Origin of the sequence: Streptomyces sp. NPDC017202, from assembly GCF_044331705.1 — a bacterium.
In the GTDB taxonomy this organism is placed as follows: Bacteria; Actinomycetota; Actinomycetes; order Streptomycetales; family Streptomycetaceae; genus Streptomyces.
This window is the reverse complement of sequence record NZ_JBIRNP010000002.1, coordinates 1-57,671: the sequence shown is the minus strand read 5'-3', so window position 1 is coordinate 57,671 and position 57,671 is coordinate 1. Positions and strand designations below refer to the sequence as shown.

General features: G+C 72.3%; 43 protein-coding genes, 8 tRNA genes, 1 pseudogene and 1 riboswitch (1 of these 53 running past the window's edge). Of the genes and pseudogenes, 27 read left to right on the top strand and 25 right to left on the bottom strand.

Translation table 11 applies throughout. From position 1 onward, the window contains the following. The 6 genes from ACH4N1_RS04440 to ACH4N1_RS04415 form a co-directional block, all read right to left on the bottom strand. Positions 1 to 693: the 5' portion of a sensor histidine kinase gene (locus tag ACH4N1_RS04440; protein WP_398094463.1), read on the bottom strand. Its footprint begins 597 nt before the window's first position; the window shows 693 of its 1,290 coding nt (coding positions 1–693); it begins with the start codon at positions 691 to 693; its stop codon lies beyond the left edge, outside the window. 29 nt (positions 694 to 722) lie between these two features. Then, a complete protein-coding gene (locus tag ACH4N1_RS04435; protein ID WP_398095221.1) occupies positions 723 to 1,466 on the bottom strand; it encodes an ABC transporter permease in 744 nt (247 codons plus the stop codon). Between the two features lie 92 nt (positions 1,467 to 1,558). Continuing rightward, positions 1,559 to 2,515 (bottom strand): ABC transporter ATP-binding protein, encoded by a 957-nt coding sequence (locus ACH4N1_RS04430; protein ID WP_398094462.1) that lies wholly within the window; start codon positions 2,513 to 2,515, stop codon positions 1,559 to 1,561. A gap of 208 nt (positions 2,516 to 2,723) precedes the next feature. After that, a tRNA-Gly gene (locus tag ACH4N1_RS04425) sits at positions 2,724 to 2,799 on the bottom strand. 80 nt (positions 2,800 to 2,879) lie between these two features. After that, positions 2,880 to 2,951, bottom strand: a tRNA-Gly gene (locus ACH4N1_RS04420). 159 nt (positions 2,952 to 3,110) lie between these two features. Further along, positions 3,111 to 3,428: an Lsr2 family protein gene (locus ACH4N1_RS04415; protein WP_398094460.1), complete on the bottom strand. Its 318-nt coding sequence runs from the start codon at positions 3,426 to 3,428 to the stop codon at positions 3,111 to 3,113. Positions 3,429 to 3,790: 362 nt separating this feature from the next. Between ACH4N1_RS04415 and purS the strand changes: the two genes are divergently transcribed. The 6 genes from purS to purM all read left to right on the top strand — a co-directional run bounded on the left by purS (position 3,791) and on the right by purM (position 11,040). Further along, positions 3,791 to 4,054, top strand: coding sequence for a phosphoribosylformylglycinamidine synthase subunit PurS (gene purS, locus ACH4N1_RS04410; protein ID WP_015659417.1), 264 nt, complete (start codon positions 3,791 to 3,793; stop codon positions 4,052 to 4,054). Then, the gene (gene purQ / locus ACH4N1_RS04405; RefSeq protein ID WP_398094458.1) at positions 4,051 to 4,731 is read left to right on the top strand and encodes a phosphoribosylformylglycinamidine synthase subunit PurQ; all 681 of its coding nucleotides are present in this window, start codon (positions 4,051 to 4,053) and stop codon (positions 4,729 to 4,731) included. The genes purS and purQ overlap by 4 nt, the downstream gene beginning before the upstream one ends. Next, positions 4,728 to 6,986, top strand: coding sequence for a phosphoribosylformylglycinamidine synthase subunit PurL (gene purL / locus ACH4N1_RS04400; RefSeq protein WP_398094456.1), 2,259 nt, complete (start codon positions 4,728 to 4,730; stop codon positions 6,984 to 6,986). The genes purQ and purL overlap by 4 nt, the downstream gene beginning before the upstream one ends. Before the next feature lie 394 nt (positions 6,987 to 7,380). Then, positions 7,381 to 8,178 carry a sterol carrier family protein gene (locus tag ACH4N1_RS04395; RefSeq protein WP_398094455.1) on the top strand — a complete coding sequence of 266 codons (798 nt, stop codon included), beginning with the start codon at positions 7,381 to 7,383 and terminating at the stop codon, positions 8,176 to 8,178. Positions 8,179 to 8,400: 222 nt separating this feature from the next. Next, positions 8,401 to 9,927 (top strand): amidophosphoribosyltransferase, encoded by a 1,527-nt coding sequence (gene purF, locus ACH4N1_RS04390; protein WP_382787721.1) that lies wholly within the window; start codon positions 8,401 to 8,403, stop codon positions 9,925 to 9,927. 45 nt (positions 9,928 to 9,972) lie between these two features. Next, a complete protein-coding gene (purM, locus tag ACH4N1_RS04385) occupies positions 9,973 to 11,040 on the top strand; it encodes a phosphoribosylformylglycinamidine cyclo-ligase (RefSeq protein ID WP_398094454.1) in 1,068 nt (355 codons plus the stop codon). A gap of 87 nt (positions 11,041 to 11,127) precedes the next feature. On the opposite strand, the gene ACH4N1_RS04380 is transcribed toward purM, so the two are convergent. After that, positions 11,128 to 11,385: a DUF3073 domain-containing protein gene (locus tag ACH4N1_RS04380; RefSeq protein ID WP_363090830.1), complete on the bottom strand. Its 258-nt coding sequence runs from the start codon at positions 11,383 to 11,385 to the stop codon at positions 11,128 to 11,130. 281 nt (positions 11,386 to 11,666) lie between these two features. Beyond that, entirely contained in the window at positions 11,667 to 12,770 is a 1,104-nt protein-coding gene (locus tag ACH4N1_RS04375; RefSeq protein ID WP_398094453.1) for a Leu/Phe/Val dehydrogenase, read from the bottom strand. 221 nt (positions 12,771 to 12,991) lie between these two features. Here ACH4N1_RS04375 and ACH4N1_RS04370 point away from each other — a divergent pair, with 221 nt between their 5' ends. Further along, positions 12,992 to 13,834, top strand: a complete 843-nt coding sequence (locus ACH4N1_RS04370) for a hypothetical protein (RefSeq protein ID WP_398094452.1) — start codon at positions 12,992 to 12,994, stop codon at positions 13,832 to 13,834. Between the two features lie 555 nt (positions 13,835 to 14,389). Then, positions 14,390 to 14,596: a developmental transcriptional regulator BldC gene (gene bldC / locus ACH4N1_RS04365; RefSeq protein ID WP_003949541.1), complete on the top strand. Its 207-nt coding sequence runs from the start codon at positions 14,390 to 14,392 to the stop codon at positions 14,594 to 14,596. Between the two features lie 438 nt (positions 14,597 to 15,034). Here the strand turns inward: bldC and ACH4N1_RS04360 are convergent, their stop codons facing one another. From ACH4N1_RS04360 to ACH4N1_RS04325, 8 genes are all read right to left on the bottom strand, one after another. Continuing rightward, complete coding sequence (locus ACH4N1_RS04360) at positions 15,035 to 15,238, bottom strand: DUF6274 family protein (RefSeq protein WP_382787712.1); 204 nt, start codon at positions 15,236 to 15,238, stop codon at positions 15,035 to 15,037. Between the two features lie 335 nt (positions 15,239 to 15,573). After that, positions 15,574 to 15,648, bottom strand: a tRNA-Asp gene (locus tag ACH4N1_RS04355). Between the two features lie 95 nt (positions 15,649 to 15,743). Further along, positions 15,744 to 19,688: an ATP-dependent RNA helicase HrpA gene (gene hrpA, locus ACH4N1_RS04350; protein ID WP_398094451.1), complete on the bottom strand. Its 3,945-nt coding sequence runs from the start codon at positions 19,686 to 19,688 to the stop codon at positions 15,744 to 15,746. 82 nt (positions 19,689 to 19,770) lie between these two features. Beyond that, positions 19,771 to 21,393, bottom strand: coding sequence for a hypothetical protein (locus tag ACH4N1_RS04345; protein ID WP_398094449.1), 1,623 nt, complete (start codon positions 21,391 to 21,393; stop codon positions 19,771 to 19,773). Positions 21,394 to 21,463: 70 nt separating this feature from the next. Continuing rightward, positions 21,464 to 21,537: transfer RNA gene (locus ACH4N1_RS04340), tRNA-Phe, on the bottom strand. A 23-nt stretch (positions 21,538 to 21,560) separates the two neighbouring features. Continuing rightward, positions 21,561 to 21,635, bottom strand: a tRNA-Asp gene (locus tag ACH4N1_RS04335). Positions 21,636 to 21,672: 37 nt separating this feature from the next. Continuing rightward, positions 21,673 to 21,745: transfer RNA gene (locus ACH4N1_RS04330), tRNA-Glu, on the bottom strand. A 115-nt stretch (positions 21,746 to 21,860) separates the two neighbouring features. Next, positions 21,861 to 23,462, bottom strand: coding sequence for a metallophosphoesterase (locus ACH4N1_RS04325; RefSeq protein ID WP_398094447.1), 1,602 nt, complete (start codon positions 23,460 to 23,462; stop codon positions 21,861 to 21,863). A gap of 80 nt (positions 23,463 to 23,542) precedes the next feature. Between ACH4N1_RS04325 and ACH4N1_RS04320 the strand changes: the two genes are divergently transcribed. The 9 genes from ACH4N1_RS04320 to ACH4N1_RS04280 all read left to right on the top strand — a co-directional run bounded on the left by ACH4N1_RS04320 (position 23,543) and on the right by ACH4N1_RS04280 (position 33,334). Continuing rightward, entirely contained in the window at positions 23,543 to 23,893 is a 351-nt protein-coding gene (locus ACH4N1_RS04320) for a metallopeptidase family protein (protein ID WP_366060162.1), read from the top strand. 86 nt (positions 23,894 to 23,979) lie between these two features. Further along, complete coding sequence (locus tag ACH4N1_RS04315) at positions 23,980 to 24,504, top strand: hypothetical protein (protein WP_398094445.1); 525 nt, start codon at positions 23,980 to 23,982, stop codon at positions 24,502 to 24,504. Positions 24,505 to 24,731: 227 nt separating this feature from the next. Next, positions 24,732 to 27,071 (top strand): DEAD/DEAH box helicase, encoded by a 2,340-nt coding sequence (locus tag ACH4N1_RS04310; RefSeq protein WP_398094443.1) that lies wholly within the window; start codon positions 24,732 to 24,734, stop codon positions 27,069 to 27,071. Positions 27,072 to 27,303: 232 nt separating this feature from the next. Beyond that, positions 27,304 to 29,418, top strand: a complete 2,115-nt coding sequence (locus ACH4N1_RS04305; RefSeq protein WP_398094441.1) for an FG-GAP repeat domain-containing protein — start codon at positions 27,304 to 27,306, stop codon at positions 29,416 to 29,418. An 82-nt stretch (positions 29,419 to 29,500) separates the two neighbouring features. Continuing rightward, entirely contained in the window at positions 29,501 to 31,036 is a 1,536-nt protein-coding gene (locus ACH4N1_RS04300) for an amino acid permease (protein WP_398094439.1), read from the top strand. Between the two features lie 89 nt (positions 31,037 to 31,125). Then, positions 31,126 to 31,201 (top strand) — tRNA-Lys (locus ACH4N1_RS04295). A 196-nt stretch (positions 31,202 to 31,397) separates the two neighbouring features. Beyond that, positions 31,398 to 32,186: a DeoR/GlpR family DNA-binding transcription regulator gene (locus ACH4N1_RS04290; RefSeq protein WP_398094438.1), complete on the top strand. Its 789-nt coding sequence runs from the start codon at positions 31,398 to 31,400 to the stop codon at positions 32,184 to 32,186. A gap of 78 nt (positions 32,187 to 32,264) precedes the next feature. Beyond that, the gene (locus tag ACH4N1_RS04285; RefSeq protein ID WP_398095219.1) at positions 32,265 to 32,627 is read left to right on the top strand and encodes a DUF4406 domain-containing protein; all 363 of its coding nucleotides are present in this window, start codon (positions 32,265 to 32,267) and stop codon (positions 32,625 to 32,627) included. Beyond that, positions 32,624 to 33,334, top strand: a complete 711-nt coding sequence (locus ACH4N1_RS04280; RefSeq protein WP_398094436.1) for an NUDIX domain-containing protein — start codon at positions 32,624 to 32,626, stop codon at positions 33,332 to 33,334. The genes ACH4N1_RS04285 and ACH4N1_RS04280 overlap by 4 nt, the downstream gene beginning before the upstream one ends. A gap of 28 nt (positions 33,335 to 33,362) precedes the next feature. Here the strand turns inward: ACH4N1_RS04280 and ribA are convergent. Beyond that, positions 33,363 to 33,983: pseudogene (gene ribA / locus ACH4N1_RS04275) on the bottom strand (GTP cyclohydrolase II); the annotation flags it as partial. Between the two features lie 179 nt (positions 33,984 to 34,162). Continuing rightward, positions 34,163 to 34,681, bottom strand: coding sequence for a MarR family winged helix-turn-helix transcriptional regulator (locus ACH4N1_RS04270; protein WP_398094435.1), 519 nt, complete (start codon positions 34,679 to 34,681; stop codon positions 34,163 to 34,165). A gap of 223 nt (positions 34,682 to 34,904) precedes the next feature. On the opposite strand from ACH4N1_RS04270, the gene ACH4N1_RS04265 reads away from it, so the two are divergent. The 4 genes from ACH4N1_RS04265 (at position 34,905) to ACH4N1_RS04250 (ending at position 38,883) form a co-directional block, all read left to right on the top strand. Further along, on the top strand, positions 34,905 to 36,044 hold the full coding sequence (locus tag ACH4N1_RS04265) for a dihydrofolate reductase family protein (protein WP_398094433.1): 1,140 nt from the start codon (positions 34,905 to 34,907) through the stop codon (positions 36,042 to 36,044). A 66-nt stretch (positions 36,045 to 36,110) separates the two neighbouring features. Then, positions 36,111 to 36,184: transfer RNA gene (locus tag ACH4N1_RS04260), tRNA-Met, on the top strand. A 306-nt stretch (positions 36,185 to 36,490) separates the two neighbouring features. Beyond that, positions 36,491 to 36,650: riboswitch (cyclic di-AMP (ydaO/yuaA leader) on the top strand. Positions 36,651 to 36,657: 7 nt separating this feature from the next. Continuing rightward, positions 36,658 to 37,680: a M23 family metallopeptidase gene (locus tag ACH4N1_RS04255; protein ID WP_398094431.1), complete on the top strand. Its 1,023-nt coding sequence runs from the start codon at positions 36,658 to 36,660 to the stop codon at positions 37,678 to 37,680. A 258-nt stretch (positions 37,681 to 37,938) separates the two neighbouring features. After that, positions 37,939 to 38,883 carry an aldo/keto reductase gene (locus tag ACH4N1_RS04250; protein WP_398094429.1) on the top strand — a complete coding sequence of 315 codons (945 nt, stop codon included), beginning with the start codon at positions 37,939 to 37,941 and terminating at the stop codon, positions 38,881 to 38,883. A gap of 254 nt (positions 38,884 to 39,137) precedes the next feature. On the opposite strand, the gene ACH4N1_RS04245 is transcribed toward ACH4N1_RS04250, so the two are convergent. The 4 genes from ACH4N1_RS04245 to ACH4N1_RS04230 form a co-directional block, all read right to left on the bottom strand. After that, on the bottom strand, positions 39,138 to 40,574 hold the full coding sequence (locus ACH4N1_RS04245; RefSeq protein WP_398094427.1) for a PrsW family intramembrane metalloprotease: 1,437 nt from the start codon (positions 40,572 to 40,574) through the stop codon (positions 39,138 to 39,140). 51 nt (positions 40,575 to 40,625) lie between these two features. Beyond that, entirely contained in the window at positions 40,626 to 41,462 is an 837-nt protein-coding gene (gene trmB / locus ACH4N1_RS04240) for a tRNA (guanosine(46)-N7)-methyltransferase TrmB (protein WP_398094425.1), read from the bottom strand. Positions 41,463 to 41,544: 82 nt separating this feature from the next. Then, positions 41,545 to 42,783, bottom strand: coding sequence for an L-2-hydroxyglutarate oxidase (gene lhgO, locus ACH4N1_RS04235; RefSeq protein ID WP_398094423.1), 1,239 nt, complete (start codon positions 42,781 to 42,783; stop codon positions 41,545 to 41,547). Positions 42,784 to 42,850: 67 nt separating this feature from the next. Continuing rightward, positions 42,851 to 44,275, bottom strand: coding sequence for an MFS transporter (locus tag ACH4N1_RS04230; protein WP_363090785.1), 1,425 nt, complete (start codon positions 44,273 to 44,275; stop codon positions 42,851 to 42,853). 722 nt (positions 44,276 to 44,997) lie between these two features. On the opposite strand from ACH4N1_RS04230, the gene ACH4N1_RS04225 reads away from it, so the two are divergent. Together ACH4N1_RS04225 and ACH4N1_RS04220 are read left to right on the top strand one after the other, a co-directional pair. Continuing rightward, the gene (locus tag ACH4N1_RS04225) at positions 44,998 to 47,145 is read left to right on the top strand and encodes an asparagine synthase-related protein (RefSeq protein ID WP_398094421.1); all 2,148 of its coding nucleotides are present in this window, start codon (positions 44,998 to 45,000) and stop codon (positions 47,143 to 47,145) included. A gap of 5 nt (positions 47,146 to 47,150) precedes the next feature. Further along, entirely contained in the window at positions 47,151 to 47,396 is a 246-nt protein-coding gene (locus ACH4N1_RS04220) for a hypothetical protein (protein WP_398094420.1), read from the top strand. Between the two features lie 102 nt (positions 47,397 to 47,498). Here ACH4N1_RS04220 and ACH4N1_RS04215 read toward each other — a convergent pair whose 3' ends face one another. Then, the gene (locus ACH4N1_RS04215; RefSeq protein ID WP_398094418.1) at positions 47,499 to 49,442 is read right to left on the bottom strand and encodes a sigma-70 family RNA polymerase sigma factor; all 1,944 of its coding nucleotides are present in this window, start codon (positions 49,440 to 49,442) and stop codon (positions 47,499 to 47,501) included. Between the two features lie 430 nt (positions 49,443 to 49,872). Next, positions 49,873 to 50,637, bottom strand: coding sequence for a TetR/AcrR family transcriptional regulator (locus ACH4N1_RS04210; RefSeq protein ID WP_398094417.1), 765 nt, complete (start codon positions 50,635 to 50,637; stop codon positions 49,873 to 49,875). Between the two features lie 407 nt (positions 50,638 to 51,044). Here ACH4N1_RS04210 and ACH4N1_RS04205 point away from each other — a divergent pair, with 407 nt between their 5' ends. From ACH4N1_RS04205 to ACH4N1_RS04195, 3 genes are all read left to right on the top strand, one after another. Further along, positions 51,045 to 52,421, top strand: coding sequence for an NAD(P)/FAD-dependent oxidoreductase (locus ACH4N1_RS04205; protein ID WP_398094416.1), 1,377 nt, complete (start codon positions 51,045 to 51,047; stop codon positions 52,419 to 52,421). A 264-nt stretch (positions 52,422 to 52,685) separates the two neighbouring features. Then, a complete protein-coding gene (locus tag ACH4N1_RS04200; protein ID WP_398094415.1) occupies positions 52,686 to 54,353 on the top strand; it encodes a SpoIIE family protein phosphatase in 1,668 nt (555 codons plus the stop codon). Positions 54,354 to 54,426: 73 nt separating this feature from the next. Further along, complete coding sequence (locus ACH4N1_RS04195) at positions 54,427 to 55,224, top strand: class I SAM-dependent methyltransferase (RefSeq protein WP_398094413.1); 798 nt, start codon at positions 54,427 to 54,429, stop codon at positions 55,222 to 55,224. 79 nt (positions 55,225 to 55,303) lie between these two features. Here the strand turns inward: ACH4N1_RS04195 and ACH4N1_RS04190 are convergent, their stop codons facing one another. Then, positions 55,304 to 56,578 (bottom strand): MFS transporter, encoded by a 1,275-nt coding sequence (locus ACH4N1_RS04190; RefSeq protein WP_398095217.1) that lies wholly within the window; start codon positions 56,576 to 56,578, stop codon positions 55,304 to 55,306. A gap of 141 nt (positions 56,579 to 56,719) precedes the next feature. On the opposite strand from ACH4N1_RS04190, the gene ACH4N1_RS04185 reads away from it, so the two are divergent. Continuing rightward, positions 56,720 to 57,289: a MarR family winged helix-turn-helix transcriptional regulator gene (locus ACH4N1_RS04185; RefSeq protein WP_398094412.1), complete on the top strand. Its 570-nt coding sequence runs from the start codon at positions 56,720 to 56,722 to the stop codon at positions 57,287 to 57,289. Positions 57,290 to 57,671 lie beyond the last annotated feature (382 nt).

Below are 57,671 nucleotides of genomic sequence, written 5' to 3'. Positions count from 1 at the left end.
CCGCAGCCGTTCCTCGGCGACGGCGAGCCGGGCGCGGGTCTCGCGGGCCTCGTCGAGCCGGTAGACGGTGTCGAGGAGCCAGACCGAGAAGACGGAGGTGGTGGCGATGAAGCCGCCGCCGACGAGCACCGCCGCCATCGAGACCAGGACGGCCGGGCCGGGCGCCCCGAACAGCAGCGCCACGACTCCGGCGCCCGCGGAGTGGGCGGCGACGACCACGAGAGCGTGCCGCCAGCCGCGGACGCCGAGGGCGGTGACGCCCGCCGCGAAGACCAGGGCGACGCCGAAGACCCCGCCCGCGGCGGTGTCCACCGCCTTGCCGCCCGGACCGCCCGGCCCGTGGTCGGCGGTCCACAGCGCGGCCGCCGCGACCGCGGCGGTGACGACGGCGAACGACGCCATCAGCCGCACGGGCCGGGGCCGCCGGTCCCGCGTCCAGTCCAGCGCCCGCGAGGCCGTCACCGCGGACAGCGCGCAGTGCGCGGCCAGGACCAACGGCAGCCACAGCGCGGACCCCTGCCACACCCCGCTGCCGAACGGCACGCCCACCGCCGCGAACTCGCCCAGCGCGAAGAAGTGGAACGACCAGCGCGTGTAGGTCTCGACCTTCGCCGGCGAACTCTTCCGCCGCCACCAGCCACCCGCCCCGAGCACGTCCGTCCCGCGAAAGCCGGTCCCTCCCGCCCCGCGCATCCGCGTCCCTCCCCCGTGTCCCCGGTCCGTCAGCGCCGCGGCTCCCACCGGAACCACCGCCGTACAGCAAACACCGCCAGCACGGTCCAGGCCAGCGCCGTCACCAGCGCACCCAGGGCCTCGTACGCCGAGAGGTCGCCGCTCCACCCGCCGCGGACCAGGGTGATCACCGGGCTCAGCGGCAGCAGTTCGAAGCCGGAGGCGACCCGGCCGGGCAGCAGCTCCAGCGGGACGGTCACCCCGGAGGCGACCATCGACACCAGCACGAAGGGCAGGGTGGTCACCTGAGCGCTCTCCACGGTCCGCGTCACGCTCGCGGTGACCGCGCCCAGCGCCGAGCACATCACCAGGCCCAGTAGCACCCCCAGGACGGCGAGGTGGGGCGCCTCGGGGGCGGGCACGTCGAGGAAGGCCGTGCAGCCCACCGCCAGCACCAGGCACTGCACCAGCCCCATGGCGAACACCGGCAGCGCGGAACCGGCGACGACCTCGACGTCCCGCAGTTCGCCGGTGCGCAGCCGCTTCAGCACGAGTTCCTCGCGCCGGGCGGTGTAGATGCCGGTCAGCGCCGAGTACACCCCGAACAGCAGCGAGAACCCGATCGCGGCGGGCAGCAGCACCAGCCCGACGCTGAGTCCGGAGTCCTCCACGTTCATGTCGTCCACCACCGGCCGCAGGCTGAACGGCAGCCCGAGCGGCACCAGGACGGCGGCGACGACGGTGGCCCTGCTCCGCCCCAGCAGCGTGAGTTCGGCGCGGGCGAGGGCGGCCATCCGGCTCCCGGGAGTGGTCACCGCACCCCTGGCCCGGGCACCCACGGGCCCCCCGACCGCGTCCCCCGCCGGACTTCTGACCGTACCCCCGCTCATGCCGCGACCTCCTCGTCCTTCTCCGACGCCTCCCGGGCGATGCCCAGGAACGCCTCCTCCAGCGAGGCCGACCGCAGGTCGAGCCCCCGCAGTTCCACCCCGGCCCGCTCGGCCCACACCAGCAGTGCGGTGGCCGCCCGCTGCAACTCCCGGGTCCGCAGCCGCACCAGCCGTCCGTCGGTCTCGTGGTCGCACACGCCCAGGGCGTCCAGCGGCGGCAGATCGCCCACGAAGTACCCCTCCGGCAGCCGGAAGGAGATCCGGGACGGCTGCTCGGCGGTCACCTCGGCGGGCGTCCCGGAGGCCGCGATCCGCCCCCGGTGCAGGATGGCCAGCCGGTCGGCGAGACCCTCCGCCTCCTCCAGGTAGTGCGTCGTCAGCAGTACCGTCGTCCCGGCGTCCCGCAGGGCGCGCACCAGGTCCCAGGTGTCCCGCCGGCCCTCGGCGTCCAGCCCGGTGGTCGGCTCGTCGAGGAACAGCACCTCCGGCTCCCCGAGCAGCGCGAGCGCCAGATCGAGCCGTCGCCGCTCGCCCCCCGACAACTGCTTCACCCGTACGCCGGCCTTCCCGGCGAGCCCGACCAGCGCCAGCGCCTCCGCGACCGGCCGGGCCCCGCTGACACAGCCCGCCCACATCCGCGCGGTCTCGGCGACGCTCAGCTCGGACGGGAAGCCGCCCTCCTGGAGCATCACCCCGGTCCGCGGCCGTACGGCGGCCCGCTCGGTGAAGGGATCGTGACCGAGGATCCGGACCCGCCCCCCGTCGGGCCGTGCGAGCCCTTCGAGCAGCTCGACCGTGGAGGTCTTGCCGGCCCCGTTGGTGCCGAGCAGCGCGAAGACCTCGCCGCGTCCGACGTGGAAGGAGATCCCGCGGACCGCCTCGAACCCGCCCCCGTACACACGCCGGAGGCCGGTGACCTCTATCACGTGTTCTTCCGTGTCCCTGGCTTCCATGACTCCAGCATTCCGGCGGCGGACCGCCGGCGGCAGTGCGCCTTGTCATCGCTCCGCATGACAAATGTCAGCAGCGGAGCGTGATGCCCGAAGAGCGACAGCGCGAAGCGCGAAGAGGGGAGGGCACGGAGGCGAGAGGGAACAAGAGGGAACAAGCAGGAAGGGGAGATACGCCGAAGGCCCCGGTCGGTGACCAGGGCCTTCGGTATGGAGCGGACGACGAGGCTCGAACTCGCGACCTCAACCTTGGCAAGGTTGCGCTCTACCAACTGAGCTACGTCCGCATTGCATCCGACGGGCTTTCACCGGTCGGCGCGGGCACCAGCCTACCTGATCCACGAGGTGGACCGGGACGGTGATGCAGAGCGGGTGACAGGAATTGCACACTGCGCCTTCCCCCTGGAAGGGGGATGTTCTACTACTGAACTACACCCGCACGACCTCGGTGACCTGGGCTTTTCGGCCCCGTCCCGCTGGCGTGCTCCAGACATTAGCCGACCATGTGGGGGGTAGCGCAAGTCGGTTGCCCCCGGGGTCCGGTGACGGACCCCGCAGACCCCGGCCGGCCGCCGTGCTCAGGGCCGGCCCCGCCGGCTCACTGCGCCTCGGCGAACGCCTCGTAGACCTTCTTGGGGATGCGGCCGCGCGCGGGCACGTCCAGCTTGTTGGCCTGGGCCCAGGCGCGGACCGCCGCCGGGTCGGGGGCGACCTCCGTCTGCCGGTACGCCTTGCCGGACCTGGACCGCTTGCGGCCGGCCTCCACGTAGGGCGCGAGTGCCTCGCGCAGTTTCCCGGCATTGGCTTCATTCAGATCGATCTCGTACGACCTGCCGTCGAGTCCGAAGGCGATCGTTTCCGCCGCTTCCGAGCCGTCGATGTCGTCAAAGAGAGTGACCACGACCTTCTGCGCCACGAATATCGGTCCCTTCGTGCGACAGCTCTGCGATGACGTGCCAAGACGTCACGGAGATGTCGACTGTTCGCCTGTTATGGGGCAAAGTATCGGCTATTGCCATTTCATTTGTACAGTGCCCGGCAATCGAATGTGAAGCTCGACTAAATCTGTCAGCGTGTCCCAGCGCAATAGGCAGCCGGGACGCATCACGGATCTTTCCCGGAATTTTCCGCGAGGGACCCGCTCCACCACCTGATTCGGTACCCGATCGTGATCGCGCTCACGTAGTTTCCTACAACTCTACTCGCGTAGAAATTTTGTGCGGGTAGTCTGAAGGCACACGCAGGAACCTGCTCAGCACCACAACACCGGGAGTGCCAGTGGCACGCGTCGTAGTCGACGTCATGCTCAAGCCGGAGATCCTCGACCCCCAGGGCCAGGCGGTGCAGCGCGCACTGCCGCGGCTGGGTTTCGAAGGCATCTCCGACGTACGTCAGGGAAAGCGATTCGAACTGGAAGTTGACGGACCGGTCGACGAGGCCGCGCTCGCCCGCATCCACGATCTTGCGGAATCCTTCCTCGCCAACACCGTGATCGAGGACTTCACCGTCAAGGTGGAGGAAGTCGCGGAGGCCGCGAAGTGACCGCTCGTATTGGCGTCGTCACTTTCCCGGGCAGCCTCGACGACCGGGACACGCAGCGCGCGATCCGGCTCGCGGGCGCCGAACCGGTCGCGCTCTGGCACAAGGACAAGGACCTTCACCAGGTCGACGCCGTGGTGCTGTGCGGCGGTTTCTCCTACGGCGACTATCTGCGCGCCGGAGCCATCGCCCGTTTCTCGCCGGTGATGGAGCCCCTCATCGAGCAGGCGAAGGCCGGACTGCCGGTCCTCGGCATCTGCAACGGCTTCCAGATCCTCACCGAGGCCCACCTCCTCCCGGGCGCGATGCTCGGCAACGACCACCTCCACTTCATCTGCCGCGACCAGAAGCTGCGGGTGGAGAACGCGGACACCGCCTGGACGACCGACTACACGGCCGGCCAGGAGATCCACATCCCGCTGAAGAACATGGACGGCCGGTACGTCGCCGACGAGTACACCCTCGACCAGCTCGAGGCCGAGGGCCGGGTCGCCTTCCGCTACCTGGACCTGAACCCCAACGGTTCGCTCCGTGACATCGCCGGCATCACCAACGAGGCCGGGAACGTCGTCGGCCTCATGCCGCACCCGGAGCACGCCGTCGAGCCGCTCATCGGCTCCGGCCGCACCGACGGCCTCCCCTTCTTCACCTCGATCCTCAAGAAGCTGGTCAACGCATGAGCCGGACGCCTCTGGACACGGTCGAGCACGCGGCCGCTACCCCCGACGTCGAGCTGCCCTGGGCCGAACTCGGCCTGAAGAAGGACGAGTACGAGCGGGTGGTGGAGATCCTCGGCCGCCGCCCGACCGGCGCCGAACTCGCCATGTACTCGGTCATGTGGTCCGAGCACTGCTCGTACAAGTCCTCCAAGGTCCACCTGCGCCAGTTCGGCGAGAAGGCCCCCCAGTCCGACGCCCTGCTCGTGGGCATCGGCGAGAACGCGGGCGTCGTCGACGTCGGCCAGGGCTACGCGGTGACCTTCAAGGTCGAGTCGCACAACCACCCCTCGTACGTCGAGCCCTACCAGGGCGCCGCGACCGGTGTCGGCGGCATCGTCCGCGACATCATCGCGATGGGCGCGCGGCCGGTGGCCGTGGTCGACCCGCTGCGCTTCGGCGCGGCCGACCACCCCGACACCAAGCGCGTCCTCCCGGGCGTCGTCGCCGGCATCGGCGGCTACGGCAACTGCCTGGGCCTGCCCAACATCGGCGGCGAGGTCGTCTTCGACGCCTGCTACCAGGGCAACCCGCTGGTCAACGCCGGTGCCATCGGCGTGATGCGGCACGAGGACATCCACCTCGCGAAGGCGTCCGGCGCCGGCAACAAGGTCATCCTGTACGGCGCCCGGACCGGCGGCGACGGCATCGGCGGCGCCTCGATCCTGGCCTCGGAGACCTTCGACGACGCCAAGCCGTCGAAGCGCCCGGCGGTCCAGGTCGGCGACCCCTTCCAGGAGAAGCTCCTCATCGAGTGCACCCTGGAGGCCTTCGCCGAGAAGCTCGTCGTCGGCATCCAGGACCTCGGCGCGGCGGGCCTGTCCTGCGCGACGAGCGAGCTGGCGTCGAACGGCTCCGGCGGCATGCGCGTGACGCTGGACGACGTACCGCTGCGCGACTCCACGCTCTCGCCCGAGGAGATCCTCATGAGCGAGTCGCAGGAACGCATGTGCGCGGTCGTCGAGCCGGAGAAGGTCGACCGCTTCCTGGAGATCTGCGACAAGTGGGACGTCATCGCCACCGTCATCGGTGAGGTGACCGACGGCGACCGCCTGGAGATCTACTGGCACGGCGGCAAGATCGTCGACGTCGACCCGCGCACGGTCGCCCACGACGGCCCGGTCTACGAGCGCCCCTACGCCCGCCCGGACTGGCAGGACGCCCTCCAGGCCGACGACGCGAACAAGCTGCCCAGGCCGACCACGGGTGCGGAGCTGAAGGACCAGGTCCTGAAGCTGGTGTCCTCCCCGAACCAGGCCTCCAAGAAGTGGATCACGTCCCAGTACGACCACTTCGTGCAGGGCAACACGGTCCTCGCCCAGCCCGAGGACTCGGGCATGATCCGCATCGACGAGGAGACCGGCCTCGGCGTCGCCATCGCCACCGACGGCAACGGCCGGTACGCGAAGCTGGACCCCTACCACGGCGCCCAGCTCGCGCTCGCGGAGGCGTACCGCAACGTGGCGACGACCGGCGCCAAGCCGCTCGCCGTCTCCGACTGCCTGAACTTCGGTTCGCCCGAGGACCCGGCCGTCATGTGGCAGTTCGCCGAGGCCGTCCGCGGACTCGCCGACGCCTGCCGGCAGTTGGGCACCCCGGTGACCGGCGGCAACGTCTCGCTCTACAACCAGACGGGTGAGGCGGCCATCCACCCGACGCCGGTCGTGGCCGTCCTCGGTGTCATCGACGACGTCGCGCGCCGTACCCCGGTCGCCTTCCAGGAGGAGGGCCAGCTGCTGTACCTCCTCGGCGACACCCGTGAGGAGTTCGGCGGTTCGGCCTGGTCCCAGGTGATCCACGACCACCTCGGCGGCCTGCCCCCGAAGGTCGACCTGGAGCGCGAGCGCCTGCTGGCCGAGATCCTGATCTCCGCGTCCCGCGACGGCATGATCGACGCCGCGCACGACCTGTCCGACGGCGGTCTGATCCAGGCCGTGGTCGAGTCGGCGCTGCTCGGGGAGAAGGGTGCCCGCCTGGTCGTCCCGGACGGCCTGGACGCGTTCACGTTCCTCTTCTCGGAGTCGGCGGGCCGCGCGGTCGTCGCCGTCCCGCGCTCGGAGGAGCTGCGCTTCACCGACATGTGCGGCGCCCGCGGCCTGCCGGCCACCCGCGTCGGTGTCGTCGACGGCGACACGGTCGACGTCCAGGGCGAGTTCGCGCTCTCCCTGGAGGACCTGCGCAGGGCGCACGAGGACACCATCCCGGCGCTGCTCGCGTAGGCGGCGCGCCGCCCCGGCCGTACCGCCCGAAGGCCGCCGCCCAGGCTTCTCCGAACGCCTGGGCGGCGGCCTTCGGCACGCGTGCCGGCCGCCCTCCGCGAGCGGCCTCCGCGACGGCCCTCCGCGAGCGGCCTCCGCGACGGCCTTCCGCGACCGCCTTCCGCGACGGCCTTCCGCGACCGCCTTCCGCGAGCGGCCTCCGCGAGCGGCCTCCGCGAGCGGCCTCGCGGCCGTCTCCGCGGCGGCCGGAGGCGGGGCGGGGCGGCGCTGCCCCCTCACGGACGCTCGCGGCGGCGGCCCGACGCGGCCGGCGGACCTCTGGGCGTGCCGCTCGGGCGGCTGTCGGTCCCCGAAGGACGGCGGTCCCGGACCGGCACGCCATAGGCTTCCCGCCATGCCCCCGGCCAAGAAGCGCACCAGAACCTATGACCCCGTCAGGACCCGTGCCGCGGTGCTGGCCCAGCTCGGCCACGTGCGGCAGGCCGTCGCCACCCTGACCCCGGAGCAGCTCGCGCTGCCGACACGGCTGGGGGAGTGGACCGTACGGGAGCTGGTCGCGCACATCGGGATGGCCGTCACGGCGGTGGGGCGGTCGCTCGACCTGCCGGAGCCGGCGAAGCCGGACGCCACCCTGCTCGACTGGCCGTTCGCGACGTCCGTGAGTGCCCCGGCCATCGACGCCTTCACGCGGCGGCTGTCCGCGGACCACCCGGACCTGGACGCCTGCCTCACGGCCGCGGAGCGGAATCTCGTCGAGCGGCTCGACGCCCATCCCGGCTCCCGGGTGCTGGAGACGAACGCGGGCGCGCTGCCCCTGGCCGACTACCTGGTCACCCGCACCGTCGAACTCGTCGTCCACACCGACGACCTGAACGCGGCCGTCCCCGGCCTGGACGTTCCCTACGACCGCCAGGCCCTCGCCGCCGCCACCCGGCTGCTGGCCGACGCCCTGGCCGTCCGGGCGCCCGGCGGGGCGACCGAGGTGCGGATCCCGCCGTACGCCGTCGTGCAGTGCGTCCAGGGGCCCCGGCACACCCGTGGCACCCCGCCCAACGTGGTCGAGACCGACCCGCTGACCTGGGTGCGGCTGGCCTGCGGCCGGCTGACCTGGAAGGCGGCCGTCGAGGAGGCGAAGGTCGCCGCGAGCGGGGAGCGGGCGGACCTCGCGGGGCTGCTGCCGCTCCTGTCCTGACCCGGCGGACGCCCCGTGGTGTGCGACACCTCACTCATACCCGTGGAGCCGACCGCCGGAGAGCGGCCGACGCAGCGTGCCCGCCCGGCGGGTCGATCATCGGAAACCGCTTCTGACCTGCATGGATGAGGTGATCGAGGCGACCCTCGGGCGCTCAAGATCGAGTTACCGACGGGTATCCCCAATTCGGACCAGTGGTCGTCCTCGCCTACACTCGATGACGTGCCACGTGGTGACGGTCGACTCAGTCATGATCTGCTCCCCGGCGAGAAGGGCCCCCAGGACGCTTGCGGCGTCTTCGGGGTCTGGGCTCCCGGTGAAGAGGTCGCCAAGCTCACTTACTTCGGGCTCTACGCCCTCCAGCATCGAGGCCAGGAATCCGCGGGAATCGCGGTCAGCAACGGCTCCCAGATCCTCGTCTTCAAGGACATGGGTCTGGTCTCCCAGGTCTTCGACGAAACCTCGCTCGGATCGCTCCAGGGTCACATCGCGGTCGGACACGCCCGCTACTCGACCACCGGCGCCTCCGTGTGGGAGAACGCCCAGCCGACGTTCCGTGCCACCGCGCACGGTTCCATCGCGCTCGGGCACAACGGAAACCTCGTCAACACCGCCCAGCTCGCCGAGATGGTCGCCGACCTGCCCAAGCAGGAGGGCCGCTCCCCGCGCGTCGCGGCGACCAACGACACCGACCTGCTCACCGCTCTCCTCGCGGCCCAGGTCGACGAGGACGGCAAGCCCCTGACCATCGAGGAGGCGGCCCACACCGTCCTCCCGCAGGTCCGCGGCGCCTTCTCCCTCGTCTTCATGGACGAGCACACGCTCTACGCCGCCCGCGACCCGCAGGGCATCCGCCCGCTGGTCCTCGGCCGGCTGGAGCGCGGCTGGGTCGTGGCCTCCGAGTCCGCCGCCCTCGACATCTGCGGCGCCGCGTACGTCCGCGAGATCGAGCCGGGCGAGTTCGTCGCCATCGACGAGAACGGCCTGCGCACCTCCCGGTTCGCGGAAGCGAAGCCCAAGGGCTGCGTCTTCGAGTACGTCTACCTGGCCCGCCCGGACACCGACATCGCCGGCCGGAACGTCTACCTCTCCCGCGTGGAGATGGGCCGGAAACTCGCCAAGGAAGCCCCGGCCGACGCCGACCTGGTCATAGCGACCCCGGAGTCCGGCACCCCGGCGGCCATCGGCTACGCGGAGGCCTCCGGCATCCCCTTCGGCGCCGGCCTGGTCAAGAACGCCTACGTGGGCCGGACCTTCATCCAGCCCTCGCAGACCATCCGCCAGCTCGGCATCCGCCTGAAGCTGAACCCGCTCAAGGAAGTCATCAAGGGCAAGCGCCTGGTCGTCGTCGACGACTCGATCGTGCGCGGCAACACCCAGCGGGCCCTGGTCCGCATGCTGCGCGAGGCCGGCGCCGCCGAGGTCCACATCCGGATCTCCTCGCCGCCCGTGAAGTGGCCCTGCTTCTTCGGCATCGACTTCGCCACCCGTGCCGAGCTGATCGCCAACGGCATGTCGATCGACGAGATCGGCACCTCGCTGGGCGCCGACTCCCTGGCCTACATTTCCATCGACGGCATGATCGAGGCGACCACCATCGCCAAGCCGAACCTCTGCCGCGCCTGCTTCGACGGCGAGTACCCGATGGATCTGCCCGACCCCGAGCTGCTCGGCAAGCAGCTCCTGGAGACGGAGCTGGCCGCCGGCCCGGCCGCGACGGCCGCCGCCGACGCGATCCGCCGCCCGTAGACGGTCCCGTCATACCTGCCGTACGACACGAAAGTTCTCACCTCCATGTCTGAGACAACTGGTGCCAGCTACGCAGCTGCGGGCGTCGACATCGAAGCGGGCGACCGCGCAGTGGAACTCATGAAGGAGTGGGTGAAGAAGACCCGGCGCCCCGAGGTCCTCGGCGGCCTCGGCGGTTTCGCCGGTCTCTTCGACGCCTCCGCCCTCAAGAACTACGAGCGCCCCCTGCTGGCCTCCGCCACCGACGGCGTCGGCACCAAGGTCGACGTCGCCCGCCAGATGGGCGTCTACGACACCATCGGCCACGACCTGGTCGCCATGGTCATGGACGACATCGTGGTGTGCGGCGCCGAGCCGCTGTTCATGACCGACTACATCTGTGTCGGCAAGGTCCACCCCGAGCGGGTCGCCGCCATCGTCAAGGGCATCGCCGAGGGCTGTGTCCTGGCCGGCTGCGCCCTGGTCGGCGGCGAGACGGCCGAGCACCCGGGCCTGCTCGGCCCGGACGACTTCGATGTGGCCGGCGCCGGTACGGGCGTCGTGGAGGCCGACCGGCTGCTGGGCCCCGACCGCATCCGCACGGGCGACGCGGTGATCGCCATGGCGGCCTCCGGCCTTCACTCCAACGGGTACTCGCTGGTCCGCCACGTCCTGCTGGACCAGGCCGGCCTCTCCCTGGACGCGCGCGTCGAGGAACTGGGCCGCACCCTCGGCGAGGAGCTGCTGGAGCCGACCAAGATCTACTCGCTGGACTGCCTGGCCCTCACCCGCACGACGGACGTCCACGCCTTCTCGCACGTGACCGGCGGCGGACTCGCGGCCAACCTGGCCCGGGTCGTCCCCGACGGACTGCACGCGATCGTGGACCGCTCCACGTGGACCCCGGCCCCGGTCTTCGACCTCGTCGGCCGGACCGGCCGGGTCGAGCGCCTGGAGCTGGAGAAGACCCTGAACATGGGCGTCGGCATGATCGCCGTGGTCCCGGAGGAGTCGGCGGACGTGGCGCTGACCACGCTGGCCGACCGCGGGGTCGAGGCGTGGGTCGCCGGTGAGATCACCGACTGCGGGGAGCACCCGAGCGGTGCGGCCCTGGTCGGGGACTACGCGAGCTGAAGCGCCGGCGCGGGCCGGGACCCCGTGCGCAGCACAAGACCCGGTCGGTGACCGAAGTCACCGACCGGGTGAGTGCTCGAAGCAAGGTCAAGCGCCGCGACGGTGTTGGTGCGAGGAGTCCTCGTCCTCGTCGTCGTCGTCGCCCCCGTACAGCTCGGCGTACCGTGCGTACGGGTCGTCGTCCTGCTCATCGTCATCGTCCTCGAACGGTTGCCCGTTCGGCGGAATGTTCGATGGCGATGCGCCCAGCTCTTCGGCCAGGCGTGAGAGATCCGTCCCGCCGCTGTTGTACTTCAGCTGGCGGGCGACCTTCGCTTGCTTGGCCTTGGCCCGGCCGCGCCCCATGGCTCGACCCCCTCAACGACGGGGCTCGACGGCCCCAGAGTCTTGACACGCGTTCATGGTCCGGAACGGACTCTCCGCGGAGAGGCCGGTCCGTAGGGCTTCCACGGTACCTGAGCCCGAACCCATACGGTACGTCGCCCGTAGCACGCGCGTGTGCACAGAACCTTCGAGGCGCCCTGTCCTCGCTGGTCAGTGGCGATTTTAACCACTTCTCGGCGGGCGACCCGCCGGGAAGAGTGAGAGTTCTCTCGAACTTTCCCCCGGCGGGTACCGGAGCGTGCTCACCAACCGCGTGCCTGAGCCGCCTCGTGCATGCGCTGTTCGGCGATCCGGTCGGCCGCCGCGGCCGGCGGAATCCCGTCCGTCTTCGCACGTGCGAAGATGGCGAGCGTGGTGTCGAAGATCTTCGCGGCCTTCGCCCTGCACCGCTCGAAGTCGAACCCGTGCAGCTCGTCGGCGACCTGGATGACCCCGCCGGCGTTCACCACGTAGTCCGGCGCGTAGAGGATCCCGCGGTCGGCGAGGTCCTTCTCCACGCCCGGGTGGGCGAGCTGGTTGTTGGCCGCTCCGCACACGATCCGCGCGGTCAGCGCCGGCACGGACTCGTCGTTCAGTGCTCCGCCCAGCGCGCAGGGGGCGTAGATGTCGAGGCCCTCGACCCGGATCAGCGCCTCGGTGTCCGCGACCGCCGTCACGCCCTCGGGGTGCCGGTCGCGGATCCGGCGTACGGCGTCCTCGCGCACGTCCGTGATCACGACCTCGGCGCCCTCGTTCCGCAGGTGTTCCACCAGGTGGTGGCCGACCTTGCCGACCCCCGCGATCCCGACCCTGCGGTCGCGCAAGGACGGGTCGCCCCACAGGTGCTGGGCGCTGGCCCGCATGCCCTGGTAGACGCCGAAGGCGGTCAGCACCGACGAGTCGCCCGCGCCGCCGTTCTCCGGGGAGCGCCCGGTCGTCCAGCGGCACTCGCGCGCCACGACGTCCATGTCGGCGACATAGGTGCCGACGTCGCAGGCGGTCACGTACCGCCCACCGAGAGAGGCCACGAAACGGCCGTACGCGAGCAGCAGCTGTTCGGACTTGATCGTGTCGGGGTCGCCGATGATCACGGCCTTGCCGCCGCCGTGGTCCAGCCCGGCCATGGCGTTCTTGTACGACATCCCGCGGGCGAGGTTCAGCGCGTCGGCGACGGCCTCCTCCTCGGACGCGTACGGGTAGAAGCGCGTGCCGCCGAGGGCGGGGCCCAGGGCGGTGGAGTGGAGGGCGATGACGGCCTTCAGACCGCTGGCGCGGTCCTGGCAGAGCACGACTTGCTCATGGCCACCCTGGTCCGAGCGGAACAGGGTGTGCAGCACATGATCAGGGGCGCCGGATACGTCGGTCACGGTGGTGACTCCTGGGTAACTAGCGGCGGGCGGGACGGGGGCTCCCGTACGGGTGGCGGGGCCCGTGGGACGAGCGTAGAGCCTGCGCCGCCCGCCGTACGCTCCGTGGTGCGGATCACCCCCTCGCGGAGTACGGCCGTGCGACGATTTGCATGTTTTCCGGCCTTCTCACCAGGGGCCGCGGAAGGTTTCCCGGCCGGTCCACAGGGGAGGGAGCAGGCGTGCCCCAGGTGTCCTCGGTGATCGTCCCGTACGCCGCCTATCTGCGCGTGTACGAGCCCCTGGCAGCCTTCCCGGAGCCGGAGCGCAGTCACTGGGCGCGCTATGCCCGCCGCCCCGGCCTGCCCACCTGCCAGGACGAGCTGCGCCGCTCACTGGCCGACCTGCTGCCCACCCCGCCGGTCGCGGTCCCGGTGCACGAGAGCGGTGACGCGTTCGTGACGGACGTGGACGGGGTCGTGTGCGTGTGCCCCTGGCGGACCCGGCTGCGCGGCTGGCAAGCCCTGGAAGAGCTGGGCGACGAACTGCCCGGTCCGGTCCTGGACGCGGCCCTGCCGCCCCTGGTCCGCCTCCAGGCCGCCCAGGACTACGAGCGCTGGCTGGTCCGCAACCCCGACGCCCGCCCCTGGATCCGCACGGCGACCTGGCAGATCCCGCTGCACTGGTTCGTGCTCCTGGCCGACGAGGAGCGCGAGTACGACAAGGGGACCGCCGAGCAGGCCCCGGTGCTGCGCTACCGCACGCCGATGGTGCAGGCCCGCCGCCGGGTGGCGCGGGGCCTGCGCGCGCTCAGGGACGCCATGGACGAGGGGCCGCTCATCGACGGCCTGGTGGACGTGGGCCGCTGGCTGGAGGAGTTCCACCCGCGTTCGCTGGTGGAACTGGACTACGGCGGGCTCGTCCACGTCCTGCCGGCCGGTGATCTGGAGGACGACCACTCGGCGGCCGACGTGGCCGCCGGCATCGCGGCCCTGCGGCGCGGGGACGGCCCCGCGGCGGGCGAGGCGTACACCCGGCTCGCGGAACGCTGGCGGTCGGTGCGGGACCGGCGCTCGGCGAACTGACGGCGCGACAGGCGCGACGGGGGCGACGGGCGGTCGCCGTGACCTGCGTCACGGTCATATGCCCTCGAACAGCGTACGGTCGGCCGCACTTCACGGAACTGACGGGGCGTAGATCCCGATCCGGGCTTTTGTCGCAAGGGTGACGGACCGCACGTACACGGCCCTTGCGCCGGTTGCCCCTCCTCGTGCCAAAATAGGACAAGGAGTCCGGGGAGGGCTCCGTCCGTCCACTTGTGCTCCATCGTGGGGGGAATCTCAGCATTGCACGCTTTGGGGGGTCTGGTGACTCCTGATCGTCGTGTGACTGATCGTCACACTGACGTGACTGTCCGCTATGGCACGGTCCATCGGCTTCCGTCGCCGATGAACACCTGGGGGGCAATTCCATCGGTTTGGCCGACGCGGCTGGACGGATGGTGTAGTTGTAGTGCCGAGGACAAGCCGTTCGTCCTATAACCGACTCGACTCGCGTCCGCCATTTCGGGCAACGCGGGTCAAGGTGCAGAATTTAGAGGAAAGAACCGAGAAGGTTCGGTTCTCCCGAGGAGGCCGCTCATGACCGCTCGCACCCCTGATGCTGAGCCGCTGCTGACCCCGGCTGAGGTTGCCACGATGTTCCGTGTGGACCCTAAGACGGTCACGCGGTGGGCGAAGGCCGGCAAGCTCACGTCGATCCGCACGCTCGGCGGACATCGCCGTTACCGCGAGGCTGAGGTTCGCGCACTGCTCGCGGGTATTCCGCAGCAGCGCAGCGAGGCCTGAGCAACCGAAGTACCGGGCAACAACACCGCAGGTCCCCCCATCTGCCGAGTTGTCCGCACCCTTGCTCCAAGCGACGCGGGTCCTGCCCCAACAGGCCCGTAGCCCACACGGTGCGTCGTCGATCGCGCTGGACTCCACCGAGTCCGGCGCGATCTTTTTTGTGCCCTGGGCGTGCCTGTCGGAGCGTTCTGTGAGCGACCTTGTCGAAGTCTGGGGTGCCCTGTGGAGGGCTGCCGGATCGGCTGTGAGGACCCTTGTGGGGGCCCGTGGGGGGATCTGCGGAGGTGTCTTCCGGAGTGGTGCAATTGCACATATTAAATTGAAGAGTTGTAGGAAGCGGGTAAGAACCCACCTTCCCGAAACTCATGCGGTGACACCCGTCACATGCCACTGGCCTTGTTGTCGCCGTCCCGGGTGCGCTAATGCAAGCGTCAAACATCAGGCCGTGCAGGGCTGTTCGCCCTCGCCGGCCTCCCGCCGCGCTTCCGGGGACTCCTCCGCGTCCGGCGGCGCGCCGTCCATCACCAGCCGCTGGAGGCGGTGGCAGACGGGACAGTGGCGGGTCAGGTGCCGGTAGGACGACGCGGCCGACAGGTGCGCACGGAGCAGTGCCCGCGTCGCGTGCCCGGTCGATGCCGCCATACGCCACCTCCAGTGGAGCCCGCGGGAAGCGCGGCCCTGAACTTCTGGAGTACCGGCCGAAGGTGACGCCGTCAAGGCCGCGCGGGGGCACCCGGCCGGGGCCGGAGGTCCCGCGGGGCGCGGCCTCCGTGCCGGCGGGCGGGGGGAGCGGGCGGGGGATGCGGAGAAGGCCCGCGCCCGGGGGTGCGGGCCCTCCCCGATCGGTGCGGTCCTGACGGAATGTGCTGCACCCGTCGGCGGCTCCGCCGCGGTTGCGGCCTCCGTGCCGGCGAGGGTGAGAGGGCGGGGCGCGAAGAAGGCCCGCACCTGAGGGTGCGGGCCTTCTTCGATCTGTGCGGTCCTGACGGGATTTGAACCCGCGGCCTCCACCTTGACAGGGTGGCGAGCACTCCAAACTGCTCCACAGGACCAGGTTTTGCGGCACTTGGTGTTGCGCTGTGCTGCGAAACGAGACTCTACAGGAGCGGGGCCCGCCTGGTCGAACTCACTCTCCGTGCAGGGTCCGTCACGGCGCGGCCGCGTCGATCGCCTTCACGATCCGCTTGTCCGAGACGGGGTACGCCGTGCCCAGCGCGTGGGCGAAGTAGCTGACCCGCAGCTCCTCGATCATCCAGCGGATGTCCAGCACCGAGGACGGGACGGGGCGGCCCGGGGGCAGCTGCTCCAGCAGCCAGGCGTACTCGTCCTGCATCTCGTGGACCTTCTCCATGCGGGTGGTGTCCCGCTGGACGTTGGTCGGCATCTGCTGCAGGCGCCGGTCCGCGGCCACGAGGTAGCGCATCAGGTCCGGCATCCGGCGCAGTCCCGCCCGCGTCACGAAGCCGGGCCGTACGAGCGCGTCCAGCTGCTTGCGGACGTCGGTCAGGTTGGCCAGCAGGGAGGGGCTGCGCACGCCCTTCAGGCGGCGCTCACAGGCCTGCCAGGCCGCCAGGACCTGCTGCACCTGCCCGACCGTCCGCACGGTCGTGTCGACGATCTCGGCGCGCACCCTCTCGTACAGCTTGCGGTACGACTCCTCGTCCCAGGCCGGCCCGCCGAAGTCGCCGATCAGCTTGTCCGCCGCGGCCGTCGCGCAGTCGTCGAACAGGGCCTGGACGGAGCCGTGCGGATTCGCGGACAGCGCGAGCTTCTGGGCGTTCGTCAGCTTGTCGGAGGCGAACTTCGCCGGGTTGACCGGGATGTTGCGCAGGATCAGCCGGCGGGTGCCCTTCCACATCGCCTCCGCCTGCTCCTCCTCCGTGTCGAAGAGGCGTACGGAGACGGTGTCGCCGTCGTCGACCAGTGCCGGGTACGCCTTCACCGGCTGGCCGGCCCGCCGGGTCTCGAAGACGCGGGTCAGCGTGCCGATGCTCCAGTCGGTCAGGCCGGAGCGCTCCAGGGACTCGCCGCCCTGCCGCTCGGCGGTGGCCGCGGCGGCCTGCGAGATGGCCTGACGGGCCTTGGGCCTCAGCCGCAGCTTCAGCGCCTCCAGGTCCTTGTCCTCGGCCAGCTTGCGGCGCCGCTCGTCGACGATCCGGAAGGTGATCTTCAAGTGGTCGGGGAGGCGGGACCAGTCGAAGTCCTCGGCCTCGAAGGGGACGCCGACCATCCGCTTGAGGTCGCGGGCCATCGCCACGGTCAGCGGCTCCTGGAGGGGCACCGCCTGGTCCAGGAACCGCCCCGCGAAGTTCGGCGCCGGCACGTAGTTGCGCCGGATCGGCTTGGGCAGGGAGCGGATCAGCTCGGTGACGACCTCCTCGCGCAGGCCCGGGATCTGCCAGTCGAAGCCCTCGTCCGTGACCTGGTTGAGGACCTGGAGCGGGATGTGGACGGTCACGCCGTCCGCGTCCGCGCCCGGCTCGAACTGGTAGGTGACCCGGAACTTCAGCGGGCCCTGCCGCCAGGAGTCCGGATAGTCGGCCTTGGTGACCGCCTCCGCCGACTCCCGGATGAGCATCTCCCGCTCGAAGTCCAGGAAGTCGGGCTGTTCGTGCCGCTTGTGCTTCCACCAGGAGTCGAAGTGGGCGCCGGACACGACGTGGTCGGGCACCCGCCGGTCGTAGAAGTCGTAGAGCGTCTCGTCGTCGACGACGATGTCCCGGCGCCGGGCCCGGTGCTCCAGCTCCTCGACCTCGCTGAGGAGTCTGCGGTTGTCGGCGAAGAACTTGTGGTGCGTGCGCCAGTCGCCCTCGACGAGCGCGTTGCGGATGAACAGCTCGCGGGAGACCTCCGGGTCGATCCGCCCGTAGTTCACCTTCCGCTGGGCGACGATCGGCACGCCGTACAGCGTGACCTTCTCCAGCGCCATCACCGCGGCCTGGTCCTTCTCCCAGTGCGGCTCGCTGTACGTCCGCTTCAGGAGGTGCCCGGCGAGCGGCTCGACCCACTCGGGCTCGATCTTCGCGTTGACGCGCGCCCAGAGCCGGCTCGTCTCCACCAGCTCCGCCGACATGACGAACCGGGGCTGCTTCTTGAACAGGGCCGAGCCGGGGAAGATCGCGAACTTGGCGCTCCGGGCGCCCAGGTACTCGTTCTTGTTGCCGTCCTTGACGTCCTTCATCCCGATGTGGGACAGCAGGCCGGCCAGGAGTGAGACGTGGATGCTGTCGCCCGCGGCGTCCCGCTCGTCGAGGTGGATGCCCATCTGCTTGGCGACGGTCCGCAGCTGCGTGTAGATGTCCTGCCATTCACGGATGCGCAGGAAGTTCAGGTACTCCTGCTTGCACATCCGGCGGAAGGATGACGAGCCCCGCTCCTTCTGCTGCTCGCGGACGTACCGCCACAGGTTGAGGTAGGCGAGGAAGTCGCTGGTCTCGTCCTTGAAGCGGGCGTGCTGCTGGTCGGCCTGGGTCTGCTTGTCGGCCGGGCGCTCGCGCGGGTCCTGGATGGACAGCGCGGCGGCTATCACCATGACCTCGCGGGCACAGCCGTTCTTGTCGGCCTCCAGGACCATCCGGGCCAGCCGCGGGTCGACGGGCAGCTGGGCCAGCTTGCGGCCGGTCTCGGTGAGCCGCTTGCGGGGGTCCTTCTGCACCGGGTCGAGCGCGCCCAGTTCCTGGAGGAGCTGCACGCCGTCGCGGATGTTGCGGTGGTCCGGCGGGTCGATGAACGGGAACTTCTCGATGTCGCCGAGCCCGGCCGCGGTCATCTGCAGGATGACGGAGGCGAGGTTCGTGCGCAGGATCTCGGCGTCGGTGAACTCCGGGCGGGCGAGGAAGTCGTCCTCGCTGTACAGCCGGATGCAGATGCCGTCGGAGGTACGGCCGCAGCGGCCCTTGCGCTGGTTGGCGCTGGCCTGCGAGATCGCCTCGATGGGCAGCCGCTGCACCTTGGTGCGGTGGCTGTAGCGGCTGATGCGGGCGAAGCCGGGGTCGATGACGTACTTGATGCCCGGGACGGTGAGGGAGGTCTCCGCGACGTTGGTCGCGAGCACGATCCTGCGGCCGCTGTGCTGCTGGAAGACGCGGTGCTGCTCGGCGTGCGAGAGCCGGGCGTACAGCGGCAGCACTTCCGTGAACCTGTATTTCTTCTTCTCCAGCGCGTCCGCGGTGTCCCGGATCTCCCGCTCGCCGGAGAGGAAGACCAGGATGTCGCCCTGCCCCTCCGCCATCAGCTCCTCGACGGCGTCGCAGATCGCGGTGATCTGGTCGCGGTCGGCGTCCTCGGACTCCTCCTCCAGGAGCGGCCGGTAGCGCACCTCGACCGGATACGTCCGCCCGCTGACCTCGATGATCGGTGCGTCGCCGAAGTGCCGGGAGAACCGCTCGGGGTCGATGGTGGCCGAGGTGATGACGACCTTCAGGTCCGGACGCCTCGGCAGCAGCTGGGCGAGGTAGCCCAGCAGGAAGTCGATGTTGAGGGACCGCTCGTGGGCCTCGTCGATGATGATCGTGTCGTAGGCGCGCAGCTCGCGGTCGGTCTGGATCTCGGCGAGCAGGATGCCGTCCGTCATCAGCTTCACGAAGGTCGCGTCCGGGTTCACCTGGTCGGTGAAGCGCACCTTCCAGCCGACTGCCTCCCCGAGCGGCGACCGCAGCTCCTCGGCGACCCGCTCGGCCACCGTCCGCGCGGCGATGCGGCGGGGCTGGGTGTGCCCGATCATGCCGCGGACGCCGCGCCCCAGCTCCAGACAGATCTTCGGGATCTGCGTGGTCTTGCCGGACCCGGTCTCACCGGCGACGATCACGACCTGGTGATCGCGGATCGCCTCCGCGATCACGTCCTTCCGCTGGCTGACCGGCAGTTGCTCGGGATAGGTGACGGCGGGCAGGCGGGTTCGCCGCGCGCCCATCCGTTCCTCGGCGGACGCGACCTCCGCCTCGATCTCGGCGAGGACGGCGGCCCGTGCCTCCGGCTTGCGGATCTTGCGCGCGCCCTCCAGCCTGCGCCCGAGCCGGTGCGCGTCGCGCAGGGACAGCTCGGCCAGACGGGGGGCGAGAACGCCGAGGGCGGGGGCGGGGTGCGTAGACATACGGGGTCCAGGATCTCATCCCGGAGAAAGAAGGGGCGAACCCTTTTGGGCCCGCCCCGTGTGACGTGCACGCGTGCGCGTGTCACCGCACGTCGACGTAGTCCTCCGCGCCGCTGCCCACGAAGTGCCTGCTGTCGGGATACAGGAAGACGGGCACCCAGGTGCCGTCCTTCTGCGCCTTGAAGCCCTTGCTGAAGGAGCCGTTCGACTTCGTGGTGACGGTGGCCATCAGGTACCAGCTCTTCGCGCCCTTGGGCCGGAACAGGATCTGCGCCTTCCTGCCGCCGTACGCCTTCCAGGTCGACGTGCCGGCCCCGCGCTCCTGGAGCACGCCCGTGACGGTGATCGTCCGGCCCTTCCTCACCGGCTCGGGGGACGCGTTCGCGCCCTTGATCCGGGTGTCGGTGCGGTTCCTGCGCAGGCCGGCGCTGACGCTGCCCTTGATGTCCTTGGCCGTGGAGCCGGCGTACCGCAGCCGCCAGTAGCCGTCCGTGTAACCCGGCAGGGCTTCGACGATGAACTGCTCGTCGAAGCCCGTCCGCACGGTCTTCCTGGTGGTCCAGCCGGTGGTGCCGTTGGCCGAGTACTGGATGTCGACGTTGATCCGGTCGCTGAAGGAGTCCCCGAGACTGCGCAGGATGCCGGTGACCTCGAGCCGGGCGTACTCGTCCAGCCGCGCCGTGAACTCGGTGAACCGGGTCGGCGACGCGACCGCCACGGTGACGTCGGCGGTCGCCGTGCGCTGGATCCAGGCGTTGTACGGGTAGGGCGGGAAGCCCACCTCGTACACGGTCTTGCCGTACGGGTGAGCGACGAAGCTGAAGCGGCCGTCCACGCCGGTCGTGGCGTCGACGGCGTGGGAGGTGCTGCTGTCCTTGTAGTCCATCTCCAGCGGGATGCCGGCCAGCGGCTTCCACTCCGTGCCGCTCCGGTACTCCAGCGTGCCGGTGACGGTGAGCTTGTCGCCCGCCGTGACGTGGAAGTCGCTCTTGTCGAGCAGGAGACGGGTCGGCGCGGCCTGCGGCGAGATGCTGAGGACGGGACTCCAGGCCCAGCCCGGCTCGCCCTCGTACCGGGCCCTGGCCCAGCCGCCCTCCTGCAGGGTGCGGGAGGCGGAGAAGTGCCCGCCGTCGTCCGTGACGGCGGTCGTCTCGTCCCGGCCGAGGTCGAGGTTCACGGTGGCGCCGGACAGTGGCACCGTCTCACGGGTGCTGGGATCGCGGAGGACCATGTCGCCCTCGGCCGTGACCGTCCTGTTCTCGATGGTCGGCTCGGTCGGGGTGACGGTGAAGGCCGTGAAGACGGGCTGCTTGCGGTAGCGCAGTGTGCCCGCGTCCTTCTTGACGGTGGTCTCGCCCGCGGAGTTCGTGGCCTCGATGTCGATCGTGTAGTCGCCCAGCGTGTCCAGGTGGACGGGCCGGGAGGACCAGACGCCCTCCCACGGGCTGGCCGAGTAGGTCTGCGTGAACCCGGTGACCGTGGCCGCCGGCGCGTCCGACTCGCTGCCGCCCACAGGACGGAGCGTCGCGGTGACCTCGTCGATCCCGCCGCTGTAGTTGAGCTGCACGTCGGCGACCGACCAGTCGGCCGAGTCGCTGTACGCGCTCATGACGTTCGGTCCCACGGCGTGGGCCGTGCCGGGTATCGCGAGCGTGGACGACAGGACGGCGCCGGCCGTCACGAGTCCTCTGGCGATGCGTCTCAAGAACCCCCCTAGGTTCTTCATGAGCGACGAAAACCCCCTCCGGTTGCCCTGGAGGGGGTTTTCGTTCTTGTGGCTGGGGCCGGGGTCGAACCGGCGACCTATCGCTTTTCAGGCGATCGCTCGTACCAACTGAGCTACCCAGCCACGGAGTCCACGAGGAACTCCAGCGGTCCTGACGGGATTTGAACCCGCGGCCTCCACCTTGACAGGGTGGCGAGCACTCCAAACTGCTCCACAGGACCAAGCTGTGTGTACGACAGTGTCGCACACGGTGTTGCGTGCCCCCAACGGGATTCGAACCCGTGCTACCGCCTTGAAAGGGCGGCGTCCTAGGCCGCTAGACGATGAGGGCTATCGGCCCGCCTGGGCGCTTCGCAGCGCGTCGGGGACGTGAGAAGCATATGGGATGGCAGGAGGTATCGCCAAAACGGTTTGGGGCCCGTCCGGCGGATCGTGCCGGACGGACCCTAGGGGCGGGGCCGGGAGCCGGACGGCGCGGGGGCCGGGGGAGCCGAGGTCGGGGGAGCCGGGGGCGGGGTGGGGGACGACGGTGTGGGCGTCGGGGAGGCGCCCGGCTGGTTCTCCTTGGGGAGATGGCGGCTGACCTCGGCCGTCGTCAGGCCCAGGCCGCCCAGTTTGATCTCGTCCCAGGCCTGGAGGCGGCGGGAGCCGCGGTCGAAGTAGAGGATCGACGCCTCGATGGGGTCGGGGTACTCGCCCTCGACGGCACGCAGTCCGCTGCCGCCCGTGGAACCTTCGACGCGCAGCCGGGTGCCCTTGTCGAGCATCTCCGTCCCGGCGCGGTGGAGGTGTCCGGCCAGGACCATCGGGACCTCGCCGTCGGTGCGGCGGGCGGCGGAGGGCTCGTGGGCGACGGCCACGTCCACGGGGGTGCCGGCGGCCCGCTGGGCGCGGAGCGCCTGCGCGAGGCGGTCGCCCGCCGCCTCCTGGGTCCCCTCGGCGCCCGGGACGGTGGAGCGGTCGGGGGTGAACTGGGGGTCGCCGATGCCGGCGAAGCGCAGCCCCGCGAGGGTCACGGCCCGGCCGTCGTCCAGGACGTGGGCGTTCTTCATGTTCCGCAGGTAGACCTGGGTGGTCGTGGAGTCGTGGTTGCCGCGGACCCAGACGTAGGGGGCCCCGAGGTCGGCGACGGGGTCGAGGAAGCCGTTCTCGGCGGCCGTGCCGTGGTCCATGGTGTCGCCGGAGTCGACGATCACGTCGACCTTGTACTGCTGCACCAGCGAGGCGATGATCTTCCAGCTCGCGGGGTTGAGGTGGATGTCCGAGACGTGCAGGACGCGCACGGTGGTGGGGTCGGGCTGGTAGGCGGGGAGGGTGGAGGTGACGTCGTAGAGCTTGGTCACGTTGGTGACCAGGCGGGCCAGTTCCTGCTGGTAGACGTCGAACTCGGTGACGATGCTGCGGGCGTTGCCGACGACCGAGGGGGCGGAGGAGAGCAGGCCCGAGAAGCGGGGTTCGAGGACCGACTCGGGTTTCCAGGTGGCGTAGGCGGTGGCGCCGGAGGCGGCGAGCAGGGCCAGCGCCAGGCCGCCGGCGGCGAGGGCGCGGCGGGGGCGGCGGTAGACGGCGAGGCCGAGCGCGGTGGCGCCGGCGACGACGGCGACGCAGGAGCGTACGGCGAGGTCGAGGGTGCCGCGTTCGATGTCCTCGGTGACCTCGTCCTGGAGCCCGGACAGGCGTTCGGGGTGGTCGACGAGGGCCTGGGAACGGTCGGGGTCGAGCTGGTCGACGTTGACGTCCAGGCGCACGGGGGCGGTGTGGCTGTCGAGGTGGAGGGCGCCGAGCGGAGAGATGTTGATCTTCGTGCCGCCGTCGAGGGCGGGGCGCAGCGTCATCGTGGTGTTCATGGGGCCGACGGGCACCCGGACGTTCCCGACGACCAGCAGTCCGAGCCAGGCGCCCAGCAGGACGACCGCGGTGAGGCCGAGGGCGCGGACCCAGGGGCGGGGCCGGGCGGCGAGTTCGGGGACGGGGCCGTCGGGGCGGCGGGCGGTGCGGAGACGGTTCACGGTGCGCAGGGCTGCGGCGGGGACACGGACGCGGGCCATTGGTCGCGTATGCCCACGTGTGTGCCCGGACATGCGGACGCACCCGCCGTACGGCGCTGTCGTGCCGGAGAATGGGCCTCGTGCTGGAGATGACGCGCGAGGAGTTCGAGGAACTGGTCGCCGAGGCGCTGGACCGGATCCCGCCGGAGCTGACGCGGCTGATGGACAACGTCGCGGTGTTCGTCGAGGACGAGCCGCCGGCGGACGATCCCGAGCTGCTCGGGCTGTACGAGGGGACCCCGCTGACGGAACGCGGCGAGTGGTACGCGGGCGTGCTGCCGGACCGGATCACCGTTTACCGGGGGCCGACCCTGCGGATGTGCGGGACGCGGGAGGAGGTCGTCGAGGAGACCGAGGTGACGGTGGTGCACGAGATCGCCCACCACTTCGGGATCGACGACGCCCGGCTGCACGCGCTCGGGTACGGCTGAGCCGTCGCCGCGGTGAGGCGCGTGTCTTCCGGCGGGCGGCGGGAGTTGGGGGTGTGACTCCTGCGTCTGCCCCCGGAGGTGGCCCCGTGCGCCCCTTGTACGTACCCGTTCGCCTGGCCGTCACGGTGCTGGCCGTCGCCGCGGCCGCCGGCTGCATGAGCGTGGGTGACGAGGAGGGGGACCGGACCCGGCCCTCCCACTCGGCGGGGGAGCACGGCGGTGACGCGCCGGAGGGCGGGTCCGGCGGCCGGACCGGCGGGCACTGGTCCGGCGCGGGCGCCGGCGGCGGGCACGGGGGCGGCGCGGGCGGGACGAAGGGCGGCCCCGACGGGTCCGGTTCCCCCGCGGCCTCGCCGTCGGCCGGGCGGAGCGCGGCGGCCTCGACGGGGCCCGGGCCCGGCCGGAGCGAACGGCCGGGGGTGCCGCAGTCGCCGCGGGACGAGCCGACGCCGACGCGTTCGGCGGACCCGGAGCCGCCCCCGTCGCCGGAGCCTCCCGCGTCGCCGTCGCCGGAGCCGACGCCGGCCGAGCCGTCCGCGTCGGCGGACGCGGAGCCGGTGCCGCAGCTGGTCGAGCGGGAACCGGCGCCGGAGGCCGGGGCACCGGCGTAGATGCCGTACAGTGGTGTGCGACCCACGTCTACGCAGACCGGTTTGCCTTCAGGGGTACGGGTGCGTATGGTGGTAGATCGTTTGATCCCATTTGCCCGGCGCCACCACAGAGCGCGCCGTGTGGCGCGTACTCTCCCTTACCGTGACGGACCGCATTGAGGCGGTCGAATGCGAACACGGAGTTGACGGGCGCGTGCCGACGAGACTCCGGAAGGTTTCGCATTCGCATGTCCATTTCCCGTACTGATCACGTCGTCGTGTCCGAGAACAGCGAGGCGGTCGAGGCCGTCGAGGTCACCGCGACCGTCGACGCCGTGGAGACCACCGAGGCCGTGGAGACCACCGAGGCCGTCGAGGCTGTCGAGACCGACAAGGCGCCCGAGCTGTCCTTCGCGGACCTGGGGCTGCCCGAGGGCGTCGTGCGCAAGCTCGCCCAGAACGGCGTGACCTCGCCCTTCCCGATCCAGGCGGCGACCATCCCGGACGCCCTGGCCGGCAAGGACATCCTCGGCCGCGGCCGCACCGGCTCCGGCAAGACCCTCTCCTTCGGTCTGCCGACGCTGGCCACGCTGGCCGGCGGCCACACCGAGAAGCGCAAGCCGCGCGCCGTCATCCTCACCCCGACCCGCGAGCTGGCGATGCAGGTCGCCGACGCGCTCCAGCCGTACGGCGACGTCCTGGGCCTGAAGATGAAGGTCGTCTGCGGCGGCACCTCGATGAGCAACCAGATCTACGCCCTCGAGCGCGGTGTCGACGTCCTCGTCGCCACGCCGGGCCGACTGCGCGACATCATCAACCGCGGCGCCTGCTCCCTGGAGAACGTCGAGGTCACCGTCCTCGACGAGGCCGACCAGATGTCGGACCTGGGCTTCCTGCCCGAGGTCACCGAGCTGCTCGACCAGGTCCCGCAGGGCGGTCAGCGCATGCTGTTCTCGGCCACGATGGAGAACGAGATCTCCACGCTGGTCAAGCGCTACCTGAACAACCCCGTCACGCACGAGGTCGACAGCGCCCAGGGCAACGTGACGACCATGTCGCACCACATCCTGATCGTGAAGCCCAAGGACAAGGCGCCGGTCACCGCCGCGATCGCCTCCCGCAAGGGCCGCACCATCATCTTCGTGCGCACCCAGCTCGGCGCCGACCGGATCGCCGAGCAGCTGCGCGAGTCCGGTGTGAAGGCCGACGCGCTGCACGGCGGCATGACCCAGGGCGCGCGCACCCGCACGCTGGCCGACTTCAAGGACGGTTACGTCAACGCGCTCGTCGCGACCGACGTCGCCGCCCGCGGCATCCACGTCGACGGCATCGACCTGGTCCTCAACGTGGACCCGGCCGGCGACCACAAGGACTACCTGCACCGCGCCGGCCGCACGGCCCGCGCCGGCCGCACCGGCACCGTGGTCTCGCTCTCGCTGCCGCACCAGCGCCGCCAGATCTTCCGCCTGATGGAGGACGCGGGCGTCGACGCCGGGCGTCACATCATCCAGGGCGGTACGGCCTTCGAGCCGGAGGTCGCCGAGATCACCGGCGCCCGGTCGATGACCGAGGTCCAGGCCGAGTCGGCGGGCAACGCCGCCCAGCAGGCCGAGCGCGAGGTCGCCGAGCTGACCCGGGAGCTGGAGCGGGCGCAGCGGCGCGCGAGCGAGCTGCGCGAGGAGGCCGACCGACTGGTCGCGCGGGTGGCCCGCGAGCGTGGCGAGGACCCGGAGACGGCGATCGCCGAGGCGCAGGCCGCGGTGGCCGGGGCCGGCGAGACCGCCGGGACGGTCGGGTCGGAGGCCCTGACCGAGGTGTCCGTGCCGGCGCAGCCCGTCGCGCGGGACGCCGACCGTCCCGTCCGCGAGGAGCGTCCGGTGACCTCGTCGTCGTACGAGCGCCGTGAGCGGCGGGACGACCGCGGTGACCGTGGCGGTGACCGGGGTGGCTTCAACCGGGACCGTGACGACCGTGGTGGTCGTTCCTTCAACCGTGACGACCGTGGCGGGCGTCCGTTCGAGCGTCGTGACGACCGGGGTGGCTTCAACCGGGACCGTGACGACCGTGGTGGTCGTTCCTTCAACCGTGACGACCGCGGTGGGCGTCCGTTCGAGCGTCGTGACGACCGGGGCGGTTTCAACCGGGACCGTGACGACCGTGGTGGTCGTTCCTTCAACCGCGATGACCGCGGTGGGCGTCCGTTCGAGCGTCGTGACGACCGGGGCGGTTTCAACCGGGACCGTGACGACCGTGGTGGTCGTTCCTTCAACCGTGACGACCGCGGTGGGCGTCCGTTCGAGCGTCGTGACGACCGGGGTGGCTTCAACCGCGACCGTGACGACCGCGGCGGCCGTTCCTTCGAGCGCCGTGACGACCGGGGCGGCTTCCGCCGCGACGAGCGCGGTGGACACCGGGGCAGCGACCGCCCGTTCAACCGCGACCGCCGCGACGACCGTCCGGGTACCGGCTTCCGCGCCGGCGGCCACGACCGGCCGAGCGCCCGCCGCGACGACCACCGTGGCACCGGCACCGGCGGCTCCTCCTTCGGGCGCCGTGACGACAAGCCGCGCTGGAAGCGCAACGGCTGACGTCGCCCCGGCCGGCTGACCGCCGACCGAACACCGACTGCATCAGGGGAAGGGCCCGTACGACTCCGGTCGTACGGGCCCTTTTCCGTGTCCGAGGGGGAGCGGGCCCCCTGTTTCCCTGACGCCGCCCCCGAGCCGGTTGTTAGCATTCCCTTGCTTGGCATGGACAGAGCGGCCGGAGGGGGAAAACCGCCGCCGCCATGCCGTTCTCGCATCCCCTGGGGAGGGACCCTTGGCCCGGCGTGCCCGGATCACACTCACTTTCGCGAGCCTCGTCGCCCTCGGCGCGGGCTCCCTGACCACCGCGGGCCCGGCCGCCGCGGACACCACGCCCCTGCCGCTGACCACCAGCGGGGTGTGGGGGATCGACTTCGCCGGGGGCGTCCTGACCACGGTGGAGCGCGCGCCGAACGGCGACCCGTACGTCACCAACCGGCCGGTCGCGGCTGACGGTTCCACGGTGGGAGCACGGGAACCGCGCGCCTACGCGGGCGAGTACGCGACCGGTGCGCACCTGTCGCGGACCCCCTGCGACGCCGGCACCTGCGTGTCGCTGCGGGCGGCCGGGAACGGCGACGTGGGCGTCTTCTTCGGCAACTCCGAGGAGTACGACGGCAAGGAGCGCGCCCAGATCCGGACGGCCGGCAACGGCTACCACTCCGGCTCCGAGCCCCTCGTCACCGGCGGCAGGTACGTCGACACGACCGGCCGCTACTTCGTCTACGAGGCCGCCTCGACCGGCAGGCAGTACGTCGACTCCGTGCAGCCGTACCACGTGCAGCACGTGCGTCTCACCCGCGCCGTCACCGCCGCCTCCGTGTGGGGCTCGCGGCTGTACGCGCCGGGTACCGGCGACGGCACCGTCACCGCCTACGACCTGGAGCAGAAGAAGACCGTGGAGACGCTGGCCACCGGCGCTCCCTGCACGGTCGGGGAGCTGCAGGTGGTGGGCCGTTGGGTCTACTGGAACTGCGGCCCCACGGGCGCGGCCGGCGTGTTCGACCGCACGGCGAAGAAGAACGTCACCGTGCCGTCGGGACCGGTGCTCGTCGGCGACGGCTACCTGGTGCGGCACGACCGCGCCGCCGGCAAGCTGATGCTGACCGACTTCCACACCGGTACGGCGGCGGCCGCCCGCGAGATCGCCGATCTGCCGGCCGGGAACACCGCCGACCAGCGGCGGCAGACCTGGTCCGTCGACAAGTTCGGCGGGGACATCGCGTACGTGGACCCGGACAGCACCGTGCACGTGGTGCGGAGCGGGGTGCCGTCGCAGCCACTGGCGCCGGTCGAGGCCGAGGTCGACGACGCTTCCGTCAACGTCGCGGACGACTGGTGGAACAGCACCTGGCAGCTGAGCAAGCCGGCCACCTGGACCTTCACCGTGAAGGACGCCCAGGGCCACCGCGTGCACACCCGGACCGGCACCGGCACCGCGCCCGAGGGCAACTGGAACGGCCGGACGGACGCGGGCGCCGTCCCGTACAACGGCCGGTTCACCTGGACCCTGACGGCGACGGCGACCGAGGGCGCGGGCACCTACACCACGAGCGGCGCGATCGGCCTCTCCGGTGGTCGCCAGGGCCACCACGACCAGGGCGGCTACAGCTACGGCGAACTGGTCACGCTGAACGCGTCGGGTGCCCTGAGCCTGCACTACACCCACGGCAAGGGCACCTTCGACTGGAAGGTGTCCACCGGCGGCTGGCCCGCCGGGACCGTCGCGGTCCCCTTCGGCGACCTGACCGGTGACCGGTGCGCCGAGATGCTGGTCCGGATGCCGGGCGGCGAACTGCGCCGCTACACGGGCAAGTGCGGTGTGTCGTACTCCCCTTCCAGCTCCCGGCTGTCGCTCGGCACCGGCTGGAACACCTTCGACGTCCTCACCGCCCCCGGGGACGTCAGCGGTGACGGCCGTCCCGACCTGATCGCCCGCAAGGCCGCCACCGGCGCCGTGTACCTCTACAAGGGCACGAGCGCGGGACGGCTGGCCGCGCCGGTGAAGCTGTACGACAACTGGAAGACGTACAAGAAGGTCGTCGGGGCCGGCGACCTGAACGGGGACGGGGTCGGGGACCTCCTCGCGCAGGACAAGGCGAACAACCTGTACCGGTACTACGGGACGGGCAAGGGGACGTTCTCGGGGCGTGTGAAGCTGTACGCCGGTTGGGGGGCCTCCTACAACGCGCTCGTCGGCGTGGGCGACGTCACCGGGGACGGGAGGGCCGACCTGGTGGCACGGGACACCGCGGGCGTGCTGTGGCGGATGCCCGGGACCGGGAAGGGCACCTTCTCCGCACGGGTGAGGACCGCCACCGGCTGGCAGGGCTACAAGGGCCTCTTCTGACGGACCTTCCGGAATCCGTAGGGGTTCTTTCTGGCCAAGTTGTGACGTGTGTCACGCCCCCGGCGAGGGAATTGCTGGGGGCATGACAGATGACGGCACGGCGGCCGGCGGCCTCTCGGACGAGGAACGGCTGGCCCAGCTCGGATACACGCAGGTCCTCGCGCGCCGGATGTCGGCGTTCTCCAACTACGCGGTCTCCTTCACGATCATCTCGGTCCTGTCGGGCTGCCTGACGCTGTACCTGTTCGGCATGAACACCGGCGGCCCCGCGGTGATCACCTGGGGCTGGGTCGCGGTCGGCCTGATGACCCTGTTCGTCGGGCTGTCGATGGCCGAGATCTGCTCGGCCTACCCCACCTCGGCCGGCCTGTACTTCTGGGCCCACCGGCTGGCGCCGCCCCGCAGCGCGGCCGCCTGGGCCTGGTTCACGGGCTGGTTCAACGTGCTCGGCCAGGTCGCCGTGACGGCCGGCATCGACTTCGGCGCCGCGTCCTTCCTCGGCGCCTGGCTCAATCTCCAGTTCGACTTCGAGGTCACGCCCGGCCGGACGATCCTGCTGTTCGCGGGGATCCTCGTGCTGCACGGCCTGCTCAACACCTTCGGGGTGCGGATCGTCGCGCTCCTCAACAGCGTGAGCGTGTGGTGGCACGTCCTCGGGGTGGCCGTGATCGTCGGCGCGCTGACCTTCGTACCGGACGACCACCGGTCGGCGTCCTTCGTCTTCGGCGAGTTCGTCAACAACACCGGCTGGGGCAGCGGCGTCTACGTCGTCGCCCTCGGCCTGCTGATGGCCCAGTACACCTTCACCGGCTACGACGCCTCCGCCCACATGACCGAGGAGACCCACGACGCGTCGACCGCGGGCCCCCGGGGCATCGTGCGGTCCATCTGGACCTCGTGGATAGCGGGTTTCGTCCTGCTCCTCGGCTTCACCTTCGCCATCCAGTCCTACGACGGCGCCCTCGGCTCCCCGACCGGCGCCCCGCCCGCCCAGATCCTCCTCGACGCACTCGGCGCCACGGCGGGCAAACTGCTGCTCCTCGTCGTGATCGGCGCACAGCTGTTCTGCGGGATGGCCTCCGTCACCGCCAACAGCCGCATGATCTACGCCTTCTCCCGCGACGGGGCCCTGCCCTTCTCGCGGCTCTGGCGCACCGTCAGCCCGCGCACCCGGACCCCCGTGGCGGCGGTGTGGCTCGCGGCCGGCGGCGCGCTGCTGCTGGGCCTGCCCTACCTCATCAACGTCACGGCCTACGCGGCCGTCACCTCCATCGCCGTCATCGGCCTCTACATCGCCTACGTCATCCCGACCCTGCTGCGGCTGCGCAAGGGCGACGACTTCGCCCGCGGCCCCTGGCACCTGGGCCGGTGGTCCCGGACGATCGGCGTGATCTCCGTCGTCTGGGTGGGCGTCATCACCGTCCTGTTCATGCTCCCCCAGGTCTCCCCGGTGACCTCGGAGACCTTCAACTACGCCCCGGTGGCCGTCCTGGCCGTCCTCGGCTTCGCGGCCGTGTGGTGGTTCGCCTCGGCGCGGCACTGGTTCCTCAGGCCCGTCGACGGGCGGGCGGTCCCCCGCGAGGCTGCGGAGGCGACGGCGGAGCCGGTCGATCCGTGACCGATCTTCGCCGCCCGGCGCGGCCGTGTCCCGATACCCGATCGGCGACACGGCCACGTCCGGCTATGCTCGGGGAGGCGACATCGCCTGGGCCCTTAGCTCAATTGGCAGAGCAGTGGACTTTTAATCCATTGGTTGTGGGTTCGAGTCCCACAGGGCCTACCAGAGAGCCCCCGCACCGGAGTCTTCCGGTGCGGGGGCTCCGGCGTTCCCGGAGGGCGTGGGCCGGTCGGCGGTCGACGACGATCCTGGCCGCGTTGTCGGTCGGGGGCGGGGTCGGTGCCCTGAGGGGCGGGGCCCGGGAGTGCCGTATCGAACAAAAGAATGTGCGTTCTCACATGTAGATGATAGAAATGACCTCATGGGGATCGCCGACCGTCTGGATCTGACCCTGCGGCTCGTCCAGGGAGCCGCGGGGCAGGTGTCCGTGGCCGAACTCGCGCAACGGCTCGGGGTGTCCGAGATGACCGTGCGCCGCGACCTCGACGCGCTGGAGAAACAGGGCCTGGTGCGCCGGGTCCACGGCGGGGCCGTACCCGCGCGGGCCCGCGAGGAGGGTGCCGGCTTCGACGCGCGGCAGGCGTGGCAGGGCGCGACCAAGGACCGGCTGGGCGCGGCCGTCGCCGGCCTGGTGGAGCCGGGGACGCGGGTGCTGCTGGACGCCGGGACCACCACCGTGCACGTGGCCGAACACCTCGCCGCGCGCGGGCCGTTGACGGTGGCGGTGCTCAGCCTCCAGGCGGCGGTGCGGCTGGCCGACCGGCCCGGCATCGAACTGCTGGTCGTCGGCGGCCGCTCGCGGCCCGGCGAGCGGTCCCTGGTGGGGCCGCTGGCGCTGCGGACTTTGGAGTCCCTCGCCTTCGACCTGTTCGTCATGTCCATCGGCGGGGTGCACGCCGGGCACGGCTGGTCGGAGTTCTCGCTCGACGACGCGGCCGTGAAACGGGTGGGGCTCGGCCAGGCGGACCGCACGGTCGCGGTGGCCGACGCGACGAAGCTGGGCGTGCGCGCCTTCAACCGGGTCGCCCCGCTCGACGCCGTCCACGCCTTCGTCACCGACGGCGCGGCGGCCGGCCCCGACACCCACCCCGCGGGCCCGCAGACCCTCCGGGCGCTGCGCGAGGCCGGCGTGGAGACGCTGCTGGTCTGAGACGTCGGTCCACCGCTGGTCCAGGACGTCCGTCCGCCCACCGAGCCGAGGAGTGAGCCCGTGTCCCACCCGCCCCTGATGATCCTCGTCGCCGGCCCGTACCGTTCGGGCACCGGCGACGACCCCGCGAAGCTCGCCGCGAACGTGCGGGCCATGAACGAGACGGCCCTCGTCCTGTTCCGGGCCGGGCACCTGCCGGTCACCGGCGAGGCGCTGGCGCTGCCCCTGCTGGAGGCGGCGGGCAGCGGCGGTCCCGGCGACCCGCTCTTCGACGAACTCTTCCACCCCGTCGCCGAACGCCTCCTGGACCGCTGCGACGCCGTCCTGCGGATCGGCGGCCCCTCGGCGGGCGCGGACCGGATGGCGGAGCGGGCACACGCGTGCGGCAAGGACGTCTACACGGACCTCGCCGACGTGCCGGCCGCCGGCGGTACCCGATGACCGCCCCGGCGGGCCGGCCGGGCATCGACGTCCCCGACCCCCGCGGCCGTACCGGACTCGACCGCCAGGGCCGCGACCTGACGGGCAACGCGCGCGTGCGCGTCGTCGACGTCGAGGTGCTCGCCTGCGACTGGTCGGTGCTGCGCCGCACCACCTTCGACTACCGGCACGGTGACGGCCACTGGAGCCGCGAGCGGCGCGAGACCTACGACCGCGGTGACGGCGCGACCATCCTGCTCTACGACCCCGACCGGCGAACGGTCCTGCTGACCCGTCAGTTCCGGCTGCCCGCGTACGTCAACGGCCACCCCGACGGCATGCTGCTGGAGACCGCGGCCGGACTGCTGGACGGCGACGACCCGCGGGAGGCGATCCGCCGCGAGGCGGTGGAGGAGACCGGCCGGACCGTCCACGAGGTCGAGCACGTCTTCGACGCCTTCATGAGCCCCGGCTCGGTCACCGAACGCCTGAGCTTCTTCGCCGCCCCCTACGACGGCTCGGCGCCCGGCGTGGAGCGGGCCGGCCTCGCGGCCGAGGGGGAGGACATCACGGTCGTGGAACTGCCCTTCACCGAGGCGCTCGCCCTGGTCCGCACCGGCGGGATCGCCGACGCCAAGACCATCATGCTGCTCCAATGGGCGGCGCTGGACGGGCCGTTCGGCCGGAGCCGGCCGGCGGCAGGGAACCGGTCGCGTCCCGGCTCGTGAGTTCGGTGAGTTCGGTGAACTCGGTGCGTTCGGTCAGGTCGGCCAGGGGCAGCGTGTGCCGGGTCGTCAGGACCTTGGCCCGCAGGTAGCGCACGTTGTGCGGGGTGGTGAAGACGCCGGTGGGGACGCGGTCGCGGACGTCGACGCCCCGTCCGCGCAGCTGCTCGGCCTTGTCGGGGTTGTTGGACAGCAGGTCCAGCTCCGTGACGCCCAGGGCGTGCAGCATCTGGGCGGCGGCGGTGTAGTCCCGGGCGTCCTCCGGCAGCCCGAGGGCGGCGTTCGCCTCGTAGGTGTCGAGGCCCTGGTCCTGGAGGGCGTACGCGTCGAGCTTGTTGTAGAGGCCGATGCCGCGGCCCTCCTGGCGCAGGTAGAGCAGGATTCCGCCGCGGTCGGCGATGCGCTCGACCGCCTCGCGCAGCTGCGGGCCGCAGTCGCAGCGGGCGGATCCGAGGACGTCGCCGGTCAGGCACTCGGAGTGCAGCCGGACGAGCGGGACGGGGCCGGGATCGCCGAGGACGACGGCGACGTGCTCCTGGCCGTCGGCGAGGCCGTGGAAGGTGACGAGTTCGGCGTCCACCGAGTAGCCGTCGTGGAAGCGCAGCGGTACCCGGACGCGGGCACGCTGGGTGGCGGCGGGGGTGTCGAGCATGCGGGTTCTCCGGGTCCGGGGGGCAGTGCGCACGACTTCTGCTTCAGATTTGAAGCAGATCTTCTGTCCGTGACCCTACCTCATGCTTGAAATTTGAAGCAATGGAACGGTGCGGTGGCTCACGTGCGGGGCCGTCGGCTCACGTGCGGGGCTGTCGCCTCACGGGCGGGGCCGTCGGCTCACGACGCCCCGGAGCAGGGCGAGGAGCGCCGGCGCCACGGCGGATCCTCGGGCGCGGCCTCGCCGCCGCCCTGAAGGCCCCGCGCGACCTGCGTGAAGATCTCCTCCAGTTGCCCCACCTGCTCGGGCGTGAGCCGGTCGAAGAGCAGGCCGCGTACGGTCTCGACGTGACCGGGCGCCGCGCTCTCCAGGACCGCCATGCCCGCGTCCGTCAGGACCGCGACGCTTCCCCGCTTGTCCGACCGGCACTCCTCGCGCCGCACCAGCCCGTCCTTCTCGAGCCGCGTCACGGCGTACGTCAGCCTGCTGCGGGTGGCCTTCAGGTGTTCCGCCAGGTCGGTCATGCGCAGCCGCCGCTCCGGCGCCTCGGAGAGGTGGGCGAGGATGGAGTAGTAGGCGTGGGGCATGCCGGCCTCCTGCTGGAGCTGCCGGTCGATCGCGTCCTCCAGGAGGAGGTATCCGGCGATGTACGCGCGCCAGGCGCGCTGCTCCTCGGGGGAGAGCCAGCGGGTCGTCATGCGACCAGTGTAGTTTTGTTTCAAACTTGAACCAAGCTCGGCCGGGTCGCCGCCCCCGCACCGGACCCCGCTGCCCGCCGACCCCGGGGCGGGCCCCGCCGTGCCGCCGGACCCCGTCCCCGCCCGTTCACCAACCCCGCCCGTTCACCGACCCCGTCCCCGCCCGTTCACCAACCCCGCCCGTTCACCGACCCCGATCCCGATCCCGGAGAGACCCGCGCCGATGCCGTACCCGTACGTCCTGCTGTCCGCCGCCGTCTCGCTCGACGGCTACCTCGACGACACCGGCCCCGACCGGCTGCTGCTGTCCGGCCCGGCCGACTTCGACCGGGTCGACGAGGTGCGGGCCTCCGTCGACGCCATCCTGGTCGGGGCCGGCACGATCCGCGCCGACAATCCGCGCCTGCTGGTCAACTCGCCCGCCCGCCGCGCCGCCCGGGTGGCCGCCGGGAAACCGGAGTACCCCCTCAAGATCACGGTCAGCGGGACCGGCGAGCTGGACCCGGCGGCGCGGTTCTGGCACACCGGCGGTGAGAAGGTCCTCCTCACCACCGACGCCGGTGCGGACCGCGCCCGCGCCCTCGGCCTCGCCGCGGACGTCGTCCCGCTGGGCCCCGGCCTCGACTGGCGCCGGCTCCTGGAACACCTCCACGACGTGCGGGGCGTACGGCGCCTCATGGTCGAGGGCGGCGGCACGATCCACACCCAGCTCCTCCAGGAGGGCCTCGCCGACGAACTCCAGCTCGTCCTGGCCCCCCTGTTCGTGGGCGACCCGGACGCGCCACGGCTGTTCGGCCCCGGTGGCTACCAGGGCGGGCGCCTGCGGCTGGTGGGGACCCGGCGCATCGAGGACGTGGTCCTCATGTCGTACGAGCCCACCGCGCCCGGTGCCGGGCCGCTGCCCGCCGCCGCCGACCGGCACTGGCTGGCCCTCGCCTGCGAGCTGGCCGTCGCCTGCCCGCCGTCGCGGACCGCGTTCAGCGTCGGCGCGGTCGTGGTGGCGGCCGACGGCACGGAACTGGCGCGCGGCCACTCCCGCGAGGCGGGCGACCCCGTCGTCCACGCCGAGGAGGCGGCCCTCGCCAAGATCGACCCCGCCGACCCCCGGCTGGCCGGCGCGACCGTCTACAGCAGCCTGGAACCCTGCGCCCGGCGCTCCTCCCGGCCGGCCCCGTGCGCCCGTCTCGTCCTCGACGCGGGCGTGCGCCGGGTCGTGACGGCCTGGCGGGAGCCGGACACCTTCGTGACCGACGCCGACGGGAGCGGCCTGCTGGCCGCCGCGGGCGCGGACGTCGTCGTCCTTCCCGAGTACGAGGAGCGCGCGAAGGCGCCCAACGGCCATCTGCTCCGCCGGACCCCCTGACCGGCCCCCCGGGTCCGACCGTGGTTCTGAGCGTCCCCCGCGTGGCGTAGACTGGTGTCACACCGACGCGGGGTGGAGCAGCTCGGTAGCTCGCTGGGCTCATAACCCAGAGGTCGCAGGTTCAAATCCTGTCCCCGCTACTCAAGGCCGAGGGCCGGAATCCTGATCACGGGATTCCGGCCCTCGGTGCGTCAGGGCGATCTTTCCCGTCACGGATGGTGAGCGCCCCGGAGCCCTGCGCATAACATCTGAGTCACCATCAAAAACCCGGTGACTGCTGAAACGTCCGGGCGGCTGGTCAACTCGCCCGTTTTTCACCGGTCCTGGGCTGAAAGTCCAGGCCGTGAATGTTGTTGATCAAGCCGAACGGCTTGGAATCCCGCCCCCGCGTCTATTAACGTTCGATAACGCAGCGCGGTCGTCCCAGCCGTCACAAGAGGCGGCTCCGTGCGCACGCGTCGAATCCCGCAAGGGAACCGGGGAACCACCAACTTGGGGTGAATCGCGCGGAAGCCGCCGTACAGTCACGGCCGGTATACGCGCGTAGGAGACCTTCCCGCTCCGAACCCGTCAGCTAACCCGGTAGGCGACGGAAGGAAAGGAGTGCGCCCGCGTGGCGTCCAACCGGCCTGCCCCAGAAGCCCCCGCCGTGCCCGGCCAGCAGACCTTCGGCTACGGCACCTACCGCACCGACGAGGGCCCCTGGGAGGAATGGAACCCCACCGCGGACTCCGTTCGTCCGGTGCGCGGCAAGCACCGTGTCGCCAAGCAGCGCGGCGGACTCGCCCGCAGCTCCACCGTTCTCGGCGTCGGCGTCATAGCCGCAGTCGGCGGCGCTGGCATGGCCAGCGCCAACACCGGCAAGTCGCCCGTCTCCATCTCCATGCCCGACCTCCCCTCGGTGGGTTCCCTCATCTCGGACGATGACACCCCCGAGGAGACGGCGCCCGCGCTCAGCACCTTCGGCGCCTTCGGCACCGAGGCCGTCGCCGCCGACAGCACCGACAGCGGTGCCGACGCCGGAGAGGCACTGCGCAACCGGATCATGGCGCAGGCCGAGTCGCAGCAGACCCAGGTCGAGACCAAGGCGCAGGAGGCCGCCGAGGCCGCCGCGGCCAAGGCCGCCGCCAAGGCCGAGAAGGAGGCCGCGGCCAAGGCCGACGCCGCCAAGAAGAAGGCCGCCGAGGAAGCCGCCAAGAAGGCGGAGGCCGAGCGCCTCGCCGAACTGGCCAAGCAGTACGCGCTGCCGACCTCCTCGTACACGATCACCTCGACCTTCGGTCAGGCCGGCGCCTACTGGTCCTCCGGGTACCACACCGGCCTCGACTTCGCCGCTCCCACCGGCACGCTCATCAAGGCCGTGCACAGCGGCACCATCACCTCCGCCGGCTACGACGGGTCGTACGGGTACAAGACCGTGCTCACCCTCGAGGACGGCACCGAGATCTGGTACGCCCACCAGTCCTCCATCGGCGTCAGCGTCGGCCAGAAGGTCGCCACCGGCGACATCATCGGCCGCGTCGGCGCCACGGGCAACGTCACCGGGGCCCACCTCCACCTGGAGGTCCACCCCGGCGGCAGCAGCTCCGGCATCGACCCGGCCGCCTGGCTCCGGGGCAAGGGGCTCAACCCCTGAGACGCCGCCGGAGACCCTCCCGGAGCCCCGGACTTCCGCCGGGCGCCCCCGAGAGTCTCCTCCGGGGCCCCCGCCGGTCCCTGTCGGGGCCCCGGCCGGTCCCTGAGAGTCCCCTCGGGACCCTGCCGGGTCTCCCGAGGTCTTCCGGGAAGTGTCACGGGGGTCGGTGAGGTCTACGCCCGGATGTTTCCCGGATGTTCGTGAACCCCGGCCGGAGGCGCGGAATGCGTGCCTCCGGCCAGGGCGTTGTCATCGGACATGACTTCTCTGCGCAAGCTCGGCTCCTCCGGCCTCGAGGTCTTCCCGCTCGCCCTCGGCGGCAACGTCTTCGGCTGGACCGCGGACGAGGCGGCCTCCTTCGCCGTCCTCGACGCCTACGCGGCCGCCGGCGGCAACTTCGTCGACACCGCCGACTCCTACTCGGCGTGGGCCGAGGGCAACAGCGGCGGTGAGTCCGAGACCATCATCGGCAAGTGGGTCAAGGCCCGCGGCAACCGCGACGACATCGTGATCGCCACCAAGGTGAGCCAGCACCCCGACCACCAGGGGCTGACCGGCGCCAACATCAAGGCCGCCGCCGACGCCTCCCTGCGGCGCCTGGGCACCGACCGCATCGACCTCTACTACACCCACTTCGACAAGCCCGAGGTGCCCGTCGAGGAGATCGTCGGCGCGCTCGACGACCTGGTGAAGGCGGGCAAGGTGCGGCACATCGCCGCCTCCAACATCTCGCCCGGACGCCTGAGGGCCTCACTGGAGTTCTCCGACCGCGAGGGCCTCGCCCGCTACGTGGCGCTCCAGCCGCACTACAACCTGGTCTCCCGCGACACCTACGAGGGCGCACTCCAGGACCTGGCCGCCGCGTCCGGCCTCGCCGCCGTTCCGTACTACGCGCTGGCGGCGGGCTTCCTCACCGGCAAGTACCGTCCCGGTACGACGGTGGACAGCGCCCGCGCCCAGGGCGCCGCCAGGCACCTGGGGACCGAGCGGGGGCAGAAGGTGCTCACCGCCCTGGACGAGGTCGCCCGCGCCCACGACGCCGAGGCCGCCACGGTGGCCCTGGCCTGGCTCGCCGCCCGGCCGACCGTCGCCGCCCCGATCGCGTCCGCCCGCACGGTGGAGCAGCTCCCGGCGCTGCTGGCGGTGGCCGACCTGAAGCTGACGGAGGCGGAGACCACCCGCCTCACGGAGGCGTCCGCCTAGGGCGTGTTTCGAAAGTGGCGTCGTCTGCCCGAAGGGCAGGCCCGGCGGCGTCCGGTGCGTGCGATCGCAAGGCGGAGGGTCGCCCCGATACCGGTGGTATCGGGGCGATCCCGACAACGCGGCTGGGGGTGCCCCCTCCGGGGGAGTGCGTGCCAGACGCCGCCGGGCTGGGGGCACCCCCTCTGGGGGAGGGACTTTCGAAACACGCCCTAGACCTGGACGCATGGATCACGGGCGCCCGTCCGGCCCGCCGCTCAGGACCCGTACGGGGTGGAGGGGGCGTACGGGTGCGGCGCGGCGTACGGGGCGGGCGAGGCCTGCGGGTGGGGCACGGTGTGCGCAGGGGAGGCGTACCCGGGATACCCGTGGTACCCGGACGGCGGGTGCGCCGCCCCCGGCGGGAACCCGTACCCCCCGTGCATGCCGTACATCCCGTACACCGGCAGCGGTGCCGGGGCCGCCAGCCGGGACGCGTGCTCCAGCGCGGGCCGGGCCACCTCCCTGCGCCGCCACAGCTCGTTGAGCAACTCCCTCTCCCGTACGACGAAGTCGGCGCCGCCCCGGCCGTGCCGGCCGCGGTGCCGCAGGAACGCGAGAGACGTGGCGTAGGCCTCGTACTGCGCCACCTCCCGCCCCGCGGGCCTGCCCAGGTGCCGTCGGGCGTACTGCCGGGCCAGCCTGCGGGCCCGCATCGAGCCGAGGGCGTACGGCTCGGCCGGGCCGAGCCAGCCGGCGGCCGTGTACGCGGGCAGCTCGTCGCGCACGGTGCCCAGCTCGCGCTGGCGCGTCCACACCACCAGCCAGGTCAGCACGCCGAACGCGGGCACCATGAACGCCCCGTACACGGCGAAGAACCCCCAGTCGCCGAAGGTCGCGGAGCCGTTCCACAGGGCGTGCATGAGCATCGCGAGCAGCAGCCCGCACAGCGGCAGCACCACGCGCCGCACGCGCTGACGCTCACCGGACAGTGCGGCGATGCCGAAACCCAGGCCGGTCAGGACCGTGAACAGGGGGTGCGCGAACGGCGACATGACGACGCGCACGAAGAACGTGGCGACGGTGACGGAGGCGATGCCGCCGTCCCCGGTGAGCTGGTCGGTGCCGAAGGCGTTGCCCAGGTAGAGGATGTTCTCGGTGAACGCGAAGCCGGTGGCGGTGATCCCGGCTATCACGACCCCGTCGACGATCCCGGTGAAGTCCCGCCTGCGGAACAGGAACACGAGGAGGACGGCGGCCGCCTTGGCGGTCTCCTCGACGACCGGCGCGATCACGGTCGCGCCCAGGGTGTCGGCATGGGCCGGGTCGGCCGTCGCCGTCGCTATCCAGCGCACCGCGAAGCTGTTCGCGACGATCGCCATCAGCGCCGCCGCGCACGCGCCCCAGGAGAAGGAGAAGACCAGATTCCGCCAGGGGCCGGGTTCCACCCGGTCGAGCCAGCGGAACGCGGCCACGAGCAGGGGCACCGGAAGGATCGCCAGACCCAGTCCGACCAGGAACCCCTCCGTGCCCGTCTGCTCGCGGACGAGGGCGACGATCACCAGTCCCGACAGGACGAGCAGCGTGATCAGCGCGCCGTAGCGGACCCACTTGTGCTGCCACCAGTGCGCGTGCCGCAGCACACCGCCCTCGGTCGGGCCGCCGGGGTGCGGCGGGTGAGGGGGAAGCGGTGGGAACGGGGAACTGGTGGCCACGGCATCGACCCTAACGAGGGAGCGGACGGTGGTGGAGGGGATTTCGGCTGGTCAGTGATCCCGGCGACCCTCGTGCGGTACGCGGCGGAAGAGCAGGTCGTTCACCACGTGACCCTTGTCCAGTCCCTGGCCCTCGAAACGGGTCAGCGGCCGGAAGCCGGGGCGTGGTGCGAAACCGCCGTCGGCGCGGGTGTTGGCGAAGTCGGGGTGCGCGGTGAGCACCTCGAGCATCTGCTCCGCGTACGGCTCCCAGTCGGTCGCGCAGTGCACGAGCGCTCCCGGTCTCAGCCGGGTGGCGGCGAGACCGAGGAACTCCGGCTGGATCAGGCGCCGCTTGTGGTGGCGCTTCTTGGGCCAGGGGTCGGGGAAGTAGACGCGCAGTCCGGCGAGGGAGTCCGGGGGGAGCATCTCGCGGAGCAGGATGATCGCGTCGCCGTTGGCCACCCGGATGTTCGTCAGGCCGCCCCGGTCCGCCAGGTTGAGGAGATTGCCCTGGCCGGGGGTGTGGACGTCCACGGCGAGGATGTTCGTCCCGGGGTCGGCGGCGGCCATCTGGGCGGTCGCCTCGCCCATGCCGAAGCCGATCTCCAGCACGACCGGGCGGTCGTTGCCGAACAGCTCGGCGAGGTCGACGCCGTGCCCGTCGATGTCCAGGCCCCACTTCGCCCACAGCCGCTGCAACGCTTCGGCCTGGCCCGCCGTCACCCGGCTGCGCCGCGGCTGGAAGCTCCTGATCCGCCGCTCGAAGTGCGACCCGGCGGGATCGGCCCGCGGACCGTCGGGGAAGCGCGGCTCGCCCTTGGCGCGGGTACGACGGGCGGACTCGCCGGGGTGGTGATCACCGGGGGCGGGCCTGGCGGGTTCTGGGGCACTCAACGAATCAGACACAGTGGGCTCGATTTTACGGGCGACGGCGGCGGGGGCGGCTCGGGGCGGCGGGGGGAGGGGAGCGCGTGGGGCGGACGCCCGCCTACACGGGCCCCAGCGCCTCCAGCGCCCTGCGGGCCACCTCCCGGCCGATCGGCAGGGAGGCCGTCGCCGCGGGGGAGGGGGCGTTCAGCACGTGGACCGCGCGCGGGGACCGGCGGATGAGGAAGTCGTCCACGAGGGAGCCGTCCCGCTGGACGGCCTGGGCGCGGACGCCGGGAACCGCGCGCACCAGGTCCCGCGGCTCGACCGCGGGCAGCAGACGCCGCACCTCCGTCACGAAGGCGCGCTTGGACAGGGACCGGTGCAGCTCCCCGACGCCCTGGCGCCAGTGCCGGCGGGCCAGGCGCCGGGCGCCCGGCCAGGCCGCCGTCGCGGCGGCCTCCCGCGGGCGCACGACCCCCCAGCCGTACCCCTCGCGGGCCAGGGCCGGGACCGCGTTGGGTCCGACGTGGACGCTGCCGTCCAGGCCTCGGGTGAGGTGCACGCCGAGGAAGGGGAAGGCCGGGTCGGGAACCGGGTACACCAGGCCGCGCACCAGGTCGCGGCGGGCCAGTTCGTAGTACTCGCCGCGGAAGGGGACGATGCGGACCTCGGGCTCGTCCCCGGTCAGGCGGGCGATCTCGTCGCAGTGCAGACCGGCGCAGTTCACCAGGACGCGGCCGCGGACGACGTCCCCGCGCGCGGTGCGGACGGCCACCCCGCGGTCGGCGCGGCGGTCGATCCGGACGACCTGCGCGCCGTAGCGGAGCTCCGCGCCGGAGGCCTCGCCGAGCTGGCGGGCGACCGCGGTGAAGTCGCAGGTGCCGGTCGAGCCGACGCGGATCGCCGCGAGGCCGGTGACCTCCGGCTCGTACTCCGTGATCTGGGCGGGGCCCAGCTCGCGGACCGCGATCCCGTTCTCCCGGCCGCGCTGGGCCAGGGCGTGCAGGCGGGGCAGCTCGGCGCGGTCCGTGGCGACGATCAGTTTGCCCGTGACGGCGTGCGGGATGCCGTACTCCGCGCAGAACTTGATCATCTCGGCGGAGCCCCGGACCGCGTAGCGTGCCTTGAGGGAGCCGGGGCGGTAGTAGACGCCGCTGTGGATGACGCCGCTGTTGCGGCCCGTCTGGTGGCGGGCCGGACCCGGCTCCTTCTCCAGCACCGTCACCCGGGTGCCCGGCGCGGCACGGCTGATCGCGTGCGCCGTCGACAGACCGACGATGCCGCCTCCGATCACCAGCACGTCGCAGTCGTAGCCGATCGCCCGCACCTGCACCACCTCCCGGCTTCGATAGTGCACTGCGCCACTGACAATGCCTTCAAACCCGTGCGGCGCCACCGGCGCGGTCCAGGGCCTCTCGTCCGGATCAGGCGGGTGTCATCAGCAGCGGCCGGGCCCGCTCGCGCAGCTCGACCACGCGCGGCTCGTCGCCGTACGGCTCCAGGCGGTGCAGGAGGTCCTTGACGTACTCGGTGGTGCGGGCGGACGAGATCCGGCCGGCCACCTCGACCGCCCGCACGCCCTGCTCGCAGGCCGCGTCCAGATTGCCCGACTCCAGCTCGGCGACGGCCGAGACGACGAGCCGCAGGCCGTGCGAGCGCACGAACTCCTCCGTCGGCTGCGACAGCGCCTGCTCGGTGAAGCGGCGTACCTGGCGCGGTGCCTTCAGGTCTCGGTAGCACTCGGCGGCGTCGGCGGCGAAACGGTCGTAGGAGTAGAAACCGAGCCACGACGGGTCGTGGTCGCCGTCGCGGGCCCGCTCCAGCCAGCTCTCGGCCGCCTTGAGGGCGGCGCCGGCGGCCTGGGCGTCCCCCGCCCGCGCGTGGGCGCGTGCCTCGACGAGGCGGAAGAAGCTCATCGTGCGGGCCGTGGCCAGGCCGCGGTTGCGCTCCAGGGCGGCCTGGGCGAGGTCGACGCCCTCGTCCCCGAAGCCGCGGTAGGTCGCCTGGAGGGACATGGAGGCCAGGACGTATCCCCCGAGGGGCACGTCGGCAGCCGCGCGCGCGAGGCGCAGCGCCTGGATGTAGTAGCGCTGGGCGGCCTCCTGCTGGCCGGTGTCGAAGGCCATCCAGCCGGCGAGCCGGGTGAGTTCGGCGGAGGCGCCGAACAGGGCGCGGCCGACCTCGTCGGAGTACGCGCCGAGCAGCAGGGGCGCGGCCTCCACCCGCAGGCACTCCGGCACCATGGACGAACGCCAGTCGCCGCCCCCGTACTTGGAGTCCCAGCGCCTGGCGTCCTCGGCGGCCTCCCGCAGTTTCCGCACGTCGCTGTGGCCGACTTTGAGCGGTGCGCCCGAGGCCTCGGCGGAGTTCACCTCGCGCGCCACCGAACTGTCGGCCGGGGTTATCAGCCACCGTGAGGCGGGCGTCGCGTACGCGCTCACCGCGAACGAGCCGGCCAGCGACTGCCAGATGCCGCCCGAGCCGGCCCGGCGGCCCGCGAGGTCGAGCCGGTACAGCTCGGTCGCCGAACGCACGGCTTGGCCGACGTCCCTGGGGAAGGCCAGGCCCACTTCGGGCGCGGGGTCCGCGTCCGCCAGTCCGATCTCGTGCAGGGGCACGGGCCGGCCGAGCTTCTGGCCGATGGCGGCCGCGATGAGGTGCGGCGCGGCGCCCTGCGGCACCATGCCCTTCGAAACCCAGCGCGCCACCGACGTCTTGTCGTAGCGAAGCGTCAACCCGCGTTGGGCGCCAAGGTCGTTGACGCGACGCGCGAGACCCGCGTTGCTGATTCCCGCGAGGGCGAGAACGGCGCCGAGTTTTTCGTTCGGCCCGCGTTGCTCCCTGGACATTGCGCCACCCCTCGACACAGACGGCTGCCGCGACGGCATAACCGTGCGGCATTCGTAAACCCAGCGTAGTTCGCCGCATCCCAAGCGTTAAGGGGCATTCTTCCGGATGGCGGGATTGTGGTCCGTACGCAAGTGCGGTCCCCATACGCACGGTTGCGGCGTGCTCCCGACGTGTGGCCGTGCGCCCGTGCGTGCGCTCTGGTCCGGCCACAGGGGGAGCGCTTCCATGGGCGGTGCGTGGGTCGGCCCGCTGTACTGGATCCGGTGGGCTGGGGGACACCGCCGCCACAATCCCCGCGGGCGGTGGAGCGGTCCGGGGGGCGTTCGCCGCCTCCCGGACCGACGCGCCGGGTCGAGGGCGCGACTGTGACGGAGCGTGTGTGAACCTGTTTGAACGGCGTTCTCGCGCACGGTAATTGGCCGAAAATCGACCCTGTGTTCCGTCGGCGAATACGCCTCCCACCATGGAAATCCAGGGCGCTCGGGGCGTTCTGGGGGAGCGTATCGGGGGCGCATTCGCGTCGCACACGCGGGGGTGCACGCGGTGACCGCCGCCCCCCGCGCGGGAGTTCACCCGGCTCTCCAGGGTGGCGAGGGGGCGCTCGCACGGGCGCACTTCGCGGATCTCGCGCGGCGTCACCTCCCTCTGCGGCGCGTTCTTCGTGGCAGCATGTGAACCGTTCGTACGGTGCAGCTGTTGTCCACGGCCTGTGGAGGCGTCGATGCGGTGGTTGGTGGGATGGAGCAGCACCGCCGCGGCCCCTGGCCCCGGCACATCCGGAGCGGGGGCCTACGGCGGACCCGGCGGGTACGCCGGCGAGGACGGCGGCCGGATCGGTCATGACGGCGAGACACTGCAACCGGTGGGCTCCCAACTCCTGTGGGGCGACCCCGATCCGCTGTGGGCGGTCGGCGACTGGCGTTCCGACGAGGTGCGGGTGGTGCGGGCCGACGCCCGGACCCGGATCGCGGTCCTCGGCATCTGCGGGGCGACGGACGAGCAGCTGCGCGTCGGCCTGTTCGCCGCGCGCGGAGGCGCACTGCGGCATCTGACCGCCTGGCCCGGCAGCTACACCGCGATCGTCCAGGTCGACCGGCGCATCACCGTCTGCGGCGATCTCGCGGGCGCGCGACCGGTGTTCCACACCCCCTGGGCGGGCGGCACGGCGTACGCGACGGCCGCGCTGCCGCTGGCCGACCTCGTCGAGGCCAACCTCGACTTCGGCCACCTCGCGGCCCTCCTCGCCGCCCCCGACGTACCGGCCGCCGTGCACGACTCCACCCCGTACGACGGTGTGCGGCGCGTCCCGCCGGGGCACGCGCTCGTCCTGCGGGCCGGGGCCAGGGAGGTCGCGGGCTACGAACCCGTCGCCTCGCTCGCCGTGGCGGCCGTCCCGGCGGACCCGGACAGCGCGGTCGACGCCGTCCGTGACGCCCTCGTCGAGGCGGTCCGCGTGCGTCTGTCCGCGCCCCGGCACGTCCCCGACATCGACCCCGGCCCCGTACCCGGCATGGGCCCCGCGGAACGGCGCGCCGCGCGCGGGATGCCCGTCCCGGGCATCGGCGCCGACCTGTCCGGCGGCCCCGCCTCCGGGACGCTCGCGCTCCTCGCCGCCGGCCTGCCCGGCATGCCCGGCACGCTCCTGGGCCACGGCACGGGCGCCGGCGAGCGCCTCCTGGCCGTCACCTTCAACGACCTCGCCGTCGGCGGACGCGAGGCGGAACTGCAACGGGCCGGCACCCTCGCCGCCAACCCCCGCCTGCACCACGTCGTCGTGACCGGCGGCGAGGAGACCCTGCCGTACGCCGACCTGGAAGGCCCGCTGACCGACGAACCCGGCCCCAGCCTGGTGACCGCCGCCCGCCACCGCACCCGCCTCGCCGCCGGCAGCGCCGACCACTTCACGGGCTACGGCGCCCGCCAGGTCCTCGACGCCCACCCGGCTCGCCTCGCGGACCTGCTGATGGACCGCAAACGACGCCATCTGGTGCGCCCCGTCGCCGCACTCACCAGGGCGGACGGCTCCGTCCTCGTCCCCGCGCGCGTGTACGGCGCCGCCCGCCGACTCGCCCGCACGCCGTACCGGGCGGGAGTGGAGGGCCTCGCCGAACGGCTGATGCACCGCCGCTTCGACGACCCCGGAGGCGCGGTGGGCGCCTCGCTGGCCGCCCTCGCCTGGGGCGGCCCCGGCCCGGCGGCACGGTGGCTCACCGGCGAGGCACTGGCGGAAGTATCGGTTCGCCTCCAGAGCACGGCCCACCGTGCCGGAGGGGGCCCCGGCCAGCGGCCCGGCGACTATCGCGCGCGTGCCGCCCTCGCCCGCCACGCGGCCGACCTGCGCGTCCTGGAACAGGCCGCCGAGATCCGCTCCCAGCGCCTGCACGCCCCCTTCCTCGACAACCAGGTCGTCCGCGCCTGCCGCGCGCTGCCCGAGACCCTGCGCGTGCAGCCGGGGGCGCGCGCGGCGATCCTGCGCACCGTCCTCAAGAGCTCCGGGGTCGCCGACCTCCCGCCCGGCTGGGGCGCCCCCACCCAGGCCACCACCACCGCGGCGGCCCGCGCCGGCCTGCGCATGGCGGCGGATCCCCTCATCACCCTCTTCGACGCACCCCTGCTCGCCGACGCCGGCCTGATCGAAGCCCGCGTCGTCCGCAAGGCCCTCCGCGGGGCCGCCGCGGGCGAACCCCTGCCCCTCGACGGCCTCGCCGACCTCGTCTCCCTCGAACTCTGGCTCCGCCGCCTCCTCTCCCGAAGAGGCACCTGCTGGACCGGCACCCCGGCCCGCTCCCGCGCGGTACCGGCGGGAATCGCCCCGCAGAGACGGGCGGTGGCCCCGGGGGGCGAGGGCGCGGACCTGGCCACGCGCTGAGCCGTGTGCTGAGCCACGCCCTGGCCGACCACTGCGCCGAGGCCGTCACCTCGGCGATCGTCGACGGCGCGGCGACCCTGCCGGCCCGGCTCGGGGACCTCCCGCGCTCGGCCCGGCTGCTCGCGGCCGCCGACACGCCGTACGACCCCCATCCGCGCCCCGCCCCGCAGCACGCCCTGGCCGAGGCGGCCGCCCGTGAGGCCCTGGGCACCGAACGGCACGACGCCGAACGGGCCCGGGCGCGACCCTGACGGTGACCGGCGCCCTGCGCGAACTCGACGAGGCCGTGCACGCCCACCCGGCACCGGCCACCGGCACTCCGGGCCCCTCAGCCGCTACGTACAGGTGAACCGCTACGTACAGGTGAACTTCGACTCGGCCCAGTCCGCGAGCGCCACCGTGTCGAGGTGGTTGTGCGGCTCGACCACCAGCGTCACGGTCTCCCGGCCGGCCAGGTCCACGTGGACGGCCACGGCGGGGTCGCCGCCCCTGACAGTCCCGGACGACCACAGCCGGACCCCGTCGGCGTGAACGGAGAAGACGACCTTGCCGAGCTTCTGCGTCAGGTCGTCGACGCCGGCCACGGCGTCGTAGGCGGTGCAGGCGCGGTTGAGGTCGATCGTGACGGAGGAGTCGCCGTGCACGGTCACCCCGCGCGCGTACTCGCGGCCGGCGACGGACAGGCCGTACCGCTGCCACACCCAGCTGCTCCCGCCGAGCCGGATCTCCGGTCCGGTGCCGTCCCCGGCGACGTCGAAGGGCAGCTCGCTCAGCTCGTAGACCACCGGGGCGGGCGGGGGCGTCGGCGTGGGGACGGGGGTGCGCGTCGGGGTCGGGGTCGGGGTCGGCGTCGGCTCGGGCGCGGGTGGGGCGGGCGGCGTGGGCGTCGGCTTCCGTGGGGTGGAGGCCGGCTTCGGGGCGGGGGGAGCCGGGGTGGGGGCCGCCGCCGGGACGACCACCGGGGGCGGCGGGCCGGGCTCCACGGGCGTGGGCGCGGGTGTGGGCACGGGCGCCGGTGCCTCGGGCCGGACGGCCGACGCGGAGGCCGAGGGCCCGGCCACCGGCCGGTCGGCCGGGCTGTCGTCGCCGACCAGGGCGAGCGCCACCACCGCGACCGCCACCGCGACCACACCGGCCGCGGCACCGGCCTTCACCGGCGCGCCCAGGCCTTCCGGGACGGCGGCCCCGGCACCCGTCCCCCCGGTACCGCCGGCCGCCGCGGCCGCGCCCGCCGCCCCGGCACCACCGGTGACGAGCGCGACGGCCTTGGCGTACCCCGCGGCGCCGAACCAGCCGATGACCGCGACCGGCACGACGGCGGGGATGCCGCCGGCGACCTCCTCGATCTGGAGGGCGGCCAGCCGGCACCTGGCGCACTCCTCCAGGTGCTTGCGCAGCCCCCGCTCGGCGCGGGTGCGCAGCCGGCGGCGGGCGTAGGTGCCGAGCTGGTCGGCGTAACGGGAGCATTCCTCGTCGCTGGTCAGGGTCTCGCTGACGTGAGCCTGGAGATAGGCCTGCCTGAGGCCCTCGCGGGCGCGGCTGGCGAGCACGCGGGTGCCGTTGGCGTCGAGGCCGAACAGCGTGGCGACCTCGCTCGGCGACTCGTCCTCGACCTCGGTGTGCCACAGCACGGCCTGCCAGCGCTCCGGCAGCGAGCGGAAGGCCCGCACCGCCATGGACTGCTCGGCCTCGTGCATGGCCCGTACGTCGGCGCCGAGGTCGAGGGCGTCCTCGCCGGACACCTCGGAGGAGCGGGCGGCGTGCGCGGCGAACACCGCGAAGTCGTCGACCAGTTGCTCCCGCTTCGCGGACCGCGTCCAGCCCGCGGCCACCCGGCGCACCGAGGTGAGCAGGTAGGCGCGTACGGCGTGCTCGGGGCCGGAGCCGCGGCGTACCGCCTGGAGCACGCGGGCGAAGACCTCGGCGGTGAGGTCGTCCGCGGTGTGGGCGTCCCGGCAGCAGGTGCGCGCGTACCGGCGCACGGCGTCGGCATGGCGCCGGTACAGCTCCTCGTACGCCGTGTCGTCCCCGGAGCGCATCCGGGCGATCAGGTCGGAGTCGGCGGGCGGAGCCCCCCGCGGCGGCAGGACGCCGTCGCCGCGCCACTCGCGCTGCGCCGGGACGCCACCTTCGACGGGCGGGCCGGCCTCGACCGGGAGACCGCCCTCGACCGGGGCGGGACGTCCGCCCCCGGGGACTCCCGTGCGCCCGCCCTGCCCGGGCACCCGGGGCGGGACCCGGTCACCGGCCTGCGCGTCACCGTCGCCCGGTGACGCGGCCCTGCCGTCAACGCTCATCGCGGAATGCCCCCGCCGCCTGCCGCACCAGTCCCGACCACCGGGTCAGCGTGCCATATCGGTTTTTGTCCGGGACCCCACGGGAGGAGTCGTCCACTCGTCCGTGGGGACTTCTCCGCACCCGCCACGGAAGTTCACTCGAACGGGGAAGGCTCCCCGGGCTCTCCGCGGGGATCGGTCGACACCCACGGTCGGCGTGGGTCTCGAGCAGGCGGAGGCCCACCCGGCGAACCGGGCAAGCCCCACCCACGACCGTCCGACGGCCCCCGCGGACCAGCGGACCGCACGGCCCAGACCAGCGGACCGCACGGCCCAAGGGCCGACAGAACTCACGGGCCCACAGAACTCACGGAACCCGTGGCACCGGCCGGCCCGCGCGAAGGGCCCCCGGTGCGGGGCCGCGAACCCGCCCCGCACCGCACCGCACCGGCTAGGAGACCGGCCGGGACCGCAACCCCTCCAGCAGGATGTCCAGCAACCGGGACGAAGCCGCCGCCTGGTGTGCCGGGTCCGGCAGGGAGGGTGCCGCGGTGGCGATGACCAGCAGGACGTCCGACACGGAGACGTCCGGTCGCAACGCGCCCGCCGCCCGCGCCCGGGCCACCAGCTGGCCCACGACGTCGAGCAGGGCCGCCGCCCCGGTGTCGTCCACGACGGCCTGCGCGCCCGCGTCGGCGAGCAGTCGCAGCTCGCCGCCCGGCTGGTTCCGCTGCTGCGGAACCCGGGCCCCGTCGGCGACGGCGCTCTCCGCGCCCTCCTCGGCGACGCCGACCCGCAGCACCTGCGGCGGCAGCAGCCGCCCGGCGCCGGACGCCACCGACGTGCGCAGGAAGCGCGACAGCGCCGACCACGGCTCGTCCTCCTGCCCCAGCGCCGTCCGTGCCTGGTCGGTCAGCCGGGAGGTCTCCTCCTCGGCTATCCGCCGCACCAGGACGTCCTTGCTGGGGAAGCGCCGGTACACCGTGCCGACGCCCACCCGCGCGCGCCGCGCCACGTCCTCCATCGGCGCGCCGTACCCCAGCTCGCCGAAGACCTCGCGCGCCGCACGCAGCACGTGCTCCAGATTGCGCTGTGCGTCCACGCGCAGCGGCGTGGTCCGCGAGGTGTCCCCGCGTCCGTTGCCCGTCGCCGCGCCTACGATGCCGCCCGGTCCGAGTGTGGACGCGGACGACCAATGCGTGTCCTGAATGTGCATGAATGTTCCCCCGGTAATGACGTCTCCCCCCGGAGACTCTCCCCGCCATCGAATGCACGGGGCGCATGGAACAGGGGACAACGGAACCGGACCCGCCGATGAGGCGCTGCGTCAGCAGCACCTCGCGGACCCGACGAGCGCTTCCCCCTGCACCCCGTCGACACACGAACATAGTTGAGAGGGAGTCAATTCAGAAGGGGCAGGTTCCGCACGGAGCGCCCCCCGATCGGAGCACGGACCGCATACGTCCCGATAATGCCCCTTCCCGCACCCCGGCGAACCCGGCCCGACCTGGGCTCCTGTCCCTCCCGACGACGTTTCGGCCGTCCCCTCCCGCACCCGGCCCGCGGTCACACGAACTTGTCGGGTCTGTGGACAAACTCCGGCGCGGGGTGCGTCATGGGAGGGTGAAGGAACGTGCGCGCATTCTCGTTGTCGGCGGTGGCTACGTCGGGATGTACACGGCCCTGCGGCTCCAGCGGCAGCTGAGACAGGAGATCGGCCGGGGCGAGGCCGAGATCACGGTCGTCACGCCCGACCCGTACATGACGTACCAGCCGTTCCTGCCCGAGGCGGCCGCGGGCGCCGTCTCCCCGCGGCACGTCGTCGTACCGCTGCGCCGCGTCCTGCCGCACTGCCGGATCGTCGCCGGCGAGGTCACCGCCATCGACCACGCCCGGCGCACCGCGACCCTGACCACCCTCGCCACGGACGAGGAGGGCACCGGCCCGCGCCGGCTGACGTACGACGAACTGGTCCTCGCGCCCGGCTCGGTCTCCCGCACCCTGCCCATCCCCGGCCTCGCCGACCACGCCATCGGCTTCAAGACGGTCGAAGAGGCCATCGGCCTGCGCAACCACGTCATCGAACAGATGGACATCGCCTCCTCCACCCGAGATCCCGCGATCCGTGACGCGGCCCTCACCTTCGTCTTCGTCGGCGGCGGCTTCGCGGGCGTGGAGGCGCTCGCCGAGCTGGAGGACATGGCCCGCTACACCACGCGCTACTACCACAACGTCAAGCCCGAGGACCTGAAGTGGATCCTCGTCGAGGCCTCCGACCGGATCCTTCCGGAGGTCGGCGAGGACATGGGGCGCTACACGGTCAGCGAGCTGCGCCGCCGCAACATCGACGTCCGCCTCGGCACCCGCCTGGAGTCGTGCGCGGACCGCGTCGCCGTCCTCAGCGACGGCGCCCGCTTCCCGACCCGTACGGTCGTGTGGACCGCCGGCGTCAGACCCCACCCGGTGCTCGCCGCCAGCGACCTGCCCCGCACCGAGCGCGGCCGCCTCAAGTGCACCCCGGAGCTGACCGTCGAGGGCGTCACGCACGCGTGGGCGGCCGGTGACGCCGCCGCCGTACCCGACGTGACCGCCGACCGGCCCGGCACGTACACCGCCCCGAACGCCCAGCACGCGGTACGCCAGGCCAAGCTCCTCGGCGACAACATCGCCCGCTCCCTGCGCGGCGAACCCCTGCAGACGTACGCGCACACATACGTCGGCTCGGTCGCCTCCCTGGGGCTGCACAAGGGCGTCGCGCACATCTACGGACGCAAGCTGAAGGGCTACCCGGCCTGGTTCATGCACCGCGCCTACCACCTCAGCCGCATTCCCACCTTCAACCGCAAGGCGCGCGTGCTCGCCGAGTGGACGCTGTCCGGACTCTTCAAGCGGGAGATCGTCTCGCTCGGATCCCTCGAACACCCCCGTGCGGAGTTCGAACTCGCTGCCGGTGGAAAGCCTTCTGACGAGTCTTCCGGCGACCCGAAGGGGTCGTCCTGACCCGATCCAGGAACTCCACCGACCGCCCCCACGTCTGACGAATGCCGGCCCGGACGGCGGCCGCACTGCCAGACTGCTCCCTGCTCACCGCCCCTCCCGAGCCCCCGGCGGGCCACCACCCGCCCCTGCCGACCCACGAGGCTGTTCCCCCGTGCTCCACACCCCGGGTGCTGCAACAATGTGCCGCCACCCCCGCGCGGCCTTCGCAGCCCAGGCAGGCCGGGCCCGGAGCCGGCCGTCGACGACTACACGAGGCAAGGATTCGTGAACTTCACGCGCTGGAGCGCCCGGCTCCCCGGAACGCAGCGCCGCGCCGCCGCGCGAGCGGAGCACCCGGTCACCATGACGGACCGCCGGAGCGAGAGCTCCGGCCCAGGCTCCGTACCCGCGGCCCGCGCCGAACACCTCACCGACGACGACCCGCCCCCGGTGCCCGCCGTCGACGAACTCCCCGCCCGCGAGGTCCTCGACCGCGTCCCGGCCCTGGTGGCCCTGGTGCACGGCCCCGACCACCGCCTCGCCTACGTCAACGACGCCTACACGGCGGCCTTCGGCGTACGGCCCCTCGGCGAACCGGCCGCCGACGCCCTCCCCGAGCTGCGCGACCTGGGCCTGATGCCGCTCCTCGACCAGGCCCAGCGCAGCGGCAAGCCCCGCACCCTGAAGTCCCGCAAGGCGCCCGACGGCCGCTCCTACACCTTCACCTGCACCCCGGTCCCGGAGAACCACGGCGAGAGCGCCGTCCTGGTGTTCGCCACCGACGTCACCGACCACGCCGAAGCCGCCGAACGGCTCAGAGCCAGCGAGCGCCGCCAGCGCGAGACCGCCGTCACCCTCCAGCGCTCCCTGCTCCCCCAGGAACTGGAAGAACCCGACGACCTGCGCATCGCCGCCACCTACCACCCCGGCGGCACCGAGGCGGCGGTCGGCGGCGACTGGTACGACGTCATCACCCTCGGCGGCGGCCGCACCGCCCTCGTCATCGGCGACGTCATGGGCCGCGGCGTCCGGGCGGCGGCCGTCATGGGCCAGCTCCGCACCGCGGTCCGCGCCTACGCCCGCCTCGACCTCCCGCCGCACGAGATCCTCCAGCTCCTCGACGGCCTCGCCATGGAGATCGACGCCAACCAGATCGCCACCTGCGTGTACGCCATCCACGACCCCAACGAGGGACGGCTGGTGTACGCCTCCGCGGGCCACCTGCCGATCCTGGTCCGCGACGAGAGCGGCACCGTCCGGCGCGCCGACGAACCCACCGGCCCCCCGCTCGGCACGGGCGGCTGGATGCACGCCTCCGGCTCGATCCCCCTCGGCCCGGGATCCACCGCCGTCCTCTACACCGACGGCCTGGTCGAGCGGCGCAACGAGGACCTCGACGAGGGCATCGCCGCCCTGGAGCGCGCCCTGGCCGGCGCCACCGGCTCCCCCCAGGTGGTCTGCGACCGCCTGGTCCGCTCGGCCGGCGTCGCCGCGGACCACGACGACGACGTGGCCGTCCTGGTCCTCCAGCACCCCGCCCGCACCGGCCCCGAGGGCGAGCTGTTCCACAACGCCGCCCTGGAACTGCTCGGCGGCGTCGAAGCGGCCCCCCGCGCGCGTGCCTTCGCCTCCGGAGTCCTCACCAGCTGGCGCTTCCCCGCCGAGCTGCACGACCTGGGAGTCCTCGCCACCAGCGAACTCGTCGCCAACTCCCTCCAGCACGGCATCCCGCCCATGCGCCTGCGTCTGCGCCGCACCGACCGCCGCCTGATCATCGAGGTCACCGACGGCGACGACCACCTGCCGCGCCGCCGCCGCGCGGAGCCCGCCGACGAGTCGGGCCGGGGCATCGCCATCGTCGCCACCATCGCCTCCAACTGGGGCAGCAGACGCATCCCCGGCGGCGGAAAAGCGGTGTGGTGCGAGTTCGTCCTGCCCAAGCCCACCGACTGAAACCGGCCTCGAACACCCATTCCCTGGCGCGCGCCACCTAGGCGAACGCCCCTCCCGGTGCTAGTAGCTCCCCATGGCAGACGCAACGGGCTTTCACCTCAAGGGAAGCGCCCCCGAGCGCTACGAACACTACGTCGCGCCCCTCATGGCGCCCTTCGTGACCGCACTCGTGGACGCCGCGGACCTCTACCCCGGCGCCACCGTCCTCGACCTCGCGTGCGGTACCGGCTTCGCGGCCCGCGCCGCCGCCGCACAGGCCGGCCCCACCGGCCGCGTCGCCGGCGCCGACCCCGACGAGGCGATGCTCAAGGTCGCCGTGGAGCACCACCCGCGCCTCTACCCCGACATCGAGTTCACCGCCGCACCCGCCGACGACCTCCCCTACCCGGACGCGACCTTCGACGCTGTCCTCTGCCAGCAGGGCGCCCAGTTCTTCCCCGACCTCGACGCCGCCCTGCGCGAGACGGCCCGCGTGCTGCGCCCCCGAGGCCGCTTCGCCGCCACCGTCTGGTCGAACCTCGAAGCGTCCCCCTACTTCACCGCCCAGCTCCGCGCGGTGCGGCAGTACGGCGGACCCGACGCGGCGGCGGACTTCCAGGAGGCCTTCCGCGCCGCGGACCGCCTCACCGCCACCCTGGACGCAGCGGGCTTCCGGCGGACCACCCGCCGCGACCTCACCTTCGCCATCACCCTCCCCCCGCTCCGGGACCACGTCCCCGGCCACCTCTCCGCGATCCCCTGGGGCCGGACGATCACCGAGACCGGGGGCGAGGAGGCCCTCACCCGAGCCGCCGACACCGTCCGCGCCGCGCTCCCCGCCGACACGACGGTCTTCCCCTTCACCGCGACCCTGGTGACGGCCGACCGCTGACCCGGCCCCCGACACACAGGAGGCGGCCGTCGCCTCCCGACGACGGCCGCCTCCTCTCCACCCCTCACGCCTCCGTGCCTCACGCCTCCGCGGCGACCGGCTCCACGGCGGCCCCACCCCGGGCCACCACCCGCTTCCGCGCCACCCACGGCTGATCCTGCGCGACGGTGAGCCGCCGCCCCAGCCGCAGTGCGAGCACCGTGATCCCCAGCGAGAACAGCAGGAACGTCACGACGTACGGCGCGTGCAACGACGCTCCCATCGGCCCTCCCACGGCCGGCCCCACCGCCAGCGCCAACTGCTTGACCAGCGCGAACGCCGAGTTGTACTGCCCGGCGAGCCCGGCCGGCGCCAGATCGGCCACCAGCGGCGCGACCGTCGGCGACAGCATCGCCTCGCCCAGCCCGAACAGCGCGTACGTCGACACGAACGCGGCCGTCGCCATCTCCTGGCTGCCGTTCCCGAGCCCGGCGTACCCCGCCACGGCCCACGCCACGGCCCAGATCAGCCCCACGGCCGCGATCACCCGCGACCGCTTCTGCCGCTCGACGAACCTCAGCACCGCGAACTGCGCGACGACGATCACCGCGGTGTTGGCGGCGAGAGCGGTCCCGAGGGCGGACGTCGAGATGCCCGCGGCCTCCACCCCGTACGCACTGAGCCCCGACTCGAACTGCCCGTAGCAGGCGAAGAACAGCACGAAGCCCAGGACGGACAACTGCACCATGGCCCGGTTGCCGAGCAGCTGCTTCCAGCTGCCCTTCGCCGCCCCCCGCGGAGCGCCCTCCACCCGCGGCGAACGCGGCATCCGGACACCCGCCATCACCACGACCAGCAGCAGGAACATCGCCGCCTCGATCGCGAACAGCAGGGTGAAGGAGGACACGCGCGTGGTGTCGACGAGATGCCCGCCGATGAGCCCACCGACCCCGAGCCCCAGGTTCTGCAGGAAGAACTGCGTCGCGAAGGCCCGCGACCGGGTCTCCGCGGTCGAGCAGTCCACGATCATCGTGGCCAGCGCCGGCTGCATCACGGCCTGCCCGGCCCCCAGCGCGGCCGCGGCGGCCAGTACGGCGGCGGCGTTTCCGGCGAGTCCCAGGCTCAGTGCGCCCAGCGCGGCGGTGACCAGGGCGGCGATCAGCACCGGCAACGGGCCGCGCCGCACGATCGCCCGGCCGGCGAACGGCAGCACGATCAGCGCGGCCACGGCGAACACGGCGAGCACGAGCCCCGCCGTCACGGCACCGAGCCCCCGCACCTGCGCCACGTAGACGTACAGGTAGGGGACGGTGAAGCCGAGCCCGAACGCGCTGAGTGCGTTGCCCACGTGGATCCGGCGCATCGCTGCGCCCATGGCCCTGGTCACGTTCACCTCTTCCAGGTAGTTGGTGTGTCCCGGTTCTTAGAACCGAAGACTTCGAAGATAAATTTCGAAGCTAAACAGTACACTCCGAAGAACTTCAACGCGAACGAGCCCCGTGCGATACTGACGCCCATGGGCGACACCTCCGGCAGTACGGGCATCGGCGGCGAGCCGACCCTCGAAGAGCAGATCGCCGCCTACCAGCGGGAGTTCCAGGACCTCGACCCCCAGGTCGAGCAGATCGTCTCGGCGCTCTCCCGCCTGAACCGCCGCATGAACGTCGCCTACGGCCGCCAGACCGCCGGCCTCGGCATCAGCAACGCCGACTGGGAGGTCCTCAAGGCCCTCGTCCTCTCCGGCGCCCCCTACCGCATGGGTCCCAGCGACCTGGCCAAGCGCCTGGGGCTGACGCCGGCCGCGATGACCCACCGGATCGACCGCATGGTCGCGGAAGGTCTGGTGACCCGGCAGCGGGACGAGACCAACCGGGTCCGGGTGATCGTGGAGCTGACGACCGAGGGCAGGGAGAAGTGGCTCGAGGCGATGCGACTGGCGACGGTCTTCGAGGAGGACCTCCTCCAGGACCTCTCCGCCGACGACCGCACGGCTCTCGGCGACGTCCTGACCAGGCTCCTTCGCCGGGTGGAGCACGCCCAGCCGGACGCCGGCGGACGCCTCACCGACCTGGACCAAAGATCTTGACAAGAGCTACTTGACAGCCCCCCGCCCGGTCCGTAAGGTTCTTCGGGTTGCCGCGGAGCCGTAACGGTTCTCCGGTGACACCTCCGCCGCAATAGCGGCACACAAGCCAAAGCAAGATCTCCCAGCGGGGTTGTATTCGGCGTGCCCGAATTCAATTCGATTTGGGGCCGGCAGCTCGATTAGCGCTCGCCGGGGAGGATCCGCTAAGGTTTGAGACGTCGGAACGGCCCAAGGACCGGGAAGGCAACCCCCTCTGACGGGGAATCGGGACCGAAAGGATCTGATAGAGTCGGAACCGCCGGAAAGGAAACCGCGAAACATAAGCGGGGGCCTGGAAAGCACCGAGGAAATCGGGCCGGGAAACGGTCTGATAGAGTCGGAA

Bases quoted from the DNA above. Each gene is read 5' to 3' on its own strand.
- ACH4N1_RS04360 (WP_382787712.1), bottom strand. From the start codon at position 15,238: ATGGCGGCATCGACCGGGCACGCGACGCGGGCACTGCTCCGTGCGCAC.
- ACH4N1_RS04435 (WP_398095221.1), bottom strand. From the start codon at position 1,466: ATGGCCGCCCTCGCCCGCGCCGAACTCACGCTGCTGGGGCGGAGCAGG.
- ACH4N1_RS04225 (WP_398094421.1), top strand. From the start codon at position 44,998: ATGCGGTGGTTGGTGGGATGGAGCAGCACCGCCGCGGCCCCTGGCCCC.
- ACH4N1_RS04290 (WP_398094438.1), top strand. From the start codon at position 31,398: ATGGGGATCGCCGACCGTCTGGATCTGACCCTGCGGCTCGTCCAGGGA.
- ACH4N1_RS04430 (WP_398094462.1), bottom strand. From the start codon at position 2,515: ATGGAAGCCAGGGACACGGAAGAACACGTGATAGAGGTCACCGGCCTC.
- ACH4N1_RS04265 (WP_398094433.1), top strand. From the start codon at position 34,905: ATGCCGTACCCGTACGTCCTGCTGTCCGCCGCCGTCTCGCTCGACGGC.
- ACH4N1_RS04215 (WP_398094418.1), bottom strand. From the start codon at position 49,442: ATGAGCGTTGACGGCAGGGCCGCGTCACCGGGCGACGGTGACGCGCAG.
- ACH4N1_RS04280 (WP_398094436.1), top strand. From the start codon at position 32,624: ATGACCGCCCCGGCGGGCCGGCCGGGCATCGACGTCCCCGACCCCCGC.
- bldC (WP_003949541.1), top strand. From the start codon at position 14,390: ATGACCGCTCGCACCCCTGATGCTGAGCCGCTGCTGACCCCGGCTGAG.
- ACH4N1_RS04395 (WP_398094455.1), top strand. From the start codon at position 7,381: ATGCCCCCGGCCAAGAAGCGCACCAGAACCTATGACCCCGTCAGGACC.
- ACH4N1_RS04195 (WP_398094413.1), top strand. From the start codon at position 54,427: ATGGCAGACGCAACGGGCTTTCACCTCAAGGGAAGCGCCCCCGAGCGC.
- purL (WP_398094456.1), top strand. From the start codon at position 4,728: ATGAGCCGGACGCCTCTGGACACGGTCGAGCACGCGGCCGCTACCCCC.
- ACH4N1_RS04270 (WP_398094435.1), bottom strand. From the start codon at position 34,681: ATGACGACCCGCTGGCTCTCCCCCGAGGAGCAGCGCGCCTGGCGCGCG.
- ACH4N1_RS04310 (WP_398094443.1), top strand. From the start codon at position 24,732: ATGTCCATTTCCCGTACTGATCACGTCGTCGTGTCCGAGAACAGCGAG.
- ACH4N1_RS04210 (WP_398094417.1), bottom strand. From the start codon at position 50,637: ATGCACATTCAGGACACGCATTGGTCGTCCGCGTCCACACTCGGACCG.
- ACH4N1_RS04250 (WP_398094429.1), top strand. From the start codon at position 37,939: ATGACTTCTCTGCGCAAGCTCGGCTCCTCCGGCCTCGAGGTCTTCCCG.
- ACH4N1_RS04325 (WP_398094447.1), bottom strand. From the start codon at position 23,462: ATGGCCCGCGTCCGTGTCCCCGCCGCAGCCCTGCGCACCGTGAACCGT.
- ACH4N1_RS04185 (WP_398094412.1), top strand. From the start codon at position 56,720: ATGGGCGACACCTCCGGCAGTACGGGCATCGGCGGCGAGCCGACCCTC.
- ACH4N1_RS04190 (WP_398095217.1), bottom strand. From the start codon at position 56,578: ATGGGCGCAGCGATGCGCCGGATCCACGTGGGCAACGCACTCAGCGCG.
- ACH4N1_RS04230 (WP_363090785.1), bottom strand. From the start codon at position 44,275: ATGTCCAGGGAGCAACGCGGGCCGAACGAAAAACTCGGCGCCGTTCTC.
- hrpA (WP_398094451.1), bottom strand. From the start codon at position 19,688: ATGTCTACGCACCCCGCCCCCGCCCTCGGCGTTCTCGCCCCCCGTCTG.
- purM (WP_398094454.1), top strand. From the start codon at position 9,973: ATGTCTGAGACAACTGGTGCCAGCTACGCAGCTGCGGGCGTCGACATC.
- ACH4N1_RS04285 (WP_398095219.1), top strand. From the start codon at position 32,265: ATGATCCTCGTCGCCGGCCCGTACCGTTCGGGCACCGGCGACGACCCC.
- ACH4N1_RS04380 (WP_363090830.1), bottom strand. From the start codon at position 11,385: ATGGGGCGCGGCCGGGCCAAGGCCAAGCAAGCGAAGGTCGCCCGCCAG.
- ACH4N1_RS04300 (WP_398094439.1), top strand. From the start codon at position 29,501: ATGACAGATGACGGCACGGCGGCCGGCGGCCTCTCGGACGAGGAACGG.